This window comes from Bacillus sp. EB01, assembly GCF_000613125.1.
GTDB lineage: Bacteria > Bacillota > Bacilli > Bacillales > Cytobacillaceae > Bacillus_D.
Genome location: NZ_HG964497.1, coordinates 2540271 through 2597941, shown reverse-complemented (window position 1 = coordinate 2597941; position 57671 = coordinate 2540271). Strand labels below are relative to the sequence as shown.

The window sequence follows — 57671 nt, the reverse complement described above, 5'->3', positions numbered from 1 at the left end:
TTTTAAAAACATCCAACTCAATATAAATATCATGCTGGCAATCGGGTATTCATAGTTCCCGTAATATCCGTCAATAGAAAAATCGAGGACCTTGTATACGGATATAAATACTGTGATATAAGCAGTATACAAGAAAATAATTTTTTTCCTAAAGTCTTCGGTCAGAAGGCTGCTGATTGTGTAAATTGCTATTGCCAAAAGGAAACTGAGTAAAGACCAATCAGAATCGACCGCCCAGGACAGCGCCAAAGTGAAGGGCAATACTAGATGGCCAAGCCATGCAAATCCCCAATAAAGAAGTCGATTCCTATTCCTAAAACCAAGTGAAAGCAGCAGCAAGAACACTGCCCCGCCAGGTATGATAATCGAGTTTATTGAATTTGAAAGCTGAAGCTGACCATTAGCCGATGCTGCTGCCGAAAAATAAAAACTTAGGACAACAACACCCAGCAAAATTGAAGACCACTGTTGCGTTTGCCGTTTGAACAGAATCCAATAGCATAGAATTCCTCCAAGCATAAGTCCGGGACGGACCCAATCAGGATCGCTGCCACCGCTGCTCAGCAACAAAATGCCTAGTGTATACATCCCCTGCCCTGTATAAAAGAAGGTCTTTTCAAGTTCACTGTCACGTGTTTTCAAAACAATAATGGATACTAGGAGCAGGATTGCACCTGAGATTCCAAAATAAACAGGGGATCCAAGGTCTATATCTATAAATGCATTTTGAATCCCTGCCCTTTGCCAAAAGGCTATAACCGACAATCCGAAAGAAAGAGGTGCTGCCCAGGCTGCCACGTGCTTAACCACCGCTCTGTCATCCAGTTTCCGCAGCCCAAGCACGGCAGCACCAAAAAACAATAGCATAATCCCAAGTTCCAGCCATTCCTGAAACCCCTGGGCGAGAATTATAGAAAACAGCATTGCTGTTAGGCCAAGTTCCCTCGCTGGTTGCCTTAGCATATTAATAGGCTTTTTCGTACCAAGCCAGCCAATTAGCCCAAACAGCAGTAACCCAGCTGTAAAAATAGCTGACTGAAAGCTTACTTCAAGCACATAGGTATCGAACAGCCCCGAAGCTTCAAAAAAAGCAGAACCAAGGAAGGCGGCACTTAAATATGGAAACAATCGTTTTTTTTCAATAGAGAATAGGAATAAGAAATTTCCCGCAATAATCAAATAGGCAATTAGGAGGACGATTGATGCTTCTCCCCCCCTTACCAGGAAGCCTTCAATTGTAATATACAAAAAGGCGAGAATGGAAACTGCGGCACTTGTATATCTGAACGCACGTTCTAGCAAGAAGGCTCCTTTTAATGCTTTTGGTACAAAAACAAATCCAAATGCAAGCAGCGCATAAAAAATCGCATCAACTGTTTCAAAAACCGAATGTTCTATTAGCTGGTACGCACCATAAACAATCATCGCGCTGAATATGAAATGATATTCCTTTTTGCCACTGACAAACATCATCGACAGATAGACAAAAGCTGTCAGAATCAAATTGAAGCTATAGAAAAGTTCATTATCATAAAAGAAGAGCATTAACAAAGTTGAAAGAATCAAATTGGCCTGAATGTAGACCGGGAATTCTTTTGCAAAAATCTTAAGTGACTCGCGATTACGGTATGTGAAATATACAAAAATGAACAATGCATTATAAAGCATAATTCCCAGATAAAAATAGTCAATTCCTAGCTTTAATGCTGCCAGCAGGAAACCCGCAGCGAAAGAAAACGCAACGAATGAGAACCAGACGAAAAGCCTGGATGATTTCTTTTTTGCAAAAGCAATATAAACAAGTGCTGGGAAAAAGCTGCCTAAAAAACCAAGAAAGAACTTTCCTTCCCCATCAACTGATAAATAAGAACCTAGCAGACCAAACCATCCAAGGGATAGGACAAAAATTGGTAAAAACAAACTGCCGAGGATGATAAATGCGAACGCTGTCCTTTCAATTTTCAGCACTTTTTCCGAAAGATAAGCAAACCCAAAGAATACCAGAGAGACAAGAGCGATGGAACTGCTCTTCATAAGTGAGCTCATTGACTCCCAATTGCTTGTTGCAACAAACAAGCCGCCAATTAAAAGGAATATAACGCCGATGTTTAACAGCCAGCTAATATTGCGCTCACGGATTTGTTCAGATGTAAGTACCTTTTTAGGTTTTGGCACGTATTTGGGCGTTGCAGGGAGTTCGACTTTTCCAGCAGAAGGCTCTGCTGTTTTCTTGACGGTAGGTTTTGGATACAGCTGAACAGGAGTCTTGGGTTGAGAACTAATCTGGTCAGTCTCTTGCAATGCAGCCTCCTCCAAAAGGTCGAGATGATACTGCAGATGTGCTTTGCCAACGTTATTGGCAATTTCAGGCTCGATATATCCTTTGTTTCTCATATCAAATAATACTTTTCTAAAAAGCTGCCTCTCTTCTTCTCTCTGATTAGACTCCATATTCATCCCCCTGAAAAACTTGGTAGGTTATCCAAAAATTACTCCTTAAGTGTAATTTTACACATCTAAACTCAATTTTCAATCTTTTTTTAAAAAATGTATAATTAAAAGGTGTTTTTCTTTCGGGTATAGAAGTTTAAAATGAAAGCAAAGGAGGAATTCAATTGAATCAAAAACTAAAGGACTATTTTCTACATAATTGTGATAAGCATTTAGCAGAGCTAACCGAGTACCTAGCCATCCCAAGTATCTCAGCCCTCCCCTCTTACCGTGAGGAAATGCTTAACGCGGCTAATTGGACGGCTGCGATGCTAAAGGAAGTTGGGCTCAGCCGGGCAGAGGTGTTTACTGGTAAAGGCCATCCAATTGTTTATGGGGAATGGATTCAGGCTGAGGGCGCACCGACCGTACTAGTGTATGGGCATTATGATGTACAGCCGGTTGACCCGGTGGAACTTTGGGATAGCCCTCCTTTCGAGGCGACGATACGTGAAGGCAAGTTATATGCACGTGGTTCCAGTGATGACAAAGGCCAGATTTTCATGCACATGAAGGCTGTTGAGGCAATATTTCAAACAGTTGGCAAGCTGCCTGTAAATATTAAGTTCCTTATTGAAGGTGAAGAAGAAATCGGAAGCCCGACTCTCCCTTCTTTTGTCGAAGAAAATAAAGAGCTTCTTGCTGCGGATGTATTGGTTATTTCAGATACTACTATGCTTGAACGCGGGAAGCCTGCGATTGTTTATGGATTACGCGGACTGGCTGGAATACAGATTGATGTGAAAGGTGCCGCGGGGGATCTTCATTCGGGGCTGTATGGCGGCGCCGTCCAAAACCCGCTCCATGCACTTGTAGAAATCCTTTCCTCGCTTCGAGGTTCAAATGGTGTAATTAGTGTGGATGGATTTTATGATAAGGTCCGTCAGCTTTCGGATGAAGAGCGTGCTGAATTCGAAAGCTTAAACCAGAGTGAAGAAGCTTTGCGCGGCCAGCTCGGTGTCCCCGAGCTTTTCGGCGAAGAAGGCTTTACAGCGCTAGAGCGTATTTATGCACGGCCGACTCTTGAGGTAAATGGAATTTACGGAGGTTTCCAGGGCGACGGAATTAAAACAGTCATTCCTTCAGAAGCCTATGCAAAAATAACCTGCCGGCTTGTTCCCGACCAGGACCCACAAGAAATTGCCGACCTGCTTGAAGCTCATGTGAAAAAAGTCGCTCCAAAAGGTGTGACTGTTTCAGTTTCACAATTTGACAAGGGAGCTGCATTCATCACTCCTTTTGATCATCCTGTAATCCAGGCAGCAGGCCAGGCTTACGAAGAAGTTTATGGTGTTCCAACAGCTTATATCCGTGGAGGCGGCTCCATCCCAATCGTTGCCGACTTCAGTGGAATTCTTCAGATTCCGGTTGTTTTAATGGGCTTCGGGCTGGCTGATGAGAACTTCCATGCACCGAACGAGCATTTCAATCTGGAAAACTTCGACAAAGGACTAGAGGTCATAGGAAGCTATTTGTTTAAACTGACTGATGTTCTAAAACGATAAGATAAGGGCATCCGCGATTTGGAGCGGATGCCCTGTTTTATGGGGATTAGGTACAAATGGCTTGCTTTATTTTCCTTATATCAAGGACAAAATAGGTACCTGACCAAGTGGAAATGTCCTTGAAATACTGTTTCAAGTACAATATGGGTCACTCATCAAGTGAAAATGTCCTCGAAAGTCAATTTCAGGGACAATAGGCTTCTCCAGAAAGTCAAAATGTCCTTGAAAAACTATTTTATTTCTCCCCATCCACATACTTACCGTAGTCGGGAACAGCTATTGAATCAAATTGATCCGCAAGATTCCGGAGTCCAACTAGAAGCTCCTCACCATTGACAGGACGGCCGTGCCCAGTGATCGCTACTTTCGGCTTCAGTGCCTCCAATGCCTGAACAGAAGCTTTCGCGGTTGCCCAATCGGTTGTCAGGTAGCGAGGCGGCCCTGTGATTTCCATTTCTTGAGTGAAAACCTTATAGAGAGAGTCCTGCCTGACGGTAACGAAGGCATCTCCCGCAATAAGTGAACGGTCCGATTCTCTGAACAAAGACACATGTCCCTCAGTATGCCCAGGAGTATGAATCCATTTCCAGCCTTCCATAAAGGGAACGGTCCCATCGCCGGGAAGCAGTTCTAGATTACGATCCAACACGATTGCTTCATTTGGATAGTAAGGTGAGATTTTTGCCAGCATGCCTCCCTCTACAGTTGGATCTGGTTCCGGGTAGTCCTGTTGGCCAGTCAAAAAAGGCTGCTCAAGAGGATGGGCGAACACAGGCATATTCCATTTTTCAATGAGATCAACAATTGCCCCGACATGGTCAAAGTGGCCATGTGTCAAAATTAGCGCCTTCGGAGGGGTGTCTATCCCAAACCGCTCCTCAGCTTCGTTTATAATAGTATCCGCTGATCTGGGCATTCCTGCATCAATCAGGACCCAATCGTTGCCTTCACCAGGCTGGCCATAAAACACAACATTGACAATCTGGATCGGAAAATAGTATAAATCATCCGTCACTTGTTCACCAATTCCAGAATTAATGCTTGTCATAGGGATAATTTTCTTCTCGTATTCGTTCTCCATAATACTGCCTCCTTTTAATTCGCTCTTTTGACTTATTCCCCGCTTTCCTTATTTTCATTCAGAGAGCATGCATTTGCGGCAACCCTCAATGATTGTTATACTGAATGAAAATTCAACTTGCTGGAGGCTATATGTTAACGTTTGAACAAAAACTTGCAATCATAGAATCTTTTCCGGAATTAACACGTAAAGATGTTTCGTTAGGCCGTGTCAATTTCCAATTTGAAGAAAGTGCCACCGAAAAAAAGAATGTAATCTATCATCTGCATCCAAATGGGAATGGCTACGTTTATGCAGCAGGACAGCCTGGCTATCAGATTGAACAAAAGGGACTCGTCAATATCAGGGATTTCACAGAAAAAGAGCTCCGGGAACTGATTTCCAAAACGATTGCCCTGATGTCCGGCGAGGAAGAAGAAAGCTCTGAACAACCGAATGGCTCCTTGGAAGAATCATGGGTAAATAAAGAAAATCAAAAACTGATCGTCATCAACGAAGATGAGCTATGGAATGTGTATTTTGGTGCCAATCTCGAAGAAAGCTTCGGCGATTATCGTGAAGTACTGGAGTATATGGCTGAGGAAGGTTTTAGTAAAAGATAAATATGAATAAGGGTGTCCCGACCTAATGGCTCGGACACCCTTTTTTATGAATACTAATTTAATATCGTGAACTCTTTCCATTCATTCGGAAATAGGTTAAGATACTTTTTTTGCAAAAAGCGGTCATCAATTAGCAAGATTGTCCCGGTATCCTCCTCCGAGCGAATCAAGCGGCCGCCTGCCTGGAGAACCTTGACGAGTCCCGGGAAGGTATATGAATAATCATAGCCATTTTTCCCAATGGAGGTATAATAGTGTTTCAAAATATCCCGCTCAAAGGACAGCTGAGGAAGCCCGACACCAGTAATAATAACCCCATTCAGTTTGTCACCAGGAAGATCGACACCCTCTGAAAAAATGCCTCCCATTACCGCAAAAGCAACGAGACTCCTTGCGCGGCCCGCTTCAAAGTTGCTTAGAAACTGATCACGTTCCTCCTCGGTCATTTGTGATTGCTGGATGAGAACATCTATTTCTTCCCCTGGATTAAACCGTTCAGATACTTCCTTCAGATAGAGATATGAAGGAAAAAAGCAAAAATAGTTACCCGGCCTTTCTTTAACCAGCATCTCAACCATTTCGGCGATCGGCGAATAAGATGCATCCCTTACTTTGTAGCGCGTTGACAACGGGCTAATAAATACGTCAACCTGCTCTCTGCTAAACGGCGATGGTATGGAAATAACCTCATCTTCCTCTTCCGCTCCGAGCATTTCCTTAAAATAGTCTCCTGGTACGAGAGTAGCCGAAAAGAATATTTTACTCCTGAACGCTTTGCCCGCCTTCTTTACCAGCTCTGAAGGATCAAGGCAAAGCAGCTTTACTGACGTTTCATTTCGTTCGTGTGAAAAATATGCGCAATACTTCTCATTATAAAATCCGGCAGTCCGGATAAAATTTTGTGCCGAAAAGAACGCATCAAGTAATTCCTCGGAAACTTCCTGGCCTTTTACCAACTCTGCTTCGGCTTCATCAGCAAACTCCTCAATGGCTTCGAGCAAATCCTCTGGAACACCTTCCAGCAAAAACGCATGCCTGCCTTCAAGTTCTTTCTTTCTATCCACAAAATACTGATTGATTTTGCCAGCAGATTTTGACAATCCGGAGTTTGATTTTTTATAGTCTCTTTTAACGGCGAGATAGCCTTGCTTTTCTAGGACGGCTGAGAACATCTCCCGCGCTCTATCCGGTAGGTTATGTGCCTCATCAACAAGAAGTGCTGTACGCTTTTTCTTCTCATCAAAAAGCCTTTTTAAGGAAACACGGGGGTCATAAATATAGTTATAATCACAAATAACCGCATCGGCGTGATAAGCTACATCCAATGAAAATTCAAATGGGCACAATTGATGTTTTCTCGCGTAATGTTCCAGGACCGTACGATTTATCCTCGTTTCATGTTCATAGATATCAAGAATTGCTTCGTTTATTCGATCATAGTAGCCTTCTGTAAATGGACAGCCTTCTCCCGGACATCCTTCATCTTCCCTGAAACAGATTTTATCCTTTGCCGTAATTGTGACCGAAGTTAAATGCAGCCCATTGGCAGCCATTAACGATAGAGCTTCTTCGGCGGCATGCCTGGTTGTTGTGCGCGCAGTTATGTAAAAGATATGGTCTATGACCCCTTCGCCGATTGCTTTTATACTTGGGAAAAGCGTAGATATCGTTTTTCCGATACCAGTAGGAGCGTTGGCGAATAAGGTATTCCCTTCCTTAATGCTCCGGTAAACGGTACCTGCGAGAAGACGCTGGCCTTGCCTGTAGGCTGAGTGTGGAAATTCGAGACGTTTAGCGGACCCTATCTTTTTCTCAAAATGTGAAAGCTTCATTTTTGCAAAAGGAGCGTAAACCTTTAACGCAAAATGGAGGAACTCTTCAAGCTCCACTATTGAAAAAGTAGAGATGAAAATCTTTGTATCGTTTGTACCCCTTTGTACATAGGTCAATTGGATGTCAATTTCCTCAAGGTCGTGTTCTAAGGCAATAGCATAGGCATAGCACTTCGCCTGTGCCCAATGGACAGGATATGAATCAGCTTCAATCCATTTCAGGCTGCCTGCCGTTGATTTAATTTCATCAATAACCAGATAGCCATCCCTGACAAGCAATCCGTCACAGCGTCCTTCAACGATAAAATCCAGTCCTTCAGCAGAAATGTTAAATCGAAGCGGCACCTCTTTCTGATCTTCCTCATGATAGCCTTTCTGGATCAGTTGGTGAGCTCTTGTCCCTTCTATCATTGCCGTCTGCGGGCGAATCCCAAATTCAATGCTACCACTTCTATAAACATACTCAGCAAGTGCCCTTGCAGATATATTGATAGCCTCCATCATTGTCACCCCTTTCTGGGGAATATATGTTCTTTTATCGTACCATACATTTTACTCCGGGAAAATAAAGAACCAGGCAGCAGCGTTGAGGTGCCTTCGTTACAGTACCGGCTGGAAAGTGGTTTAGGAATTGAATAACGTTGAATTATTCGGAGACTCAGGTAGAAAAAGCAAAAAATGTGGTAGAAATCGCCTAGGAAAAGCAAGATAACAGTGAAGAAGCTAAACCAATAAAAAAGAGCGAAAGGGATATCCCTTTCGCTCTTAATATTATTCTTCTGTATCGCTAACTGGTCCGTCTTCCTTGATATACTCATAATCCTCAGGATTTATTGGCTTGAATCCATTAGGCGTATAGAATCTTAGCAAGTCCTTCAAGACCAATTCGTCTGACATTTGAAGCTCTGTTTTAACCTTTTCGGAATACTCCAGGCACAGTTCTGATTCTTCTTCGATCAGTTCACCTGTTGAAGTGTTATAGCACTTATCACTAATTTGAGTGATTTCAGGTGAGGTGAAGTCACCATTCCTGAATCCAACAACTTCATGATGGTTAGGTGATAAAAGGTCTGATCCAAGCTCCATGTAATCTTTCGAGTCAATGCCGAGCAAATGCAGGACAGTTGGGCGCACATCGATTTGGCCGCCAAACTTCTCTATCTGCTTGCCTTTAACTCCAGGAATATGAATCATAACAGGAACCTTTTGCAACTCCATATTCTTTAATGGAGTCACTTCTTCACCAATCACCTGTGCCATTGCTTCATTATGGTTTTCGGAAATACCGTAATGGTCTCCGTATAACACAAACATTGTATTTTCATACAGTCCATTTAACTTCAAATCGTTGAAGAATTGTTCTATTGCCTGGTCCATATAGTTTGCCGAAGTGAAATAATTATCAACAACATCATCCCCTGTGGTACCTAACGGGAAGTCCGTATCACCCGGATCCATTTCAAATGGGAAATGGTTAGACAACGTAATGAATTTAGTATAGAAAGGCTGCTTCATCCCTGCCAGCATCGGGATCGATTCCTTGAAGAAAGGCTTATCTTTCAATCCATAGTTCTTCACTTCTTCGTCTTTCATGGTGTAATATTCGGCATCGTAAAACTCATCATAGCCCAAGGCCTTGTACATGACATTCCGGTTCCAGAATGTTTTATAGTTTCCATGGAAAACCGCGGATGTATAACCCTGGTTCTTAAGGATGGCCGGCATGGCATGGAATGTGTTTTGAGCTTTGTTAATGAAAACGGCACCCTGAGTCATAGGGTAAAGCGAGTTTTCCATTAGAAATTCAGCATCGGATGTTTTCCCCTGGCTGGTCTGGTGGTACACATTCGAGAAGTAGAACGTGTTATCATCCTTAGCAAGGGAATTCAGGAATGGTGTTACTTCCTGGCCTTCTAGCTTGTAATCAATAATGAAGCTTTGCAATGATTCAAGCGCGATATAGACGACATTCATACCTTCAGCTTTACCAAAAAGCTTAGGGTCTGGTTCTGAATAGTTCGCTTTTCTGTAGTTCTCGATTTCGGTAATATCGTTACTGTCAGCGAGTGCGCGCTCACTGGAAGAGCGTATGTTTTGAATCGCATCGTAAATGGTAAAGTTATACGTACCGAGATATTTTACGAGGTATGCGCGGTCAAAAGACCTTGTCAATAGCTGTGGACGATCCTTTTCAGCGAGACCCAAATTGAAAAGGAATGTAGTAACAGCAAACAGCATTGCAATCCGGAAGGCGCGCTTGCCTGGTTCCCTGAACCGTCCAATTGCCTTATAGGCAAGAACTGCCAGGATAATTGTATCCGTAAAATAAAAAATATCCAATGGGCCCATCAGCGATGCAGCACTATCACCGAGCTGGCCTGCATTGACTTTTGCTTGCATGAGCACGGGCAATGTGATGAAGTCATCGAAGAACCTGTAATACACAATATTTGCGTAGAGCAGAAAAGATAAAATCAAGTTGGTTACTGTTATCACCCAGAATTGGACTTTCTTGCGAAAGAGCAAAGCTATACCAAAGAAAAATAAGGCTGAGCTAAGCGGGTTTAGGAACAGCAGGAATTTTTGGAGTCCATTATCAATTCCAAGATTAAATTCAATAAGATAAGCACTGTAGGTTTTTAGCCAAAAGAGGACGACGGCAAGAATGAAAAAGGAATATTGCCTGTTTTTCCAATCCCCTATTTGTTTTAAATGTTGGTGTGGCATGTTAATTCTCCTCTCACTTACCGAAAGCAACACAGGTAAACAAACCTCAATTACTATAACACATTATAGGAAAAAGTGGAATTAATAATACTGCTTGTTTCTTCCTGGTGCAGCCAATATTTATCGGCCCGTTTCCTCTTTTTTCAACAGGATTTGTGCTAGTTCGAGGTCTCGCTCACCACGTTCTTCATCGGTGATAAGGTCATATTTTTTTAAAAGATGAAAGACTTCATTTAGCTCCAGCTGAGTTGGGTTTGTGTCTAGCCAGTCCAAAAAGGTGTCACGTATATTAGACGGAAGTAAGTGGCTTTGGGTTTCATATTTTTTTTGGACATCTTCTGAAGTGTGGTCAAGCTTGCAATTCCCCATTAAAATCTCATTCCTTTTATGTTAGTTTGTATGTCCAGATCCCCAAGGAAAGCTTCCCTGAAAATACAACGCACGAAATTACGCGATAGCGTAACAATAATCGCGGCGAATGCGCTAACTCCCTGCGATAAGTCATGCGCGAATGCGCTTTCTCTTTTGTTTGTTAACCAGCCTGTTTTAACTGCCCTGCCTTGCTCTTTTTTATATAAAGGAAAAACAATAAGAAGAAAATCGCGCTCGAAGCACGGATAGCAGTGGAAATGTACATAGATAAATGAATAGTTAATGTTTCTAAAAGAAATACCCCGAACTGTGGAGCAATGAAACCAATTATTGCAAGTAATACATTATAGTTTGCGATATAAGCGTGCCGATTATCATCCTTAGTCACTTCCAGTAGCTGGTTGAAGAGTATAAGGACGGTCCCGGATACAAAGAAACCCGAGAGGCCATTGGCAATGGTGATGTAGACGAGATTCGTTGAAACGATAAATGAAACCGGTGCTATTGACATGCCCAATGCTACAAGTATAAGCATTTTTGCATTTCCGTGCTTGTCTGCCATCCTGCCCCACCAATTAAAGCTTATGATTTGTGCAAGCTGATTTGTTACAGTTAATATACTAATCCAAAAACCATCTGCATGTGCATAGGAAATTTGGTAAATACTGAACAATGGCCAAGCCATCTGCCAGCCAAAGTTGAAATACAACCCGCAAATGAGGAAATATAAATAGGGCTTATATGTAAAAATGGATAAATCAGGCTTAAGTGATATCGATTTCTTGCTTGTCCCGGTTTTTTCTTCCTTATGCTTTATCAAATAGTAAACTTCAATAAGGCTTACGAAAAACGCGGTTATGAAGAGTGCCTGGTAAGGAACAGGATTGTTCTTATCAAATTGCTGAAGAATGATTCCAATTGTAAAAGTCGTGATCATTCCAACAATCGTCAACACCCTGTTTCGTTCACTGAAAAAACCGTTTCGGCGGTGATCAGGTACAAGGTCGCCAATAAGCGATTGCCAGCTAAGTGTTGCAAACGAACCAGGAAGATTCATCAGACCTACCAATAGGACGAATATCCAGCTCCTGTATTCAGCTGGCACATAGACGACAAAGAACATGCCAAGCAGGAACAGCCTTGTGAAAAAGGTTGAATAAGCTGTAAAAAATTTCTTTTCAGACAGTCTGCCCATTGCAATCGACCCGATAAACATGGCAAACATGCCAACGAATTGAGGCAATGAACTAATAAGTCCGATTTGATAATTTGAAGCCCCTAATACTCCAAGGGCAAACAGGGAAAAATAGTTATTTGTAAGATTTAAGGCGATTGTTGAAGCGATTCCATTCTTTTTACTATAGGTTTCATTTAGTTTAACAATTTCCGGCTTATGATTGGGGATCACTTTAAGACTTCCTTATTGGGAAAATTTCTTTTGCTGACTTCCTTAGATATCATAAACCCGGCATCCTATTTAGGCAATAATCATTTTTGAAGATTTTTTTTGATTATTATTAGTAATACTGACTTTCGAAGTCATGTGAAAAAGAACACGTTGCAGCATCAACTACTCGTCGTCTTCTCTCATCGATACAGGTTTGACCTAAGTCGCTAAACCTCTTATTCAAATTGGCGTTATAAGATTTAAGACACAAGCCGGCATTTTTAATAAAAATGAAAGCGCAGTCAAAGCGTATATTATATAGAAGAAACTAGGTAATAAAAACAGGAAATGGTTTGGCCATTTCCTGAGTAATTATATTTATTTTCGAACTGGAAATTTAGAACCAGAAATTTTCCCAACTGCGTCCTCTGCAGTTGTTATGATAAATGTCTTGGCTGCCGCCAACATCATAGGAATCCCGATTATTTCCTCTGCCAGTACAACGTCCACAACGTTTCCGGTCTTCAGTGCCTGCTACATTACCATAATTTGAGTTATATCTGCCTTCTGAACAACCACAGCGATTATATCCTCTGTTGTTTCTATCTCTGGCATCACCCACGTTACGGTTGTTCCGGCGATTTCTATTAAATTCGCCTGCTACATTACCGTTCCTTCTATTTCGATCATTCCGATCATTTCGATCAAAAATTCCTCTGACTCTATCATCGTTAAGGTTCCGATTATCTTCTGAGCCAAGGACCACTAATTGATCTGCCCGAATAACCACTCGATCTGACAGGACTTCAACATCTCGTACTTTATTATTGTTTCTGTTATTATTTCTATTATTATTTCTTCTATTATTTCTTCGTTTGCCCATGTAAATCCCCTCCTTCCTTCTGTTTATAACAGCATATGAAAAGGACTTGTACGCGATTGGACAAGAACCCGCTTGTACTGAAATGTGTTTCCGCCTATGTTGTTGGATAATTTCAGTTTTGATGCTAATGCTATAGGTATCTAATTTTGAAAGGATGATTTATGGTGGATGTAAATCGGGTAAAACAAATTCTTTCTTCTTCTGCGGATATTAACGTTACATACAATGGAGCAGAGGTTTGGATAGACGAATTACATGATGACGGGGAAACAGCAACCGTTCATCTTAGGGGACCGCTTGAAGAAAGAACAGTCATTGAAATAAAGGAACTTAAAGAGGAGTAAAAATAACAAGCCCGCACTTGGCGGGCTTGTTATTTTTATATAACGTGTCTCAGCTTTTTTCCAGCTGTTCATCCCTAATCGACGATGGCTGTGGCTGGGTGTCCTTGGTAATACTCTTAAGAGAACTGCGTTCGTATGGACCTCGGTCCTGGCCTGCCCCAGGAGCAATATTGCTCATTGGCAGCTGTTGAAGTTCTTTTCCTCTCGGCAAGGTCAACACTCCTTTCCCCTTTAGCTTGTCAAAGATAGGAGCATTTATCCCACTCTTAACGGGCAGTAAAACCCCTTCCTCAAGATTCCCAGTATAGCCGAAAAGAAAAGGTGGGGGTTCAAATGCCCGTAAAGGTCCGATTGGTAAACTAAGATTTTTCTTGGGGCTTTAGCCCTTAGAAAAATCAATCGGGCTCTGCGCTACTAACCATCAGTGGGGGGGAACAAAACCCCCACTGATGGAAGGTTCACTTTATCCGAGACTAGCTGCCTTTTGAGTTCAATGCAGATGCTGCAAGCACCTGTATCGTCATATCGTCCATAGGTGGGTTGTGCAGACCAGCCCTGACATCCCGGTAGTATCTTTGAAGCGGGTTAGATTGTGACAAGCTGCTCGCCCCGATAACACGCATAGCGAGATCGACAATTTTCTGTGCTGTATTAACGACGGACATCTTGGCTGCATTCAGTTCAGGGAGCATGCCACTTCTAGTCTCTTCATCAGATTCATCCCATTTCCTTGCCACACTATATAGGAAATGCCTTGACTGCATAAGCAGTAGTTCCATTTCGCCAATTCGCTGCCTTACTGTTGGAATTTCACTTATTGTTCCATTAATGCTATTCGGTGAATAACTCTTTGCAAACGAAATAGCATATGTTTGGGCCGCCGAAGCAATTCCTAAATAGCATGCAGGGATATGAAGAAGCCAGCCGTTGGGAGCTTTATTACCCGAAGCTGTTTCTACTAGTTGTTCATCATTCACTTCTACATCCTGAAGCACGAGATCATGGCTGCCTGTGCCTCTCATTGAGATGCTGTCCCATGTTTCTTCAATCGAAACACCTGGAGTATTCATTGGAATAAGGAAGATTCCCGCCTCATCCCTTCCCTCTAGGCTTGCGGAAACAAGTACAAAATCCAGTACAGGAGACAGGGTGGTAAAGATTTTTCTTCCGGTCAGCCGCCACACCTCGCCGGTTTTTACTGCCGCCGTCTGTGGTTTGCCGCCGCGGGTCGGGCTTCCTGTTGATTTCTCCGATGCAGCACTATTTATAAGTGAACCGTGTATTAAGGTGTGTTCACATACCTTGCGGAAAACTTCTTCCTTCCATGGCCTTTTTTCAGAAAGATTCTTAATGATACCCATATGCCAGCCAACGGCTAAAGCTGTCGAGCCATCGCCTTCAGCAAGAATTTCCTGAAGCTGAATCAGTTCCAATAAAGAGATATCCATTCCGCCATATTCCTTAGGAACAGTTAGGGTTGTATATCCAGATTCCTTGAGAATATTAAAATTCTCAAAAGGAAATTTTCCTTGTTTGTCGACTTCATCTGCACGCTCATGAAATAGTCTTGCAAGTTGTTCCGCAAGCACTTGCCTTCCTTCAGATGAGTTTGTTGTTCGAAAGTCCATCAGAGTCACTCCAATTACTTTGAAAAATAATGATGATATGTAAATACTCCAACCCTTCTAATTACCCCAGGTGTTGGTAGAGGATGTCCCCCTGTTAGTTGAACGCCAATTCCGATAACCTGACTTTGATGCTGCGGGTTCATATTTTCGCATAGGTTTTTTCGATAAAACTTCCTTTAAATATGGATAACCATCCAGATTTGGCTCCTTCAACAATGCCATTAGCTGAACAATATCATCCATGGCTCTGTGAGACTGAGACCCTGAGATTCCATGGGCTTTTAAAAGTGACAGAAGGCTGCCGCTCTGGAAGCCATACTTCTTCCACGGGATATTCCGCATCGTGCAGTACCATTTCAGCTCGTTGACTTCAGGGTACATATGATACAAAAAGCTTCGGTCAAATGTTGCATTATGAGCTAAAATTGTATCGGAATGCCCGAACAGCTTCATAACCTTTTCATCATCAAAAACCTTTCCCTTAACATCGGCAAACGGTATGCCATGTACCCTGAATGCGCCGGGATAATTCCTAATCGCTGATTGTGACAGAGGCTCCCGAAGGAATTCAGCTTCTTCTAGGATATCGACAATTTCCCCAGTTTCGTCGTCATAGGAAAACAAAATCATACCAAGTTCAATAATTTCATCGCTTCCCGGCTTCAGACCTGTTGTTTCAGTATCAGCAAGCAATCCGGTTCTGATTTTTCTATTCATAGCGCTTCTCCTCTATGTTCATTCGTAAGATTCTTTATACAACTATCCTACCATAATACCCTTTTAACAGCTTCATATCACATATATTCGGTTTTGTTTTTAATGATATAGGGATACTAAATGAGAACCAATAAAGGAGGCGGATTTTTTTGAGTGAAACATTGAAGCAAAGAATAATGTCCATTTTGGATAGCCAAAAAACCGGAACACTTGCGACTGTAAGGAACGGGAAACCTTATTCTCGTTATATGGATTTTTACCACGAAGGGCTTACACTCTACTGTGCATCAAACCGGGATACCCATAAGGTAGGAGACCTTGAGGAAAATCCTTATGTTCATGTCCTGCTTGGATATCAGGGAAAGGGCCTGAAGGATAGTTTCGTTGAAATTGAAGGTAGGGTAATCATTCATGATTCGGAAGAAATGAAACAAAAGCTTTGGAATTCTGATTTTGAAGGCTGGTTTAAGGGTCCTGATGATCCAGACTACGTCATTTTAAAAATTACCCCCGAGCAGTTCAGGCTTATGAACACGGAAAGTGGAAAGCCAGAAGTGTACTCAGTTGAAGATTCGGACCTGGAATAGAGAACGCTAGCAAGATGCTAGGTGTTTAGCAGAAATTCTGAGTTTTATGGCACACTTTTTGCGTTTTATGAAGAATTTATGGCTTTTATGATACACTTTCTTCGTTTTATCAAGAATTTTTGAGTTTTATGCACACTCTATGAGATTTATAAAGGTTGGGATTTTACTCCCCATAAGGTGGACAAAAAAAGGAAAATCAGTTTATTTTGAAGTATACTTGATTGGAGGGAAATTTAGTTTGAGGAGGAAAAACGATGAATAATCATGAAATTGACTACAAAATTTATGGCGATGACATGCAATTTGTTGAAGTCGAGCTGGATCCAAAAGAAACGGTAATTGCCGAAGCTGGCGGCTTGATGATGATGGAAGACGGCATCTCAATGGAAACGATTTTTGGTGATGGCTCGGGGGGCGGCGGTGGCTTTATGGGCAAACTCTTCTCTGCAGGCAAACGAGTTCTTACCGGAGAAAGCTTGTTCATGACTACCTTCACAAATTCAGGTACAGGCAAGCGCCACGTATCTTTCGCATCACCCTATCCAGGAAAGATAATCCCTATGGACCTAAGCGAATTGGGCGGCAGAATCATTTGCCAAAAAGATTCGTTTCTAGCTGCTGCTAAAGGTGTTACGGTCGGTATTGAATTCCAGCGTAAAATCGGGGCCGGTTTCTTCGGTGGCGAGGGCTTTATCATGCAAAAGCTTGAAGGTGACGGAATGGCGTTTGTCCATGCAGGCGGAACCATACATAAAAAAGAACTCCAGTCTGGGGAAGTTTTGAGAGTTGACACTGGCTGCCTTGTTGCGATGACGAGCGGTGTCGATTATAACATTGAAATGGTTAAGGGAGTCAAGACTGCATTGTTCGGCGGTGAGGGTCTCTTCTTTGCTACATTAAGGGGACCAGGCACAGTCTGGATTCAGTCGCTTCCGTTCAGCAGGCTTGCCAGCAGAGTTTTTGCTGCGATGCCTGCTGGCGGCGGTACGAAAGATGAAGGAAGCATCGCGCGCGGACTTTTCAATATGTTTGATGGGGATTAATCCTGAAATTGGGTATTGTTTTCCCTGCTGATCCATGTTAAGATGATTTAGCGATGAGCTGAATTGTGTAAGTCGGGAACACTCCCTTTTGGGAACATGCGATGTGGCGCATGGTTACCCGCCTCAATACGCAGAAAGGCGCCTATCCTCGGATAGGCGCCTTTCTTTTTTTACTTTTGGCTCTGTTAGTATTCATTGTTGATTTTTGTTAAGGTATGAGAATTTATTAGGGGGAGAATTTCCGGCTATTGTACCCACGGCCACCTTAAGAGACAGAAATAAGCGGAGAAATTCCCCTTAACTTCTTAAAATAAGTTAAAAACCAATGATTCTGGTTTGATAAGTGGAAAAACTCCCCTTAATTTAAGGGAAGTATAGGTATTTCCCGATTTAACCGGAAACTCTCCCCTTATTTTTCAAACAGAGTGAAATCATCATACAACTATAACAGAGCTTTTCTTTTAAAAGCTACCTGGAAAGCCATATTTCCAGAACCTTTTCTTGAAGATCTTCTGCACTAATATCTCCCTGGCCGCCGCCCTGGGCAAACAGCTCATTTCCGCCACCCTTGCCGTTTACTAGCGGAAGTACCCCTGATAAAAGCTCCTTCATATTACCTGCAGCAATTACCCCCTTCGCGCAAACGATCTGAATCTTTCCATCAGTTTCGGAAATAAGCACCGCTACGCTATCTTCCTTTTCCGAAACAATAGCCCGTCCTAATCTTTGCAATTCCTGAATGGTCCTGCCGGTATACAACGCAGTTAGAGGTTTTTCGGTATCCGTATGCCTGGATAATAACTCACGGGCTTCAAACCCAATAAGCATATCCTTTGTATCAGTTAGCTCTTTTTCAAGCTGTGTCTTTGTTTGAAGGAGCTTCAATACAGCGGATTCCATATTTTCCTGCGGAGCATTCAAAAGTGGTGAGAGCTTTTCTAGCACCTTCTGTTTCTTATCAAAATGGCTGTAGGCCCTTTTTCCTGCAGCAAAACTTACGCGGACTTTTTTCTTCTCCTTCTCGATTCCCAAAACTTTTATCATGCCTACCTCATTCGTGGAAGCAGGATGAGTTCCGCCACAGCCATTGTAGTCATAATCAGGGATGATTACGAGCCGGATGTTATCTTCTACTGAAAGTGCCTTCCTGAGTGGAAGTGCAGCAGCTTCCTCAGGTGTTACCCATCTAGTCTCAATTTGGCGATTTTCCATGACAATCCTGTTCGAAAGTTCCTCAGCGTCATGGATGTGATTTTCTTGGAGGGGAGTGGTATCCAGATCAATTGTCGACTCTTCCCGTCCTAGATGGAAGCTGACTGTTTTAAATCCAAACAAGTTATCAAATGCGGCTGATAAAATATGCTGGGCTGCGTGCTGCTGCATGTGGTCAAATCGCCTTTCCCAGTCAATTTTTCCTTCAACATTTGCGTCACTTAAAGAAAGAGGTCTTTCAAGATAATGGCGGATTTCCCCATCCGTTTCCACTACATTTACAACTTTTACCCCATTTAGTGTTCCTGTGTCAAAGGGCTGTCCGCCACCTTCTGGATAAAACGCGGTTTCTTTTAAAATCGCATACCATTGACCGGTCTCGTCCTGCTTCTCTTCCACGAGCTCTGTGTTGAAGGTTTGCAAATATTGATCTTGATAATATAGCTTCTCAGCCATCTACAGTCACCTCTATGTATTTGCCAGAATCCAGTCATCCTTTTAAATTGCCAGTTGTCCTATAAGCTCGCTTTACACCTCTACTTGGCCGTTGTAAAGGGGTTCATTCCTTCACACCGATAGTTAACAACCTTTAGGCACATGCTGGCTATGACGATTCTCCGCTCTTTTTCTTACCATAGTAACACAAACCGTCTTCGACTGCTTAGCCTTAGAACAGCAGCTGGTCAACGCCCGTTCAGTAAATGTTTCAGTATGTGCAAAGTATACGTTTTATGAACGTAGTTCTCCTTGAGTTAAATATATATATTTGGGAACCAGAATGGATAAAAGCATTAAAAAGATAAAGTTAGCCCCCCGGTTTTTCCCGAGGGGCTAAAGCATTATTTCCGTAAATTTTCCTGGTCTTTCATATGGTGCTGCTGATCAGGGATTCTTCCGTTCGAGTTCTTAGCCTCTGGGTTAATTGATCCCTTTTGAAATTCTCTTTCAGTTTCAATTAAACTTTTTTTGTCAGGTGTTTTTTTATCCATTTCAACATCCCTCCTACTCTCCTTTTCCCCTGCTCGTGGGCAGTAAACAAGTTTTAAAGTGTAATATTATTCACCATTTGTTCACTCCTGAACATAGTTTATTTCTTTATAATGAAAAGGAGGATAACAATTTTAGATTGGATGGATGAGTATGTCGAAATTATTATATATAACTGCAAATCCCAAGGGCATTGAAAAATCAAAAGGTTTAAAGATTGGCGAGGCATTCCTCGAAACTTTCTCAGCGGAAAGCCCTGATACGGAAGTACGGAGAATTGACCTTTTTGACTTTGATATGGCTTGGATGGACGCTGAATTGGTATCCGCACGCGGCAAGCTTGCTGGCTATGGTTTTAAAATGGATGAACTCGAAGACGGCGAGCGGGCTAAAATTCAAAAAATGCATTCGCTTGCAAATGAGTTTGTACAATATGATTACTATGTCTTTGTTACACCTCTCTGGAACTTGAGCTCTCCTGCTGTTTTGAAAAATTTCATTGATAACCTGTTCATTTCCGGAAAAACTTTTGCGCATACTCCAAATGGACCTAAAGGACTGTTAAATGGCAAAACAGCTATTCACATACAAACAAGAGGCGGAATTTACACAGGAACTCCAATGGAGGAGCTTGAATCGGGAGATCGGTATTTAAAAATCGCACTCCGCTTCCTGGGTATTGACCTCATTGATTCTGTCATCACTGAAGGCTTTGATGTATTCCCGAAAAAATGGCCTGAAATGATTGAAGACGCCCAAAACCGCGCCCGTATTGCAGCGAAGAAAATGGCTGCAGCTGCAGTCACGATATAACTAAAGTAAGCCATTCCTTGGGTTAAGGAATGGCTTTTTGAATAAGGGTATATCATATCATGTGGGACCTAAGCGAAAATAGAGTCAGCTGGATTAGAAATTAGGCCCCCTCCTGCCGCTGATTTTTGAGAAAATATACGTATTGAGTTTCGGTGCAGCCTGGAAAAGGATGGTTCCGATTAGAGCGATAAGGAGAATATAAATTCCTGCAAAAATTTTTAGCGATCCGGTTGCGATCCCGGCCATAATGACAGAGAACTCACCTCGTTGTGTAAGCGAAAGCCCAGCTTTCATCGCCTCCCGCTTCGTCAGGCCATACCACCGTCCCCCAAAATACCCAACAGCTATTTTGTGAATCAACGACCAGAAAATGAGGACAATGAGTAAACCAAGGAATGGGATATCTGGGGTTAATTTGATATGCATTCCGAAGTTCAGAAAGAAAAATGGGAGAAAGATATTCCTGACTGGCAATGCAAGTCTTGTAATCTTCTCTTTCATTCCAACATCCGACATCATCATCCCTGCCAGAAATGCACCAATTACCTCAGAAAGTCCGAGCATGATCGCAATCCCTCCGTACGTCAAAGCGATGCCGACGACAAGGACGATAAACGAATCATCGTGTTTAATAGATTCGAGAAGATGCTCAATTTTTTTGAAAAATACTTTGCTGAAGAAAATAGCCACGCTAGCAAGCATCATAATTTTTATAAAAATCAGCACAAAATCCACTGCCGTAAAGCCTTCTCCCTGGAGACCAATCAAGACCGTCAGAAGAATAGGCGCAATTAAATCCTCAAAAATTAGAACCAAGAGAATAAATTCAGATTCATTATGGTCAGATCGGTTTTTGTCTTCAATCAACTTAGCCGTTATTGAAGAAGACGTAGCATAAACGATTCCCCCAACCAGCAAACTATCTACCCAGTTAAGGCCGAACATCATCGAAATTCCCATGGTAACCACAATGCCAAGAAATACATCGAGAAAACCAGCTTTCCACACTTTCTTGCTATTAGCCGCCAGCCTTCCAATCGAAAACTTCATTCCAAGTAAAAAGAATAAAAGGACCAAGCCGATTTCCCCGGCTATTTTAATGACCTGTTCATCTCCAAAAAAGGGGGAAAGCCCGATGCCTAATAGAATAAACAATAAGATATCGGGAATTTTAAACATTTTTAAGCCAATAATGCCAACACTGAACAAAATGAGCAGAAACAAGCCAATTGCCAGGGGTAAATTCATTGCAGCACACCTTTTTAAGTGAGTTTTGTTCTTCCCTCTACCCAATTTTCCCCAGCATCATGCCAAGTAAAAACAAAAAAGCCCGCCGGATTCAGCGAGCCATGAATTAATGAATATCCTTTTTCTTGAAGCGTCCGCCTCTCACTTCCGAAATGTCGGCAAGTGCGAGGAACGCCTTCTCGTCATAACCAGCAACAATGTCTTTTAACTTCGCTTCTTCAAGCCGGGTAATGACGCAAAAAATAACCTTCTTGCTGTTTCCGGAGAACGCTCCTTCCCCTTCTATATACGTGACTCCGCGTCCAAGGCGGCTCAGGATCGCATCTCCAATTTCCTGATAATTATCACTAATAATCCAGGCAGAGCGGGATTCTTCCAGACCTTCAACCACAACATCTATGGATTTAAATGCAATCACATAGGCAAGGATTGAATACATAGCTCTGTCCCAGCTAAAAACAAAGCCGGCAGCACCCAGGATAAAAATATTGAAGATCATAATGATTTCCCCGACAGAAAAAGGAACCTTTTTGGTAATGAGAATTGCAAGGATTTCAGTTCCATCCAGTGCTCCGCCGTACCTAATTACAAGGCCGACACCAATTCCCAATACCATGCCGCCAAATACTGTGGCAAGCAGAATATCATCCGTAAATGCTGGTACGGGGTGAAAGAGGGATGTAAATATGGAAAGGACCGCGATGCCAAATAGCGTGGATATGGCGAAGGTTTTTCCTATCTGTTTGTACCCTAAATAAAAGAATGGAATATTGAGGATAAATATAAAAATTCCGAGGCCGATGCCTGTTAAATGAGACAGCATGATGGAAATGCCGACTATCCCGCCATCTATTACATTGTTTGGAACGAGAAAAATTTCCAACCCCACTGCCATAAGGACTGCCCCCACAAAGATCGCTACAGCCCGCTTAAGAATTTGCGTCTTTGGGAGGCGTTTATGCTCGAATTTTGTTTGTGCCAATTCTGCCAATTCTGCCATTCATGTACCTCCTATTTAATGTCTCTATACCCATTATACCGTAGAAATCCATCCAATTCCTTGAAAAAATGCTATTTTCTTAATTTTTTTACCAAGGCGGAAAAACATAATTTTCAAGTTTGGAGATAACTTTACATCGCTTTTTTTTTGTAGGAATCCTATCAGTGTAACTTAAGGTTTAGAATTAACGAAATGGGTCATAACAATAAGTGTAGGTATTTCATTAAAGGAGGCGGGAGCATGGAGACCCAAAAGCAAGTTAGGTACTGCGAGAACTGCCAGCAGGAAACAGAGCATCTTGCCCTCGAAGACGCACTTGAAATTGAATACCACTGCGCCGTTTGTGGCCAGAACACTGAAGTATATAAAAACTATTTCTAAACAAAATGAATGAAGATTTGAAATGAAAAACGCTGCTTCCACTATGGTTTGCAGCGTTTTTTGCGATTACAGATAGTTTTCCAATTGCTGATGTTTAGAAATTATAATTCTTTTGCCTGCTGAGGACACTTTTATACCCCGCATGTCTCGGACAAGATACTTAAGGAAAGCTTCGCAAAAATTTCACACGACAGGAAAGATTACCATCCTAAAGCAATAAGCAAATCGCAGCAACCGCCTTCGGGACCAGAATTATCTAAGACAATCCGGATTCCCGTTGGTGTATAAGTAGTTTCGGCCTTAATCGTTATACCTGTTGAACGAATTAACTGATTTACTCTATTTTTATCAGATTTCTGGGCAGCTGTCATAAGCATTTTTGTAAAGTTTGAATCAGTGGCCATCTTATTTATAAGGATATTTGCCTGATTCATAAGTTCCTGGAATTTGCGCAGTGATACATTAAGTTGAGATATATTCACATCCGGAAATTGCCTTTGTGGTGGTGCATTCCATGGATAATTATAATAAGGTGATGGGCCATGTGATTGATAATATCCATGGCTGCAATTGTTGGGATAATGAAACAAAGAACCTCCTCCTCCCATTTTTGAATCATACTGTATATCCTATGCAATCAAGATAGGCAAAGTTTCTGGATGATTAATTAACAATCATTATTCATATACGAAAAAGCACTGATATCAGCCTACCGTTTGGTAAGTTGATATCAGTGCTATTGGTTAGCGTCCCGAAGAGGATTCGAACCTCCGACCTACAGTTTAGGAAACTGTTGCTCTATCCTGCTGAGCTATCGGGACAAGTATAAAAATATAATTTGGTTTCAAGATACGTACTTTGTTGCGATATCCCGTCCTGGCCTCAAGAAGTGAAGCAGGAAGCTGCTCGGCCAGTACGCTAAAGTGTTATTAGAGCGTGCTGAGCTAGCGGAACAAGTGACCAAATAGTGTTTCAAGTTAATCACTATTATTATGGCACAAAAATTATTATAACGGGTTACGGCGAAAAGGTCAAACGAATTTGGAAAGTTTTTTAGAAAAAATTTTAATGTGGACCGGGGTGCTTAGGCCCCGTCCACGGTTATATTGGTCCTCTTTCTTGCTTTGAGGAATTTAACCAAATTTAAAACAATTGTTTTTGTAACAGCGTAGGTTGGAACTGCGAGTACCATTCCAAGCACCCCTGCAAGGTTTCCGGCTGCCAGTAAAATGATAATGATCGTTGCCGGGTGTGTATCAAGACTCCGTCCGAGAATCATTGGGGATAGTAAGTTCCCTTCGATCTGTTGGGCAACTAGAATGACAATTACTGTGAGCAAGGCGAGCATCGGAGATTGGAACAAGGCAACCAGGACTGCTGGCGCCCCTCCTATTATTGGGCCCACATACGGAATGATGTTTGTAAACGCAACAATTAGTGCCATTACTAGTGCAAACGGCAGGTCGATAATCAGATAACCGATGAATGTCAGGGTGCCGACAGCCAAGGCGACCATAACCTGGCCTTGTATATAGGCTGATAAAGTTTCGCCCGTTTCCTTGAGCATCTTTAAGCCTTCATCCCGGTAATCTGCAGGAATAAATTTTGAGACAGCTACAGGGAATTTCTTGCCATCCTTTAACATGTAGAATAGTAAGAATGGGACAGTAACAAATATAACAGCTACATTTGTTATGACGCCGAGAAATCCAATAATTCCGCCCGTTAGTTTATTCGGCAGGGTGTTAGCATAATCCATTAGGCCGTTCTTGACCTTTTCAATCATATCAGACTGTTCTTCCCTGAAATTCTTGAACTCCGATGATTTCACCACATCGTCAAAGAAGTCCATCGTCATATTCGCATATCGAGGCACCTCATTGGCAAGGTCTGAAACCTGCTTTGAAACTGCTGGTACAAGGTTGCCTATTGCCAGTACCATCAAGCCGGCAAACGCCAAGTAAATAATCAGGATTGCCAAAACTCGTTTCACTTTATGCCGTTCAAGGAAGTTCACTACGGGGTTTAAAAGGAAATAAAGGAAACCCGTTATCAAGATTGGAAAGAAAATGGTTGAAAAAAATATTCCCACAGGTTGGAATAGGAATGAAAGTTTTGTCGATACAAAGATGATAGTTAAAATAAGTAAAATTTGAACAAGCCAATACTGAAGTTTTGATTTGGACAACGTATGTACCCCTAATCTCAATTTATTATGTTGGTAAAAGTATATCAAACTGAAAGAGAAATAGAAAATGTTTAATCTAGAAAAAGGAGCTGCCCCAGTGGTCAGCTCCTTTCTCGTATCATTTAAAATTCACATCAATAACAACTGCCTCCGAACGGGTTCCAATTCTAAGCGGTGGTCCCCATGTACCAAACCCGGAAGAAACAATCGAGGAAAGGTTTCCTTTTTTCAAAAAGCCATAATCGTTTTCGTAAATGCGGTCTGTTATTAATTGTGCGGGTGCGACCTGTCCGCGGTGCGTATGCCCGGAGAGCAGCACATCAATCCCTGCTTTTTCCGCTTCATCAAGTGCAATCGGCTGATGGTCCATCAGAATAACTGGTAGTGACAAGTCTGTCCCGCCAAAGAATTCAGTAAGGGAAGCTCTTGTATGGTCTGTTGGATCCTTCCGTCCAGCAATCGTCAACTGATTCTGAACTGTCAGCACTTCATCCTCCAGGACCGTTATCCCGGCCTTCTCCATTTCCTTGACGATCTCCTGCTTATCCCCGCCATAATAATCGTGGTTTCCGAGAACCGCATACACACCGAGAGGAGCGTTTAATTTTTTTAAACTTTTACCCATATCTTCTTCCATAAAAGGTTCGATGTAGTCATCGATCAAATCACCTGGAATCATAATGATATCCGGCTTTACTTTTTCAGAAATGGCGATAAACCGCTCAAGGTGGTTCACCCCTACAATTGAGCCGAGATGAAAATCTGAAGCCATCAATATTTTTACGTGGTCGCTTTTAGATTGTTTATTTATATCAACATGATAATTTCGGATAACTGGGTTCCAGGCATTGAAAGTTCCGTATGTGAATATTACAACATAAAAAATCAGCACACCACTCCCAATCCACTTCAGGCCTCTTTTCTTATTTATAAAATGAATAAGGTTGAGGATTGGCAATAGCAAAAGGCTGTACCCTATAATAACCATCCAATATCCGCCAATCATATTCAGAAGCGGAATCGGAATGAATCTGCCAGCTAACATTGAAATTGAGAGGAACACAATCAATGCAAAATAAACATACTTAAACTTGGCAAGGCGCGGGAATCTCCTTAACCAGGCCCAGCCGTTATAACCGATATAGAAGCAAATCAGGCCGTATACAAGTATGGCGGCCAGAATTGCAAGAACTGTAGTGAAATTCATGTAAGTCTATTTCCTTTTCAAATATCAGATTTGTAGTGAATGACAAAATAGAATGGATGTCTTTCAAAATTAGGATTCATACGTTAATCGAATGTCATTCATACTATAGTTTGCTGCGCCCGCATGAAGGTGGTGCGACAAGCCGGTAAATCACCTGTGCAAAAGCCCTGTAATCCCTATTGCCGCCATTCACTGTATGGGCTTGTTCAACCAACAATAAAATTGACGAAGCAACTATTTCGGGATCCAGGTCATTCCATGAATCCCCGTTCTGTCTGGCAAGTAAAACCCCGTCAAGTATCCGCTGGTAAAGTTGTTTTCGGGCTTTTTTTACTAATTCGGCAAGTTCCTCATCATGGAGGAGCAATTCAGGCAGTGCGTGATAAACGCCAGCCTTTTCCATTTGCTCGAAATGGGCAGACAAGTTTTTTGCTAAATAGTCCACAGGATCGACTTTACTCCAATCCGGCTCAGGCGGAAGAAATTTGTCAATTCTATCTTCGAGCAGCGAAAGCAAAAGCTGGCGCTTGTCGTGAAAATATCGATAGAAGGTACCTGTGGCGACACCCGCTACTGAAGCAATTTCTTTGATAGAGGTCTGCTCATAGCCGTTTTCATAAAAAAGCTTACGGCCGCTCGCCAGCAAAGCATCTCGTTTGGCACGGGCTCTTTCCTGTTTTGGAAGATACGGAAAGTCGCCGATCAGCCTGTCTTTGTCGGAAATGATATCTTTCTTTGCTGTCATTGTGCCTTAAGAATAGTCGCCTGGATTTTGCGGATAACATCCCCGCGGCTTATAACACCAACAACCCTGTTTTCGCTGTCGACAACAGGAAGTTTCTTAAAATGGTGCTTGGCCAGCAGCTTAACGGCAACGTCCATTTCATCATCAGGTGAAACTGTTACCAGGTTTTTCGTCTTCGATATCGATAAGATATTGGCGCTTGCTGTATCTTCAATCCTTTTTATAACATTCACTTCATCAACAAAATCCAAATACATGATAAAATTATAAATTTGGCGGTCAATTGGCTGGATAGCCCTTAAAATATCCCCATCGGTTACCATGCCCAACAGCTTTTTGTCTTCGCCGCATACCGGGACACCACCGATCTTCTTTTCAACAAATAATGTCATGACCTCCGCCAGAGTCATCTCGGGAGTTACGGAAATCACATTCTGAATCATAAATTCTTTTACTTTCATGGCACTTGCACCGGCTTTCTAAAAAAGATGAATTCAGGTTCAAGTATTTCAATTTTGCCGCTAAAAGTCAAACCGTGTTGACAAGAGTCCGAAGTTATTTGAAATTGTAGGTAACACCGGTCACTCCTTCAGACAAATCCCATAATTTTCGCGATGTCTCTTTTTGAAAAAGAGAATCAATGATTGCTTCCTTCTTCGGATAGCCTTTACGGCCCTTCTTCCCATCCGGCCCAATGTACTCGCCGCCCTCCAAAGCCGGTTCTGTCGCGGCATAAAGAGTTGGGAGTGCCCCCATCTCGGCTGTTTGCAGGAGGTAATTGGAGATAAATACTACTAGCTTATTCGCCGGCTTTCCGGAGTTGCGTGATGAAAGATTCGTGTTTGATATGCCAGGATGGCAGATAAAGCTTTTCGCATCGACCCCATTTTCCAAAAAGCGGTTGTTCAGTTCCCTTCCGAACAGCATATTCGAAAGCTTGCTCTGGCCATAAAACTTGTACGGCTTGTAACCTTTCGAACCGTCAAGGTTGTCAAAGTCTATTGAAGCTTTATGGGCAGCGAGGCTGCTGATAGTGACGACCCTTGAACCAGACGTGGTTTTCAGCTTGTCCAAAAGCAGTCCAGTCAGTGCAAAGTGGCCTAAATGATTGCTTCCAAACTGTGCTTCAATTCCGTCTTTTGTTTGGGATAGCGGCGGCATCATAATCCCGGCATTATTAATCAGGATGTCGAGCTTTGGATAGGCGGCTTTAAATTCCTCAGCGAACTGTCTTACGGAAGCAAGGTCGCTTAAATCTATTTTCATTTGTCGGATTGTTGCGGCAGGATGTACAGACTTGATTTTTTTGATAGCTGATTCGCCTTTTTCAAGGTTTCGGACTGCAAGGATAACTTCAGCGCCTCTTTCCGCTAGTGCTTTGGCTGCTTCAAATCCGATTCCGCTGTTCCCGCCTGTAATAATGACAGTTTTTCCTGATTGGTCAGGGATGTTTTTCTTGGTCCAATTCATGGCGACCACTTCCTTATTCTTTTTCTTTTAGTATAAAGAATCACTTGCTGATAGCACAGCAAGTGGCTTCATTTTTAAAAATAAGAAAAGCCCCTTTACAGGAGCTTGAAATTTGATTGAAGTTCCGTTGTTTTGCCTGGATCTTCCCTTTTAAGTTTTCCTTCAAGCCAAAACATACCGAATGGAATGAATGAAGAAATGAACGCTGCGGCAGCAAATTTGATGCTCCATTTGCGGTTCATCCAGGCTAGGAACAGGAAGAAGGTGAACAGAACGAATAATGCCCCGTGAACCGAACCTGAAATACGGACGTAAATTGGGAAATCCGCGATATATTTTAGGGGCATGGCAATGAATAAGAGAAACAAGTATGAAAGGCCTTCCAGGAATGCTATGACACGAAACCGGCCGATGTGGGTTTTAAGCATGAAACCGTCCTCACTTTAACTAGAATTGTCCTTATCCTATCATATGAGCACTATTATCAACAGTATTATGGTGGAAATTTAATGAATATTTAAGAATTATTTGAAACGTTTTTGCCATGACGATGAGGTGAAGCAATTTTTCTTTTGGGGAAGACTTTTGCTGAAGCCATGCTATGCAGGGTCATTCCAATAATTACAAGGAAAATTCCTGCAGTGGACAGTGTTGACGGGAACGGCGCTGCAAGGAACATGATTTCCCCCGCCAATGCGAACAGAATTTCAACTGACTGTGTGGCTTCTACCGCGGCCAGTTTCTTCATATTTCCCCTGACCAGGTCTGTAGCCATAAAGAAAAGGATGGTCGCAATTACACCTGAAGTTATCGCAACTGCAGCCGATTGAGCAATCTGCCCTCTTGAAGGAAGCTCTTGTGTCAGCATTCCATATATTGAAAGAATAAACCAAAACGGCAGACTTGCCAGTGTCATTCCGAGTACGCGCTGATAGGTATCAATCCTGCCTCCGGTCTTCTCCATCATCTTCCTGTTCCCAAGCGGATAGGCAAATGAGGCAATGATAACGGGAATGATCCCCATTAACATATCAGTGCGCGAGAGTCCCTCGGCGTGCTCTAACTGCATAAGGGCAATACCCATTAGAATGATGACAGACATGGACAGTCCTTTAAAGGGAATCTTTCCTCTCATAGTCTTCCCTTCTATTGTTTCAAAAAAAAGCGGCGCCAGCAAAGAGCCGGAAATGATTGTTACCGACCATGTCCCCGCAATCAGCCATCCAGGCGAATAAGCGGCAGCAAGGCAAATCGGAGCATAAAAAAGCCCAAAACCTACCGTGCTCCATACGAGCCAGGAAAACGGATGTCTGCGCATTTCATTTAAAAGAGGCCGGAGATTTTTCCTGGCCGCTACGAGCACGACTAAAAACGGGACCATAAAGAAATAACGAAGCGAGGCACTCCAAATCCAGTGGCCTCCCGACAAGTCCATTGAACGGTTCAAAATGAAGGTAAACGCAAAAAAGAATGCTGAGGCAATTCCAAGTACAATTGGTTTCATTCTTGTCCCACCTACTTAACAGGTCTCTCGAGCGAATATAAATCCTCTTCCAGCTGCAGCATTCTTTCCAATGCCGTTTTTCGCGATTGGTTTACTCCCTCATTGAAGTAATGAGGTCCTAACTTTTCCTTGAAAAACTCCAGAAGCTGCTCGGCCTCTAAGTTGCCTATCTCCTCTTCTCGCTCTTTTGTATAGAATCGTTGAATTTCATAAATAAGCTGGTCCTTCTGATCCTTTGAAAATTTCAATAGCATAGTAATTTCTCCTTTATATCTTTAATTGAGTTTTGAAGGTGGGAACAGCCGGTAAAAAGAGTGCATGCCGTACTTCATTTCGCTTATGAAGGTGGGAACAGCCAGAAAAAAGAGTACGTACCGTCCTTCATTCGGTCTATGAAGGCGGGAACAGCCTCAAACAAGTGTGCTTACCCACGGCCAGTACGAGCCGGCAAACAGTTTCCACTATCAGTTAATTCCAATTTCACATTATGTATTTCAGTTTATTCTCCACGGATGATTAAAACCCTTTTTTTATAAAAATAAAGCCGGTACCTTTATGAGGGTACCGGCCTTGGTTCACGTGGTGGGTCTATGGAATAGCCCGACCACTTCGACTGTCTTTGTGATATTCACGAAGGCTTGCGGATCAACCTGCTTAATCAAAGATTTTACTTCTGCCAACTCATAGCGGGTAATGACTGTCATCAGGATATTGCGCTGCTGACTGGAATAACCGCCCATAGCATCAAGCACAGTGAGGCCACGGTATACATTTTCCACGAGCTGCTCCCTCATTTCGTCTCCCTTTGTGGTTATGATCATTAAGGTAAGCTTCACATGGTGAGTGTAGACTCCATCAATGACTTTCCCGGTTACAAAAATTGAAACAAGCGTATTTAGTGCTGTGTCCCAGTTAAATAAAAAGCCGCTAAAAGCGATGATAACACCATTCATTGCTGATAAAAGTGTCCCAATTGGGAAGTCCTTTTTTCGGGAAACAAGCATGGCAATGATATCGAGGCCGCCGGAAGAGGCAGATTCTCGCAAGATCAGTCCAATTCCGAGTCCAGCCAAAGCACCGCCAAATATCGAGGACAAAATGGTGTTGTGGGCAAATTCATATACCGGTATAACAGATAGCCCTAAAGAAATGATGACAACCGAAACCATTGTGTTGGTAATGAATTTTCTACCAAGTTTCTTATAGCCAAGAACAAGCAGGGGAAAATTCAGCAGAAAATTAGCAAGCCCCGTGTCGATCGGGGTAAGTATCCCAAAAATCATCGAAATTCCACTCAAGCCGCTTGATAGCACTTCATGAGGGATCAAAAACAAATTAAACGCAGCTGCAATGATTATGGATCCGACTGCGATAGCTAGTAGCTGCATCAAGAACTCCCCCTAACCGAAAACATTCTTTTTCTACAATAACAGCTTGGGGGTATCGAAGTAAATTTGATAGTTTATTTCTACAATTGAAACAACTGAGGTGTGTTCTCCGCGGTGAACTAGCCACCACTAAACGATTTGAGCCACTAGTAGTTAACTCCCTCTACTCGTGGATGACTTTGGCAGAATCAATCGGATTTTTACTAATCAGTGGAAACCCCTATCAAATAAAAAACAAAACACAGCCGAATTTTGCGGCTGTGTTTATCCGAGGTTTTCAACCATAAATAGCATAAGAATTAGACCGATAATGAAGGAGTAGGTTGGAAAATGGACACTTTCCCCTTCCTGGCTTTCCGGTATAAGCTCTTTGTAAATAATGAACAGCATGGCACCTGCAGCTATACTTAGGCCGAACGGGACAATACCATCTATTTTGGAGGCAAGGCCGTATCCAATCAGCGAGGATAGAAATTCAACGAGGCCTGTCCCTGTAGCAATTAATAATGCCCACCACTTGGATATTTTTTCTTTAATTAAATAAAGTGCGACGAGAAATCCTTCAGGTGCGTTTTGCAGCCCTATGGCAAAAGCAATCAAACCTCCGAGTGAAGCATTATCGGAACCATAACTTACACCAACAGATAGGCCTTCTGGAATGTTATGGACTGTCATTGCACAGAGCACTACGAATGTGCTTTTTGAAATGTTGATATTTAGACGAGAGTTATCGAAGTCCAGCTTACAGAAAAATTGGTCAAGCAGGTTTAATAAAAAGGTCCCTGCAAGCAGGCCGAAACCTAAAATCCAGAGGTTTGAGGTTTTCAGTGCTTCCGGGATCAAACTGAAGGCTGAAGCGGCCAGCATAATGCCTGAAGCAAGTGCCAGCAAATTGTACCTGAATTTGTTTGAGATTCCTTTTACAAAAAGAATGGGCAAAGCTCCGACACCCGTCGCCAATGCCGAGATAAGACTGCCAATAAATACACTTTCCATATAATCCTCCGACAGATGACTTAAGTTGCATTCGATAATTAGTACCCAGTTGCTTTATGTTTTAATCACTGGAAATTGTTCTCTTTTTAGAGACAGGAATTTAATACTTCAATATGAATCCGTTCAATAATTACTTCGAATATTTGAAAGAAGATAGTTTCGAGTCCTCATCCTTCTCTTCTAGCTTTACCATGGTCAAGGGTGAAACTTTTCTTGACCAGCTCTATCCTTTCAAAACGCTGCTGGATTGTCTTCTGCTAGTTTAGTTTCGGTTCAAGTACATTTTAGCTGAAGAGCGGCATCGAAATGTACTCGAAATCAAATTTCAAGGACATTTCAGGCATCCCCGATATCAAATCGTACTCGAGTCTAAATAATAATTTTATTCAGGAATTTTGTAAAAAGGTGCAGGATTTTACGGTATTTTGACGAAATGTAAGGGTATGGAGAAAAAGACAATGTTAGGGGGATAAAGGAATGGATAAGGTTACGCATATTTCATTTATTCTTTACCACTCATCAGAGGATCCTGACGTACGGTCGAAAGCACTTGATTTATTAAATGGAGAAACTTCTTTGCATGAATTGCGGAAAGAGGCCGGGATGCTCCATCTCTTGGAGGCGGCCGAAGCAATCGTGAAAAAGCAAAAAGCCAATAAAGATGATATTCAGCGTTTCGTTGAAGAACATCTGCTGGTTGAAGCATAACTACTACTCCCGTACTTGGGAGTTTTTTTATTTAATGCTGTAACCTTTAGAGTAAAACTAACGACTAAAGATATAACCGGTTTTTATTAGTGTTTCTTGATGCCCAATTTGTGGTATAATTAAGGACTGGTAACTTTTGCTTGGTCTCCTTTGCCTTGACTTCAGCGGCTTTTATTTTTAAAAAAAAGCATGCATTGTCCTGCTGTGAATACGATTTTTATATCGGCAGGTTTAGTCAGCGAAAATGCGGGAAACTAAAGTATTGTTATACTAATATAATAATGGAAGGATGGTAAATATGGTACAGGTAAATGTAAAAGTTGAGTACCTTGGCCGCAACTACTTGACGAATGTGATTGCAAATCCTCATGCAAGTGAAGAAGAAATTATGCAGCTCGCACTTGAGCAAGTCAAGAAACAGTGGGGATTATAGAATGACACTAACCCTTGGGGAAGTAAATTTACGATAGACGGAGCATTTCCGCTTTAAAAAGCAGATACGGAAATGATTCCGTCTATTTTTATATCCAGCTCCAGCTCCAGCGCCTACGCGTGCGCAAACTTCAGGTCTCCTCCCTACGATAAGTCATCATCGAATCGCTGTCGCTCTTCGTGATTCCTTTATCCCACTCTTAAGGCTCAGTAAGCCTCCTACGTCGGCAACTGATCCTAAAGGTCCGATTCGTTCAACTAACCATCAGCAAAAATCGCTGATGGAAGTTTCACTTTATCTCAGTCGAAGCCCCTCCATTTTGTACGGCGATGACCACTAAGGGAAGCTCCTGAGAATAATCACCGCAGGGACAGGCGGTTTTTGCCTGTCACGAAGGCGCCTGCGCTTTTGTTAATCAAGTTCGTATCCGGTCATTGAATCCATATTGCTTGCTATCATGGCGATAATTGTGCTCGCCTCTTCTTTTGTAAATATAAAGTTAGTTTCATCTTTGATCAGTTCATCATCTTCTGTCCAAAGTCGGTTGATACGCCGCAGGACGCCGTCTCCGGTTTCTGGTACAACTCCAAACTGATACGTCACCTCAACTTCGTCTTCTTTAAGGAAAGCAGTGACTTCAGGAGTTTCCCATTCTACATCGATTTCCTCATAAACTTCATCATCGGAATATGCAATAACAGTAACGTCATCATCAGCATCAGCATAATCCAGGGTGTCTTCGTCCAGGATATCAACATATTCATCCAGTTCGTCGTCTCCATCCATGTATTCGTGGAAGCTTTCATGGACGGCATCGATAATATTGTCAATATCTGGCAAAATTGTCCTGGCTGGCTGCTCGAGGTCTGCATCGATCGTCTCCATATAGAATTCCTCGTTGTGGGGGTCAAAGAACAACGTACAGAAATAATCACGGCCATCGGTATCACAATCCTGCTCGGTATCAACAAAAAACTCGATTCTTGGATGCCTGGAGCCACGTTCAATTGCCATCTGGCCGGCCTGATCATATTTTTCGCAAATTGATTCCAAGTGGTCCTGCAGTTCAGCACTGACTCGGTCAAACCATTCCATTGACATTTGCAATCTTCCCTTCTTTTGTATTCTCGATTAGTATGCTCTTAGGCAGCAGAATGTGAACTGGCACATTTTTGAAAACAAAAAACCGAGCCTTTTGAGACCCGGTAAAAGAGGTTTGATTCTTGAAATTTTATAAAGTTTCTCGAGTACAATTTGAAGTGCTGCCGGACCAGAAATAATAGACCGAATCCATTTAGAGTTAAACTGCTTGTTGGGTTACAAAATCATATTCTGCAGCAATCGTTTCAATGATTGTTTTGACCGGCAGAATTTTGTCAATTTCGCCGACCCTTGCTCCCGCGAAAACTAGGCCCATGTCCACATCACCATTCAACGATCTAAGTAGTGAATCCATCGTGCAGAATCGATAAGTACAGCTTTTCAGGCAGTCATTGCATTTCGCCACTTTGTATTTGCCGTTATCCTTGATAATATCAGCAAATGTATTCCGAATTGCTCTGCCATGTAAGCCAACAGTCGTTTTAACGAGCATCAAATCTTCCTCTTTAGCTTCAACATACTTTTGTTTAAAAGATAGCGGAGCGTCACATTCTTTGCTTGCAACGAACCTGGTGCCCATTTGCACGCCTGAGGCGCCCATTTGAATTGCTTTGGCAATATCGGCTCCGGTTAATATTCCTCCCGCAGCAATAACCGGGATTTTAACAGCTTCGATTACTTCCGGCAAAATATCAAACATTGGCCGGTCGGTACCAAGGTGCCCGCCTGCTTCAAAGCCCTCAACAACTACCGCTGATGCCCCTAGTCGTTCGGAGAGGTTTGCCAGTTTCGGTGTTGAGACAATCGATAGAACAGGTATTCCTGCTTCTCTGCCCCAGGCATACATATCCCTGGAAATCCCAGCTCCAGAAATGATGAAATCAACTTTTTCTTCTATAGCTGTCTTCATTTTTTCAGCAAAATCTTTCACGGCGAATAAAACGTTAACCCCGATATATCCTTTACCCTCTGAAAGCTCACGTGCCTTGCGGATATGATAGCGTAATTCATCAGTTGTTATGCCCGTCCCGGATATAATGCCTATTCCGCCTGCTCGTGCAACGGCGGAAGCAAGGCCGCTCAGGGAGATTCCTACACCCATGCCTCCCTGGATAATCGGATACTCGGATTCCATATGGCCAATCTTTAATTGTGGAAGCTTCACTTTGGGTTCCTCTTTTCTTTAGCTGATACGGTTATTGTATACTTATATTCAGAATAAATAAGTGATATTTATCACCAGGTACTAATAACTGATATAATTTTATGTGGATACGGTTGGTTGCGGAGGTGCATTTTACCAGTATAAAAACCTGGTTTTTTTGTTTATGTATGGACAATGCGAGGTATATAGATAAGGCAAGACCAAAACAAAACAGGAGGGACTGGTTCAAAATGCAATACGCACGAGAAACAGCGACTCAAAGGTTAGTGTTTGGGCTTGCAAGTGGTGAAGGGACATTTGCAGAGCTGTCGAAAGGCACGCTTGTCCATAATCGATATATTTAAGATCGATTCGACCCCGTGCAAATCGTTACCCTAGCTGCTTTTAGTAAGTCTACGTCCTAAACTTTTTAGGGCAAAGGGAATGGTCCTGTTTTTACGGGACAGAAAAAAGGTGCAGACCAATCGGTTTGCACCTTTTTTCATTATGAATGACATTTTGAACGAAAAACGTAGCCAAGTGTCATTCATTGGCTAAATAAATAGCCAAACAGTGCCAGGCACCCCCCGATTTTCTTTACACAACCATCGCATCATATCAGCTGGGTGACTGGAAATGATAACCGTATCACTTTAGCCCAACTGGCAAGTAATAAGATAAGTTATTGGTGATTAGCCCGCCAGCTCTGAAACCGACTGCGGCAGGCTTCCCCCCTATCAGGAAGCAACCGGTCAGGATATGGCCATGCTGCTCGCCTTTTTCAGTTTGAATGCGCTTAACCGGCAGTTCCGCAAACTCCTGGTAAAGAGAAACGTGTTCGGTATAGGAGGTTTGCTCATCGGCAAGTTCGAGGCTGCCTTCACTTGAAAAGATTTCTACCGTATCTCCCTCCCTGCCGAACACGGGCTTCTTGACGAATTTTTTTCCTTGCTGAAGAAATGTATCGGGTTCGAGGTATGACGGCAGAAAATACTTATTTATCCAGGCATGTTCGAGTTTAGTATAAAACGGGCTCCCTTCTTCATGAAGGTTCCAGACGATTGCCAGTACCGCTTTATTTTGTAAAAGAAAAGCCGACATTGGGTTTATAATTGCCAGTTTGCCATCAAGGACAAGTTCGAGAAGCCAAACACCAATCGGATTGCCTTGATCATCTTGCTCTTTAACCAGATTTTCAATAGGATACGTCTGTCGGTAAAGTACATCTATTTTTACGCCTTGATCATCAAACAATCCTACTCCCCGCTGAATTGATAATTGATCCAGCGGGATAAATTTAGAAGGAAGTCCGGAAATTTCCTTTAAATAAATGCTCGTTTCCCGGTCCTCAATATTGTCTCCGTGGGCTGTAAAAATGACAAATGGGTTAATAGCAGAAACAGAGGCTGCTGCAGCTTGAACGCTATTTCTAACAGCAAATGCGAGCTTTGCTTCTAACCCGGAATTCGGGTCCTTCACTCCAAATTCAGTACATACTCTTTCATTGACGAAGAAGCATTCTTTTATAAAGGTCGGCGTGTCTGCATTAATTTCAAGGCATTTATACCCCGAAGCAGTCCTCGCGAGATCCAGGCGGGCGATGGTTGTTTCGCGGAGATTTGATTTTATCCGGAGGAATGGGATTGTTTCCTTTGGGAATCCCATTTCCGCAAGGTTTTCATCATCGAGGTTACGCAGCAATTCATTCGTCTTGAAAAGAATTTCGCCAATGTTGCTGCTCGCTTCCCTTATCTCCTCGAATTCTGACTTATCCTCAAGTGCAATATCGTAGAGCGCATATTCCTCCCCGTAAAGGTCTGGCCAAAAGCTTTCTACCCCGCTGTAGAAGGAGTTTCTTTTTTCATTAGAAAAAGAGGATGTCATGCCACATCCTCCTCCAATGGTTTCACATAAATGACGTAGACTGAACGGTCTTCATCTATTTCGGTTGAGGTTGTTTCCATCAACCCTTGGCCTGGAACATCGACGATATCCTTCAGTAAATACCTGATAATCTCAAAATGTGTATTGACTGCAAGTAAAACGAGCTTTTTATAATTTTCACGTTCATCGTGGCTTCGGAACTCGATATACAAGCCTTTTCCGTGAAAGTTCTCTTCATCCAGTGCGGGATAGTTCCTGCCGACTTCTTTTAAAACAAGAACGTCCTCGTCTCCTTCCATTTCATTCGCGAGAAGTTCATATTGCGTCCCCCTCATGATGAAATATGTACAAAGCTGACGGGCATAAAACTCGTCTATCCCGACATCCGGGGCCTTGTATTCGTAGAAAGGTTTGTATGTTCCATTTCCCTGGTCAATATAATAGGTTAGTTTTTTTAACATGGTTCACCTCTTAATAAGAGAGACATTTTGATACAATCCAGCCTATCGAAATAGAGAGAGAAAACAGCATGGCCCCTACTGCCCGATTGTCTTCTTCAATCGCTTTGCTAATCGAATAGCGGATTGTAATGATTTCAGCGAGATTGAATGCTGCTATCTGTGCAAGAATTCCAATTGTTCCCCAAATGGCCATATCTAAAAGCGATACGGAAAATTCCGCAGCAGCCCCGAGGACGAGCGCAAGTCCGATGATTTTTCCTCCGAGCGACATGGCCGCTGTCAGGTTTTTCTGGCTTATAAGGCTAAATTCTTTAATTTTCGGTGTGCTCCAAACGAACAATATGATACCCGTGGTGAGGAGCGCCAGCCCCACACCAAGATATGCAAAGAAATTTGCATATAATTCCATCAATTTACCCCCTAAATACTATTAACCGCCAGTACTCGTTGAACCCCTTCCAAAACCAGAACTTCCGTTACGGATAGAATCTCCGGTACCGGTTTTTCCTTTGAAGGTAGGACTGTTCCGGTAATTAACAAAGTCTCTGTTTTTATAAAGGGCTGACCTGTTGGAAAAGAACATACCGGCGAAAAACAAATGTCCGAAATAGCTTGAATTACGGTCGTCGCATTCCCAGACACCATCATCTTCGTCCCAATCCCATTGCCCGCAGTCCGTGTTTTCAGGCATCGGCGGAATGTCACCTGATTGCCCGGCTGAAGACTCCCAATCGTCGGAACCAGACGTACTGCAGCCAACGAGGCCAAGCGCCAGAGCGGTTGAGGAAACGGCTGCCATCAGCTTTGTGGTTTTCTTCATATGTGTCCCCCATTTTTATTACTTCCTTAAAGGCAGCTAGTCTCAATAGTTAAGGTGAGGGTTCAATTGCCAGTAAGGGTCATATTGGTTGAGTGTTATGTTGTACGTTTTGATTTTAAAAAGGTTTCAGTTTTTTAATCTGTCTTATTCAAGCCTTCCACCTTAGTATAGACGGTTTTAGGTACTTTTTCCATTAACGGGCTAATCCCATCTGTGCAAAAAAGCAGCAGTTTGTGCATGGCTCGTGTACAGGCCGTGTAGAAAAGCTTCCGTTCACGTTCATGCTTGTATTGGGAAGCATCAAACATGATAACCGCATCAAATTCAATTCCTTTTGCCAAATAAGCAGGAATGACGAGAATGCCTGGTTCAAACGATACGCTTCCTTTTTCAATGAGTCTAACTTGTATCGATTTCAGCAACGAATAGGCTTCCATGCTTTCCTTGGCTGTCCGGCAAATAACTGCGATTGTTCGGTGACCTTCCTTCTGAAGATCATCAATAGCAGCAAGAATACTTACCCGCAGCTGTCCCGTTCCTTCAAGAAGTGTAACTGAAGGCTTCTCCCCCTGCCTGGCAAAAGGTTCAATGTCCTGGCCGTCCTCCAGCAGTTCTCTGGTAAATTCAACAATCTCTTTTGTCGATCTATATGTCCGGTTCAGTGTAATCCGCTCGATTCCTTCTTCTTCAAGGTCTCCTGTCAAAACCGTCAGTGAACCGGTCGCTCCGGAAAAAATCGCCTGGTTAAAGTCACCCAGCAAGGTCATTTTGCTATATGGGAACAGCATGTTTAAAAACTCGAATTGAAAAGGTGTATAATCCTGGGCTTCATCAATGAAAATATGCTTTACTCCTGTCCCGGAAGCCCGGCCTTCAATTAGATCCTGGAGGTATACAAACGGCGCTGCATCTTCCCATTGAATGCTGTTATTCTCAAGCTTCTTCAATGTTTGTTTGCATATTTGGACCCATTCCGGCGGAAGTGTCGCATCGGATTTTTGGGTCTGGAACAATTGCTTATAGTTTTTCATTCTGTCGATAAATCTGAGATTTTTAATCCCATTGAACAAAGGCTTGAACTTGTCTTTTACAACCATTTCCGCAAGAAATTTTTGTTCCCTGTCAAAATCATCAAACGTACTTTCCCGGAATTGGTCTTTTTCTTCAAGATTCTTGAATGCCAGGATATAATCTTCCTTATCGAGGAACTGAATTTGCTCTTCTACCCATGGCTTCGTTTGCTCGGCTTTCATCTCTTTCCGCAATTGTTTGAAAAGCCAATTCTTTACTTCCTGCATTCGATTTGGGATAGAAATATCCCGCGCAAGCGAATAAAAGTAACGGCTAATTTCATCTTTGGACACAAGAACCCTTTTCCTAAAACGAATATCTTTAAATGCGATCCCGTTTTCTGAAAGCTGATCCGTAAATTTATCGATTTGGTGCTTAAAGGAGAGGGACGATTTGTAGCGGATCCCGGCAATCCTTGCTTTGTACGCAGGGCTGTCCTCATTGGACAGCAAATATTCCATCTGGTCAAAATTATCCTCAAGGCTGTAAGCTGTTCCAATCCGGTTATTAAGGTATTCCATAAAGGTCGCCTGGCGCATATTCTCCTCTCCCAACTCAGGAAGGACCGTAGCGACATAGCTGTTAAAAAGCGGGTTTGGCGAGAACAGCATTATGTTTTCGGATGAAATAGTTCCTCTATAACGATATAGAAGGTAAGCGACACGCTGAAGCGCTGCTGAAGTCTTGCCGCTGCCAGCAACACCCTGGACAATTAAATACTGGCTCTTTTCATTGCGGATTATTTTATTTTGGTCACTTTGGATTGTTGCTACAATACTTTTCATCTGGGTGCTTGCCTGGCTGCCGAGTACTTCCTTCAGCATATCGTCACCAATGGTCACGCCTGTGTCAAACATGCCAGAGATTTTCCCGCCCCTGATTAAATACTGCCGTTTGAGCTCGAGCTCCCCAGTGATTTCCCCTTCTGGTGTCTCGTATGCCGCTGGCCCTGGCGAATAATCATAATACACACTTGAAATTGGTGCCCGCCAGTCATATATAAGAAAATTCTCCTTTTTTTCATCCATTAAAGAGGCTATTCCTATGTAAATATTATCAGTGGTGCTTTCCCCTTTTTCATGAAAATCAATTCTTCCGAAATACGGCGAATAGCGAAGCCGGTCAAGAATTTTCATCTGGCGGGTCATTTGTCCTCTGGTCCGCTCGCGTTCACCAAGAAGTTCCGCCTGCTGCCTTAAGCTTGCCGCCGTTTCAATAACATCATCGGGTTCATCGAGGTTTACGGTTACATCCTCCCAGAAGGTTTGCCTGAGATTAAGTACTTCCTCCCCCACATAGCCGCTTTCTTTGATGAGCTTTTTGGCCTGGCAATCAATTTCCTGGATAACATCATTAACTCGCCTTTGCTCTGTTTGTAGTTCTTTATCCATCCGACTCACTCCATTTGCTCATTCGACGTGAAAATATTTACCGTTCTATTCCGGATTACCATATTACCATAGGAAACCCACTCAACCAACTGATTTCTTAAGTCTTTTGGCATGGTTTAGTATATGAAGCTCAATTTATTTTTTTTCTTACTGAAATTAAATTAACAACCATCAAGTTAGTTTACCCCATTTGGAAAAAGAACAATCTCTTAAACTTTCAAAAACAACATAAATGTACCTGGTCATTATTGAAGTTTTTTGGAGGAAAAACCCTTCCCGTCCTGCACTGGTTCATGTGGGCTTATTTTGAAAGGAGCGGCAGATTGGTATCATTCTGTTTCGTTTGCCTAATAGAAGCGGTAGGTTGATATTAATGTTTCGGGAGACTAATAAACTTTTCGACTTATTTCGACAAACACTAATAGTTGATTGGGTTTATTGGCCCATCAACTAACTTAATAATTTCCAAAATTATTCTTTTTCAAGTGATAAATGTACTGTAAATTAGATGAAAATTCTTAAAAACGTGGAATATAGGAGTTCTGATACAGGAATATTGCCCTGTTGTTCGTTTGCGAATTATTCTGATATATTCGAAATATCAAAAATAAGGAGTGTTGCTCTTGTTAAAGGTATTATCAAAAGCGGGACTGGCCATTGTTTTAGCAGGCAGTATAGGTTTTACTGGTGTTCAGTCTCAGGAAGCCCCTACGGCAACAATGAAAACTACATATAACTTACCATTGGCCAATTATGTAAGTGCTACTCCCGAACTAGCAAACAAAGCAAAGGAATTGGGTGTTAACGTATCCAAAGCAGATCCTGCAGAGAAAATTGCCAATCAGAATGGCGCGAAATTTGAAGAACCTGCTGGCCTCCGGGTTACTCCAAAACCGGCAGTTGGCGATGTGCCAGTCCTTGTTATCCTGGCAAAGTTCAAAGAAGGTGACGAACCTAAAGGTGACCGTCCTGGACAAGTCCCAGCACATTACTACGAGGATCTAATTTTCGGAAATACGTATAATCCGTATGAGATTGAAGATTTCAAGAAATATGCTGAACATAACGGTGTCAAGGCTCCTACTGACAGCACCATGCAAAATATCTATAAAGAGTCCAGTTACGGCAAAGTAAACCTAGTTAAAAAAGAGAATACAGATTTGGTATGGGTTGAACTTCCTAAAGGTGCTTCCTATTACCTTGACCAGGAAGGCGAATATGCTGAAAACGGTAAATATGTTAATGGTAACGTCAACGGCGATGCTCATATGGGTGAATTTGTTTCAGACGTTTTTAAAGCCGCTGATGGTGTAGTTGATTTTTCCAAGTATGCAGTTAAAGGTACAGTAGATAACGTGTTTATCGTCCATGAAGGAACTGGCGCTGAGTACAGCCGCGACCCGGCACAGATTTGGTCTCATAAATGGAATGCCTTAAGTGCTAATTACTACGGCAAGTATTATGAAACAGGCTTCCCTTCTTCCGATGTCAACCGTGATGGTGTTGAAACAGATGAAGAATGGAATACCTGGTATGCTGAGTTTATCAATAACCATACTCTAGATGGAGTTTTGGTAAACAACTATAACGTTCAGCCTGAAATCGGCGGTAACGTTGCCGGCTTCAACTTAGCAACTGGCGGTTATGACGAAGCTTCCAAAACTGGTCCATTCCCTGGAACAGCAGGAGTATTCGCCCATGAATTTGGCCATGCGATAGGGTTGCCTGACTACTATGATACTGCTTATAATTCTGAAGGTGTAGGAAACTACTCGATGATGTCCGGCGGTTCCTGGATGCGCTATCCTAATGCTGCACAATATGCCGGAAATTCACCAACCCATTTTGACCCTTATTCAAAAATGTTAATGGGCTGGGCATCTCCGATTGTAGTAACACCAGAAGATGGGGTTAAAGAAATTACGCTCCAGCCTGTAAACAAAGCTGATGGAGACAAAGCGTTCGTTAAGATGGAAGTCCCAGGTTCAAAGGGATCTGAATACTTCCTATTTGAAAATGTTCAGCAGGATGGCTTTAACAAAGGGCTTATCCGTCAAGGCGAGGATGCTCATGGCCTTGTTGCATGGCATGTTGATGAAAATGTCCTTAAAACCTATCGGACTCCAAACAATGTTGCCAACTGGATGAATAAAAGATTCCAATACAATCAATTCAGAATGGTCGGGGACACCAAAATTACTCACTACGGCCTTTCGGTTGTCCAGGCTGATGGCAAGTACGACCTTGAAAAGTATGTAAATCGCGGTGATGCTGGTGACTTCTTTAAGACAGGTTCCAAACTGACTCCAGTTTCCGGCAATGTTCATACCGGTTCTTACTATTTCTGGCAGGGCCAAAGCGCTACTCCAGCAGACTCTGGAATCCATGTAACCGATATTAAAGAGAACGCAGACGGTTCAATTACTGCAAAGTTCTTCTATAACTCTAACAGTTCACAAAAATAGGAAGCTAACAGAACCGGGAAACCCTTCTAGGGATCCCGGTTTATTTTTTATCATAGAGAAAAAGCCCCCTGCCCTTTCCTTGTAACCAGCGGGCTTGTTTTATATAATTAGAAGCGAGAATGCCGGGAAAGTGGGAAAAAGATGCCAACACCTAGTATGGAAGATTACATAGAACAAATTTATCTGCTTATAGAGCAAAAAGGCTATGCACGGGTCTCGGATATTGCGGACAACCTGTCTGTCCAGCCTTCTTCTGTTACAAAAATGGTTCAAAAGCTTGATAAGGATAATTATCTTGTTTATGAAAAATACAGGGGCCTTGTCCTTACATCTAAAGGTAAAAAAATAGGAAAACGCCTTGTTGAAAGGCACGACCTCCTCGAACAATTTCTTGCTTTGATTGGGGTGGAAAACGACAACATCTATAAGGATGTTGAAGGAATAGAGCACCACCTCAGCTGGAACGCCATTGACCGAATTGGAGACCTTGTCCAACTCCTTCAGGATGACAGCTCCATTGTTAAAAGGCTGCGAGAATTACAAGAAAAAACCGATGATGAATGAGGAAAAAGTAAGCTGCGAAAAGGACAGCTTACTTTTTTTAAAAGAAATAAGATTAACGCTTTGCTTTTCGGTAGCCTGCTTCCTTTGCTTCTTTTTCCGTACAGAACCATTCTATCTTTTTTATATCACTGTTATAATAGGAACCTTCGGGAACGTGATAAATCATGGAATTCTTGTTGCCCTTTATTTTTCCTCTACAGGCTGCTTCCCCGCCTTCTATACCCGATTTATACCCTGACTGAGCAGCTTTGTCAGATTGAAAGCCTTCGTCTGTTGAGTAATTCTCTATGGACCAAATGCCCTTTTCCTTTTTCTTCGCTTCGTCCTGAATGTCATAAAAAACGTCAACATATTTAGTGTTCGGCGGGTATACGTATGCAACCCTTGCCAGTCCTTCTTCAAGCAGGCGTTCATTGAACATTTCTCCATCAACATAAATATAAGCGAGAAGCCTTCCGTATTTATCCCTACCATAGTTGATACCCGGCTCAATTTCTACTTTCCTTCCCGGGTATAGGATTTCTTTGGCAAAATCTGAAGCTTCCGGTCCAAAGGGCTGGACTCCCAGCCGAGGATGCTGAGTTTCAGGTGTATCAACCAGTAAAAGCCGGATTGTTTCTTCCTTCCCTCTCACCTTCACCGTAACCGTATCCCCGTCAATGTTTTTGACAATTTCCGCAGGCAGCAGGCCATTCTTGCTTTGATTCGAGTCAGTTAATGCTGTACAGCCTGTTAATAAAAAAGTTATTGAAAAGATAAGAACGAATTTCTTCATCCAATTTAAAAGCATTGGTTGTATCACCACATTTCTACTATCTTCACTTATTTTAACAAATGAATAGGAATGTGTCCTATTCGGCAATGAAACAGCTTTTTGTCAAAAAAGGTTTTCGTTAGGTGAGTATGGGTATCGAATAATACAACAGCAGCTATTGAGTGTCGAGCCAGCCAAGGGATGCACTTTTGTTCTTAAAACATAAAGGAGTGCTCTACCACATAACCCGACAGATATTTTCTTCGGAACGCTCATATTGTTCGCAGGATACAATGCATGCGATATGGACTTGACCGCTGGATAATTCCGTGGATACGTAAAAACCTTTTCAAAAATAAAATCAATGCTGAACATGTTGCATAAACATAAAGCACTTTGGCAATACTTTTAAAAACCCCGTTTTAAAATGCAAAGCCCAACTCCCCCGGGCTTTCTTTAGACGGGGTTTTTTTGCGCTAAATTAAAGGTCAAAGTGACTTTGTGTCCGACCAAGGTTAGCAAAAGGTAACTAAATAGAGGCTCTAGGTAACTTTGTGGTGCGGCCGAAGCTTGCGTAAGAAAAATAATCTAACTGACTTTAGTTCAAGCACCGCCTCATCCTCGTACATAAGTTAATCCACCACCCTCCTGGTATTTAAGGATGTTTACGTAACCAATCCTCAGGTATACCGCAAAAGCTTCTTATAAAAAATAGCTGCCCCAGGAAGCCATTCTTAATGACTTTTCGGACAGCCTTTTGGCGAAAAAATAAGTGATCTCCTATTTTTAAAGGACTTACTGCAGCGATGGCAATAAAATGACAATGGAAGTCCCTTCTCCTACATGACTCGAAATGATGAGTTTGCCGTTATGGCCTTCAATGATTTTGAAACAGGTCATCAGGCCAAGGCCTGTTCCTTTTTCCTTTGTTGTATAAAAAGGTTCACCAAGGGTTTCCATGCGTTCCTCGGGTATGCCGACTCCTTCATCAGTTATTTTTACCATGATTTCACCGTCTTTGACATTACGTGAACTAATATGGATTTTTCCTCCATCGGGCATGGCCTCAATGGAATTTTTAAGCAGGTTAATAAAGACCTGTTTCAACTGATTTTCTTCACAAATAATAGTGGGCATCTTAGGTTCGAAGTCGGTAACAATCTCAACATTGTTTAGGATTGACTGGGTGTTGATCAGTGTTACGACATCATTGAGAACTCCAGTAATTTCTTTTTCCTTGAAAACAACCGCAGAAGGCTTTGCCAAGACAAGGAACTCGCTGACAATAGTATTGATTCGTTCGAGCTCCGATAAAACAATGTCATAGTATTCTTTTTTATCATTATCGGCCTTGAATAGTTGAACGAAGCCTTTAATAGAGGTTAGTGGATTTCGTATCTCGTGGGCAATTCCTGCAGCCATTTGGCCTAGTAATGCAAGCTTATCCGATTTTTGAAGCAGCCTTTCTGTTTCTTCCCTGCGGTTCGTAATATCCTTGCCAATTGTCAGAAGGCACTTTTTACCCCCATAAGAAATACACATTGTCGATACTTCAAAAAAAATAGGAACGCCATCAACACGAAAAATTTTATGCTCCAGATTTGGAAGCGCTTTCCCCTTGGACTTTGCGATACGCATTCTTTCAATTGTTCTCTCATAATATTCAGGATCGATAAATTCAAAGATGTCGTGACCTAAAAGTTCATCCCTATCCTTTGCGTGCATCATAGTAACTGCTGCATCATTTACATAAAGGATTTCATTATTATGGTGAATAATGACTGACTCAGGCAGCGAATCAATTAAAGACCGGTAGCTCTGTTCATTTTCACGGGATACTTTTATGTAATAACGGTAGCTGTCATATTGCCAGCCAACCACCAAAGCCAATAAGACTGGCAGAACTGTTTCAAATGTAAGAGCCTTTTCTCCGTAATATATAAATTCAATAATTAAATAAATTAGAGATAAAGCCAAAAGTGTCACTTGACCTGTTATTTTCATGGGACACCCCGTCTGCTTGAAGTATATTGTCTGTAATTCGACATTTCCAGCTTTATTCCTGCAAACTTTGATATCTTTCTTCGTTTTTTAATAAAAGTGGGGAATTGTTGATTAAATTGTTAGTAGTTTGTTGTCGGCAGAAATACTTTACGGTGTTCCGTATAGGTTTTGTAGTGCTGATGCTTTTCTCATTACCCATTTTTTGCTGATAAAAAAGTTTTTTATAGAAAACAGGCAGCCGCTGCTGCCTGTTTTGAAGTCAATTATGAATTACGACGCGAGTTCCATTAGGAACCTTGGCGGCAAGCTCCAGCACATCGCGATTATACATTCTGATACATCCCCTGGAAACTGCCTTGCCTATCGAGGAGGGATTATTCGTGCCATGTATGCCATACCCCGCCCTGGATAAGGAAAGCCACATTACACCGTACGGGCCACCTGGATTCGGTTCTCGATTAACTATGACATATTCTCCGAGCGGGGTAGTTGTAAGCATCTTTCCCACTGCAATCGGATAAGTTTTTTCTACCCGGCCGTTTCTAAATAACGTAAGCTTCCTGCCTTTCACCGATACATCTATTCTATACGGAATCGTGGCCGGATTAGGCAATCCAGGAACTGTAATCCTTTGCCCAACTTGAATCCTCTCCCCGATACCCGGGTTTGCCCTCATTAACCGTGAGAGGCTTACCCTGTAATTCACTGCGATGATGGCAAGCGTTTCGCCTTTTTTAACTATATGAATCATTGGACTCACGCCTTTTTCACAGCATATTCTCGATAGGCTGGCCTGTTGCCTGGTAATTTAAATGCTTGATTCTTTCCAATGGGTTCACTAGGATTCGTACCATTCATTCTTTCTGCACCGAAATCTTCACTGTTCCAAAACTTAGGATCAAAGCATCCCTTCAAATCTCAATGGCAATTGTTTAAAGCCTTGTTTCACCAAATGATTCAAACTTCAGCCCGCTTCCTCCTTCCTTCGAATCTTTAATTGGATGCTAGCTTTCTCTCTTTTTAGCAGATTTTTCCCAGGATACTAAACAGATATCGACACGTCCACCCTATTCTCCTAAAGCCGGCTAATCATTCTCCCTCATTCGCCCCTTTGCCTGGAAAATTCAGCCGGTAAACTATCGTAAATTGTTTTTATTCAACGTAAAACCACTAGTTTTGATAGCTTTTGTCATGGTGCAGGAAAAAGCTCCCTCCGCGGCAAAAACATAGATAGTACCGTTAGAAAAAAACTCCAATGCAGAAATTTTCTGAGCAGAAAGGATGCATCCAAATGAAAGACGGACAAGTAATGAAAGCTTATACGATTCAGGAAGTATCAAAAATGATTAGTGTTCCACAGGGGACAATTCGTCAGTGGGAACGGGATTTTAGCGGCCTTGTGGTAATACCGCGCACCAGGCAGGGATCTCGTTTTTATACAGATACGGAAATTGCGCTCCTAGTGAAAATCAAGCAAATGCGCGAAAAAAATTTAGGGAAAGAAATGATTAGAGAGCTTATCCAGCAACACTTCCGGCAAAGCTCGGAGGCTGCTTCCGAATCTATCGGAACCACTGTGAAAGTAGTCAAGGAAATGAAGCCAGTGCCAGTGAAACAGGAAGTGGCTGTACCTTCCGAAGCCCCTTTAGTGCCTGCTTTTGATTCCGAAGCCTTTTTCGCCGCAATGGAAGCATATAAACAGGATTTTCTCGCTGGCGTCCGAGAGGAAATCCGGACAACAATGAAAAAGGAAGTGATTGAAGAGGTTAAAAAGGAAGTTTCGAAAGGTTCGTTTCACACTGTAAAATCCCTGTCAGATTCAATTTATAAGTCCGGAGAACGAACTCTAGCTGAAGTAGCCGAACTCACCGAGGTAGTTTCGAAGTCTTCAGAACAAGCCTCCGAAACTGCACGCTTCCTTTCAAGCAGCATTTCGAACGTTTCAAAAAGCACCTCCGAACAAATTTCTTCCTTGAACAAGAGGATGGCCCAGTCTTCCGAACGTTCATCAAAGGAATTGAAAGCCTTGATAAAATCGATGTCCGATTCAAATGTAGTGACTGAGAATGTGGTTGAAAGCTTTAACGATACGCTTATTAAGGACCGCGAATTTTACATGGAAACTCTGCATATGGAGCGAATGATCCATAGCCAGGAAATGGACCGCCGTGAAGAGCTGCTGCAAGAAATCGTCACAAGCTTCCGCGATGCAGCCGCAGCCAAAGAGAAAAAATGGTGGAAATTTTGGGGGTGATCGCCAAGCAGCCTCTATTCCTTGACTAAAGGTAGTAAAACAAGAGGATTGCCCGCTATGGAAAAATTATTTAGGGGGAATTGAAATGAATTCAAGCGAAGTTGCCAAACATCTAGGAGTGTCGACAAGCACAGTACAGCGCTGGGTTAAACAGCTGAATTTGCCTATGGAACGAAATGAGCGCGGCCATTACACTTTCAAGGAAGCCGATCTCCCTCTCCTGGAGGAAATCCGGGACAAGATCCAGAGTGGCGCATTACTCCAGGATATTGCACCATTTAAAGACCCAAGCCCGCGCAAAGGAACTGTAAAAGCAGTAGAGATCCACCCGGATGTTGAGGAATTGCTAATGAAATTTAATGACATGGAACGCCGCCTTGACGGGAAAGCGGACTCGGTAACCTCCTATCAGCTTCTCCAGCACCGCCGGGAAATAGAGGAATTACAAAAAACAGTTGCAGAGCTTGCCGCAACCATTACCACTCTTCAAAGCCAGGCTCAGACTAAAAAGGATTCTTCAATAAAAGATGCACCTCTCGTATTTGATACAGGCGTGCCGGTTAAAAGAAAAAAGAAGCGGAATTTTTTCACACTGTTTTTTGGATTTTAGAAGCAAAAGCGGAAGCGCCTTGACCAGCGCCGTATGGACTGCAGGGCCTCGAAGGAGATAAAGTGAAACTTCCATCAGCGTTCTTTGCTGATGGTTAGTTGAACGAATCGGACCTTTAGGCTCAGTTGTCTCCCATGGAGACTTACTGAGCCTTAAGTGTGGGATAAAGGAAACACGATGAGCGAATGCGAATCGATGTTGACTTATCGTAACGAGGGGACCGAAGTACGCTAGGCGCTAGGCGCTGTAGCTAGACGGAACAAAAGCGGAAGCGCGGTTAATCCACTGTTGAGAACTCTTTAGCTTCCTAAACAGCAAAAACACCTGGGTGCACTTGCACCCAGGCTATCTATTTTAAGAACATCTTTATTTTCTTCAGGCCGTCCTTTGTATTCTGGTAACGGAAAGGCAAATCGAATTTGGTGGACTGCTTCATGATACTCTTTTCATGTGAAAATACATCAAAACTTCCTTTTCCGTGATAGGCGCCCATCCCACTCTCCCCTACTCCGCCAAATGGAAGGTATGGAGATGCCAAATGCATGACTGTATCATTGACACAGCCGCCGCCGAAAGAGATTTTACCAAGAATGTCTTCCTGGAAATTTTTACTTTCGGAAAAAACATACAGAGCCAGCGGTTTAGGTCGGGCAGTTACTTCTTCTACAACCTCTGATACATCATCGAACACCAAAACCGGCAGAATTGGCCCGAATATTTCATCCTGCATAACCGGTGACTCCCAACTCACGCCTTCAAGTACAGTCGGTTCAACTGACAGTTTTTCCGGATTTGTCTGTCCTCCGAATACAATTTCCCCATCTTGTAAAAACGCAGCAAGCCTGTCAAAATGCCGTTTGCTTACAACTCTTGTAAAAGTACCGCTTTCATGCGGAGATACTCCATAAATTTCGGTGACAGCGTCTTTTAAAAGATTTAAGAACTCGCCTTTTACTGACTTATGGATATACAAATAATCCGGTGCTACGCATGTCTGGCCTGCATTAATGAATTTCCCCCAGGCAATCCGCTTGGCGGCAAGCTTCAGATTCGCATCGCTGTGCACGATGCATGGACTTTTCCCACCAAGCTCCAAAGTGACCGGTGTAAGATTTTTTGCAGCTGCTTCCATAATGATCCGGCCAACCGGAACGCTTCCGGTAAAAAAGATGTAGTCGACCTTTGCTTTCAATAAACCCTGGCTTGCCTCGACGCCACCTTCTACAACGGCTATATATTCTTCAGGAAAAGCATTTTTTACCACTTCTCCCAAAAGCGTTGATGTGGCTGGAGTAAGCTCTGAAGGTTTTAAAATGGCACAATTTCCAGCAGCTATTGATCCAATTAATGGGGCGAAAGCTAACTGAAACGGATAATTCCAAGGAGAGATTATCAAGGAAACCCCATAGGGCTCCGGATAGATATAGCTTTTCGAGCCAGCTAGAACCATGGTTCCTTTCACTTTCCGAGGCTTGGCCCATTTCCCTACATTTTTTTCAGTAAACTTAAGCTCACTTAGGACAATACCCACTTCTGTTAAATACGATTCAAATTCACTCTTATTTAAATCCTGTTTGAGTGCCTCAAGAAACCTTTTTTCATTTTCCTGAATAATTTGTCTCAGCTTTACCAATGCCTGCTTTCGGAATCCGACATCCTTCGTTTTTCCCGTTGCAAAAAAAACTCTTTGTTTTTGTACAAGTGCTTCATAAGTGTTCATAGTTTTCCCCTATTCAGTAATTGGTCTAGTTCGAAGTCAGGTTCCGAATCGTTCGGAACCTGCCAAGGGCAAGCTTTTCATTGCAGGTAACCGGATGCCAGTTATGATTCTTTACCATATGCTAGATTGCCCTAACCTGATTTCGAGGAATTCGGAGCCAACAATTGGCCAAGCAACTCGGTTTCGAAGATTTCGGAATCATATGCTAGCTTGGCATAACTGGGTTTCGAGCAATTCGGAATCAACAATTGGCCCCGCAACTTGGTTCCGAAGAATTCAGAATCATTTGCTTGGATGTCATAACCTGGTTCCGAGAAATTCGGAACCAAAAATTTGGCCTCGTAACTAGGTTCCGAGGAATTCGGAATCATTGCTAGCTTGTCATAATCTGGTTTCAAGAGATTCGGAACCAACAATTTAGCCGCGTAATTCGGTTTCATAGCTGTCCGGAGCTCTTATTATCAGCGATAACGTTCCTCTTTGAATGGATTGGCAGACATGGAGTAACCGAGCTGTTCCCAAAATCCAGCTTCGTCTTCTTTTAAAAATTCAATTCCTGTTGCCCATTTTGTCCCTTTCCAAAGATAAAAGGTTGCAGGTGGAATAAATCTCAGAGGATACCCATGTTTCGGATCGACGTCCTGCCAGCCATGATGCTCATCCTTCCAGCGATAAACGAAAAGTGAATCATCCCCCATCAGTGGGGCAAGCGGCAAATTCGCAGAATAACCTTCCGGATCGCCGTCTAAATAACCATATATTTTTATGTACTTTGCATCTTCCTTTACTTTCACTAGCTTTAAGAGATCCCTAAGGGAAACTCCTTCAAATGTAGTTGCGAACTTCGACCAGGTTGTTACACAATGCATATCAATCGTCGAGGTGGTTTTTGGCAGCTCCATCACCTGTTTGTAGGTAAGAGTCTGTTGTTGTTCAACCTCTCCAAAAAGGCGGAACCGCCAAGTTTCTTCATTAAATTTGTATACTTCGCCTTGATGGAGGATCGCCCATTTTCCTGTTTCAAATTGGCCTGGTGGCAATACGTTGGTCAAGTTGCTCATCCTTCCTCTGCTTTTTTCTCCATATTATTGATTCAAGGACGAAGTTGCAAGAAACTGGTATCGGATTACTCGTTGAACAATTTATTTTCAAAAGGGGAACTTCTAAATATGATAGCTTCAAGTGCAGTTCAGAATTCGGCTATATACTTGACTAGTGAATCTTTCGAGTATCACTAGAGAAAAATAACTATGAAACCCCACCTAATAGTTATAAAGAATTGCACCGTATCGTAGTACCTTTTAAATATCCCTCTAAGACCTGTTCCGGTGCCCGCAAAACCAGGTATAATTAAGTCAATCTATTTTGAGAACACGTGTTAAATTGATACAATCCGAGTGAAGAAGTCTTTAGAAAGAAGTGATTGATGTGTCTATAGATAAAAAAAGTGTCCGTTACTCGGTTCTGGATTTGTCCCCGGTAACACAGGGAAGCACACCGGCGGAGTCGTTGAAAAACACAGTTGACCTTGCACAGCATGCCGAAAAGTGGGGCTATCATCGCTTTTGGCTTGCCGAGCACCACAATATGCCGGGGATTGCGAGTTCAGCGACTGCAGTCGTTATCGGGCAAGTGGCCGCCCATACGGCTTCTATCCGTGTTGGGTCCGGTGGGATTATGTTGCCGAACCACTCCCCGCTTGTTATCGCTGAGCAATTCGGGACATTGGAATCGCTTTTTCCAGGCAGAATTGACTTAGGTCTTGGACGGGCCCCCGGTACCGACCAGCTAACCGCTTCGGCACTGAGACGTGACTGGCGAACAGGTGCTGAAGATTTCCCGAATCAGGTAGAGGAACTGCGGGCTTATTTTGATCCTTCGAGGCGGGAAGGCGTCATCCATGTTCGTGCCATCCCGGGTGAAGGGCTGAATGTACCAGTCTGGCTGCTCGGTTCAAGCGGCTTCAGTGCCGAACTTGCAGGAAAGCTGGGCCTGCCTTTTGCATTTGCAAGCCATTTTGCACCGGAAAATACTCTTGCCGCTTTGAATATTTACCGGCAATCTTTCCGGCCATCAGACGTACTGGATGAGCCATACGCAATGGTGGGCGTAAATATTATCGCCTCTGATACAGAGGAAAAGGCAAACTGGCTGGCTACTTCGATGCAGCAGCAATTCCTTCAGCTAATAAGAAACCGCCCTGGCAAGCTTCAGCCGCCTGTGGAAAGTTTGAAACACCTGGCGAGTGATTACGAACTGCTGCTGCTTGAGGGCCGCACCAATTCTACCTTTACAGGAACTAAGGAAATCGTTAAAACCCGTTTGCAGGAATTCCTTGAAGAAACCTCAGCGGATGAGGTCATCATCAACGCACAAATCTTTGACCACGACGAGCGCCTTAAATCATTCGAGTATGCTGCCATGATCATGAAGGAATTGAATGACTAGCACTTGCATCCTCCCAAACTTCTTGGGAGGATGATTTATTTACTAAAAATGCTGCTTCCACTCATCCCAAAGCCTGGGTTCCAAATCATTTTTTAATAAGCTTCACATTTAACAACCACCTGTTTTTTCCATAAATTTTATAGAGGTAGACCCGGAACTTTTGATATATACTTTACAAAGAGAAAAAGTTAGGGGGAATCGAGTTTGATAATTAAAGAGATTAAGAGGGATGCGCTTGCTGCCCTGAAAGGCAGATGGGGAACGGCGATTGTACTGTCCATCATTACATTTGGACTGTTTAATTTTATTCCTATGTTTATTGAAATTTTGGGAAGTGGTGGTTTTGAGGCGTGGTACAATGCCGATGTGCCGTCCGCCGAAGCGTCTACTTTATCCTGGATTGCAACAATAGCTCTTAGCCCAATTCTTTACAGCTACTACTGGGCATTTCTTGACATACGGAGAGGCAACCCTGTCAGTATTGGAAGTTTGTTCAGCACAGTTTCAAAGGCCGGCATCTATTTTAAAACATTGGGCCTGTACTTGCTGACGCTTATCTATACTTTCCTTTGGATGCTTCTTTTGATTGTGCCGGGAATTATAAAAGGAATCGCATATTCCCAGGCTTATTTCATTCTGAAGGACAACCCGGATATGGTCGTCAACGATGCGATTACTGAAAGCCGTAAGCTGATGGACGGCTACAAAGGCAAGTATTTCTTGATGACGCTTAGCTTTTTAGGCTGGGCTTTCCTGTCAGTTTTGACTCTCGGAATTGGTTTTATCTGGCTTGTTCCATACTTTACTGCAACAATGGCTTCTTTTTATCAGAGCCTTATCCAACATCGCCATGAGTCAACTATGAGCATATAAAACAAAACGGCCTCCTTTTCGGGAGGCCGTTAGTATTTAATCACTTTAAATCGAGCTCCATGAGTTTTTCCCTGGCGCGTTCACGGGTAAGGTTATACGCCTGCCAGTGCTCCTCCCTCGTTTCGGCTTCAGCCAAATGATTCTTCAATTCTTCCTTTAGACCTGGGAGATTTGGTTGAATCTTATACAAATCGATTAGCGTCAGAAGCCCCGTATCCGACATATAACCAAGGTAGGCAACATCAATTTTCCCCGTTTGTTCAAATCGTTCAAGGTTCCGATCAGCTACAATCCTGTCAATGCCAATGACATTCAGGACAGTATAATACACAAGTGCGGCGATGAAATAAAAATGAATCAGCGACAGACGGTTAAGCCAAACTTTCAAAAGCGTGTAGGCGAAAATGATAAGCAGGAATACCATGAAGGAATGCACGAGCACCCTTAAAATCGTAAACCCGTACGCCTCCTCGTACATCATCATCCTCATGAATGCTGATGCGAGAATGACGCCGGATGAAAGAACCAGTACAGAAAGGCCCAACTGAATTGCCTTCCACAGCCCCCCTTCTCTTTTTTTCAAAATAGAAAGGAAGGTTACGGTTGCCGTTAAATTGATTAGCGATACGAAAACTAATTCAAAGAAGCCCCGTCGCGCATATTCAGCATAAGTGTAGCCTTCTCCAAGCGTTCCACTGAAGAAATAAGTAAACTGCACGCCGACAAACAGCATATAGACCGCGTCCAACAGCAACAAGACCGTGAGTATAATGACTGGGTCGAACCCCCAGGCCTGTTCGCCGATTTGGATTGTTTTAATTTCCGCTCTATTTTTCAAATGAACTTGCATAAAACCAAAGAATGAGAACGTAAAGATTAAGATGGCGATGATACGGAAGAGTATTTCGCCATCAAAGCTGAACCAGTCGGGAACGGTTGTGATTATGCGTTCGAACTGGCTGTCGGCGGAAATGAGCAGGTTTAAGACCACAAATAATACCGGGATGGAAATTCCGATTCCAATCAGTATTTTTGTTGCCACAGCGGTATTCTTTCCCTTCGCCCTGTGCTGAGCTATCCGGCCAAGCAGGCGGGCAAATCCAACATTATAGGCGATGCTATCAAAGAGCCGCTTAATGATATGGATTAGGAATGCGGGTTTTGCCCAGTCGGCCTGTTTTGGCCCGGTTATGAGTGAAATATGGAAAACTACCAGTGCCGGGATTGCCAGCAGATTTAAGGCGTAAAAAACGTCTATATCGTATAGGAAATAGCTGGCCGAAAGAATCCAGATTGCACCGAGCACGAGCCAGCCGAGGCGTTGATTCCGGAATGGGAAGCCTCTGAATCTCCAGAAAAACAAACTGTAAAATGCACCAATAAAAATGAAATGCGATATCCCAAGCTGGGACCATAAGAACGCTTCCTCTGCTAGAATTCCCAGTCCCAGGCAAAGCAACAAAAACAGCCAATCCTCTTTCCTCATTCGTAGTTGCATGTTTATCATCCTCCCTTTTCTATCTATATAGAAATTCTAGGTAGTTGTGCAAAAAAAAGCTCATACAGAGGCGCGTTTACCCCAGTAGTAGCCTAGTATTGAAACCGGGTAAAGCAGGGCTGTAAAGGCGATGCAAGCTGTAATGAATTGATTCGTCAACAGCGGTTCAAACCATTCATGCGGGATAATTCCAAACACCGTCAGCACCATCATCGTCAGGTTCGGTATCAATGCCAACAGGAAGGTTTTCCGGACAAGTCTCTTCCCTTTATGACCGAAGCTGCGGCCGATTTCATAACCAAGCAGCGCCCAAAAAAACATGTATACGAATGAAATAACAACTGGGATTGAAGTGAGATACCCCCAGATCGTTCGAAGCCAGCCCCATTCAAACAGGTTGTGGGCTGCTGTTAACATTGCGCCTCCGATGAATAAGAGTACATTCAGGAGCACAAACAGCCATTTCATTTTGCTTGGAGTGACGGTTACCTCGTCTCTCCACATCTCCGCAATTTCTTCGGGTGATCCCAGTCTCGAATAAATGGCTTCTTTCACTTTGGCCTCAGCGGTGTCCATCATCTCAATAAGCATGTCATCAAGGTGGCTTTCATAGTCGGCGAGGATAGCATCCTTTTCTGGTATGGTACCAAGCCGGTGCGACAGTTCAGACAAAAAATCCTTCTTAAGACGCGCCAAATATGTATCATTTTGTTCACGGACACTTCTGTCATCCTTTAACCGTTCCATTCGTCCGTCTCCTGAAAATAAGTCATTTTATCTTACCTATAGGGGAATGCCAACAATGCAGCCATTGTCCCCCTAAAGGTACGATATGTGAATTAAAAATTTCTTCGAATCACTTGGGCATCGCGGGACAATCCCCAGCGTGGGAGCCCCACTGTTGAAAGTTTATCTTAGTCTTCTGCAGTTCCAATCATCTTGTTCATGACTTTGACAAAGCTTTGCCATTCACGGGTCTTTTCTAGCAGCAATTCGCGGCCGGCTTCAGTGATCCGGTAATATTTACGGGCTGGCCCCTTTTCCTGCTCCTGCCAATAGAATTCGATATATTCCTGCTTTTCAAGCTTATGGAGAGCCGGATAAAGAGTGCCTTCTTTAACGGTAAAGCCA

The 57671-nt window shown here is 42.7% G+C and carries 56 protein-coding genes and 1 tRNA gene (2 of these 57 cut by a window edge); 15 read left to right on the top strand and 42 right to left on the bottom strand.

Annotated features, from left to right (window positions below; genetic code table 11):
* On the bottom strand, positions 1-2451 hold the 5' portion of the coding sequence (locus TY16_RS11910; protein ID WP_052342697.1) for a hypothetical protein. It extends 1029 nt beyond the left edge of the window; only the first 2451 of its 3480 coding nucleotides appear in the window; its start codon is at positions 2449-2451; its stop codon lies off the left edge, out of view.
* A gap of 164 nt (positions 2452-2615) precedes the next feature.
* Here TY16_RS11910 and TY16_RS11905 point away from each other — a divergent pair, with 164 nt between their 5' ends.
* Positions 2616-3995 carry a dipeptidase gene (locus TY16_RS11905; RefSeq protein WP_043932151.1) on the top strand — a complete coding sequence of 460 codons (1380 nt, stop codon included), beginning with the start codon at positions 2616-2618 and terminating at the stop codon, positions 3993-3995.
* Between the two features lie 235 nt (positions 3996-4230).
* Here TY16_RS11905 and TY16_RS11900 read toward each other — a convergent pair whose 3' ends face one another.
* Positions 4231-5076 (bottom strand): MBL fold metallo-hydrolase, encoded by an 846-nt coding sequence (locus TY16_RS11900; protein WP_043932150.1) that lies wholly within the window; start codon positions 5074-5076, stop codon positions 4231-4233.
* Positions 5077-5207: 131 nt separating this feature from the next.
* On the opposite strand from TY16_RS11900, the gene TY16_RS11895 reads away from it, so the two are divergent.
* On the top strand, positions 5208-5678 hold the full coding sequence (locus tag TY16_RS11895) for a hypothetical protein (RefSeq protein WP_043932149.1): 471 nt from the start codon (positions 5208-5210) through the stop codon (positions 5676-5678).
* 53 nt (positions 5679-5731) lie between these two features.
* Here the strand turns inward: TY16_RS11895 and TY16_RS11890 are convergent, their stop codons facing one another.
* The 5 genes from TY16_RS11890 to TY16_RS11870 all read right to left on the bottom strand — a co-directional run bounded on the left by TY16_RS11890 (position 5732) and on the right by TY16_RS11870 (position 12879).
* A complete protein-coding gene (locus TY16_RS11890; protein WP_331281060.1) occupies positions 5732-8011 on the bottom strand; it encodes a helicase C-terminal domain-containing protein in 2280 nt (759 codons plus the stop codon).
* Positions 8012-8281: 270 nt separating this feature from the next.
* A complete protein-coding gene (locus TY16_RS11885) occupies positions 8282-10237 on the bottom strand; it encodes an LTA synthase family protein (protein WP_043932147.1) in 1956 nt (651 codons plus the stop codon).
* A 120-nt stretch (positions 10238-10357) separates the two neighbouring features.
* Positions 10358-10606, bottom strand: coding sequence for a hypothetical protein (locus tag TY16_RS11880; RefSeq protein WP_043932146.1), 249 nt, complete (start codon positions 10604-10606; stop codon positions 10358-10360).
* 163 nt (positions 10607-10769) lie between these two features.
* A complete protein-coding gene (locus TY16_RS11875) occupies positions 10770-12017 on the bottom strand; it encodes an MFS transporter (protein WP_231505602.1) in 1248 nt (415 codons plus the stop codon).
* Between the two features lie 376 nt (positions 12018-12393).
* Positions 12394-12879: a hypothetical protein gene (locus TY16_RS11870; protein WP_043932145.1), complete on the bottom strand. Its 486-nt coding sequence runs from the start codon at positions 12877-12879 to the stop codon at positions 12394-12396.
* A 164-nt stretch (positions 12880-13043) separates the two neighbouring features.
* Here TY16_RS11870 and TY16_RS11865 point away from each other — a divergent pair, with 164 nt between their 5' ends.
* Positions 13044-13223: an H-type small acid-soluble spore protein gene (locus tag TY16_RS11865; protein ID WP_043932144.1), complete on the top strand. Its 180-nt coding sequence runs from the start codon at positions 13044-13046 to the stop codon at positions 13221-13223.
* Between the two features lie 49 nt (positions 13224-13272).
* Here TY16_RS11865 and TY16_RS26580 read toward each other — a convergent pair whose 3' ends face one another.
* The 3 genes from TY16_RS26580 to TY16_RS11850 all read right to left on the bottom strand — a co-directional run bounded on the left by TY16_RS26580 (position 13273) and on the right by TY16_RS11850 (position 15568).
* Positions 13273-13434: a hypothetical protein gene (locus TY16_RS26580; RefSeq protein WP_043932143.1), complete on the bottom strand. Its 162-nt coding sequence runs from the start codon at positions 13432-13434 to the stop codon at positions 13273-13275.
* A gap of 262 nt (positions 13435-13696) precedes the next feature.
* Positions 13697-14851, bottom strand: coding sequence for an acyl-CoA dehydrogenase family protein (locus tag TY16_RS11855; protein WP_043932142.1), 1155 nt, complete (start codon positions 14849-14851; stop codon positions 13697-13699).
* Positions 14852-14908: 57 nt separating this feature from the next.
* The gene (locus TY16_RS11850; RefSeq protein ID WP_043932141.1) at positions 14909-15568 is read right to left on the bottom strand and encodes an exonuclease domain-containing protein; all 660 of its coding nucleotides are present in this window, start codon (positions 15566-15568) and stop codon (positions 14909-14911) included.
* A gap of 149 nt (positions 15569-15717) precedes the next feature.
* On the opposite strand from TY16_RS11850, the gene TY16_RS11845 reads away from it, so the two are divergent.
* Complete coding sequence (locus tag TY16_RS11845; RefSeq protein ID WP_331281059.1) at positions 15718-16155, top strand: pyridoxamine 5'-phosphate oxidase family protein; 438 nt, start codon at positions 15718-15720, stop codon at positions 16153-16155.
* 254 nt (positions 16156-16409) lie between these two features.
* Positions 16410-17198 carry a TIGR00266 family protein gene (locus tag TY16_RS11840; protein ID WP_043932140.1) on the top strand — a complete coding sequence of 263 codons (789 nt, stop codon included), beginning with the start codon at positions 16410-16412 and terminating at the stop codon, positions 17196-17198.
* A gap of 468 nt (positions 17199-17666) precedes the next feature.
* Here TY16_RS11840 and TY16_RS11835 read toward each other — a convergent pair whose 3' ends face one another.
* The gene (locus tag TY16_RS11835; RefSeq protein WP_043932139.1) at positions 17667-18866 is read right to left on the bottom strand and encodes a serine-tRNA(Ala) deacylase AlaX; all 1200 of its coding nucleotides are present in this window, start codon (positions 18864-18866) and stop codon (positions 17667-17669) included.
* 383 nt (positions 18867-19249) lie between these two features.
* A complete protein-coding gene (locus TY16_RS26215; protein WP_155922230.1) occupies positions 19250-19399 on the bottom strand; it encodes a hypothetical protein in 150 nt (49 codons plus the stop codon).
* 151 nt (positions 19400-19550) lie between these two features.
* Between TY16_RS26215 and TY16_RS11830 the strand changes: the two genes are divergently transcribed.
* A complete protein-coding gene (locus TY16_RS11830) occupies positions 19551-20210 on the top strand; it encodes an FMN-dependent NADH-azoreductase (RefSeq protein WP_043932138.1) in 660 nt (219 codons plus the stop codon).
* Between the two features lie 93 nt (positions 20211-20303).
* On the opposite strand, the gene TY16_RS11825 is transcribed toward TY16_RS11830, so the two are convergent.
* Positions 20304-21458 (bottom strand): cation:proton antiporter, encoded by a 1155-nt coding sequence (locus TY16_RS11825; protein WP_043932137.1) that lies wholly within the window; start codon positions 21456-21458, stop codon positions 20304-20306.
* Positions 21459-21564: 106 nt separating this feature from the next.
* A complete protein-coding gene (locus tag TY16_RS11820; RefSeq protein WP_442853215.1) occupies positions 21565-22458 on the bottom strand; it encodes a YitT family protein in 894 nt (297 codons plus the stop codon).
* 240 nt (positions 22459-22698) lie between these two features.
* Here TY16_RS11820 and TY16_RS26575 point away from each other — a divergent pair, with 240 nt between their 5' ends.
* On the top strand, positions 22699-22839 hold the full coding sequence (locus TY16_RS26575; protein ID WP_197028388.1) for a hypothetical protein: 141 nt from the start codon (positions 22699-22701) through the stop codon (positions 22837-22839).
* 200 nt (positions 22840-23039) lie between these two features.
* Here the strand turns inward: TY16_RS26575 and TY16_RS11815 are convergent, their stop codons facing one another.
* The 12 genes from TY16_RS11815 to TY16_RS11760 all read right to left on the bottom strand — a co-directional run bounded on the left by TY16_RS11815 (position 23040) and on the right by TY16_RS11760 (position 32337).
* On the bottom strand, positions 23040-23429 hold the full coding sequence (locus TY16_RS11815; RefSeq protein WP_052342696.1) for a hypothetical protein: 390 nt from the start codon (positions 23427-23429) through the stop codon (positions 23040-23042).
* Between the two features lie 157 nt (positions 23430-23586).
* Positions 23587-23660: transfer RNA gene (locus TY16_RS11810), tRNA-Arg, on the bottom strand.
* Between the two features lie 263 nt (positions 23661-23923).
* A complete protein-coding gene (locus TY16_RS11805; RefSeq protein ID WP_043932136.1) occupies positions 23924-25027 on the bottom strand; it encodes an AI-2E family transporter in 1104 nt (367 codons plus the stop codon).
* A gap of 118 nt (positions 25028-25145) precedes the next feature.
* Entirely contained in the window at positions 25146-26234 is a 1089-nt protein-coding gene (locus tag TY16_RS11800; RefSeq protein WP_043932135.1) for a metallophosphoesterase, read from the bottom strand.
* Positions 26235-26337: 103 nt separating this feature from the next.
* Complete coding sequence (locus TY16_RS11795) at positions 26338-26979, bottom strand: TetR/AcrR family transcriptional regulator (RefSeq protein WP_052342695.1); 642 nt, start codon at positions 26977-26979, stop codon at positions 26338-26340.
* Positions 26976-27440: a CBS domain-containing protein gene (locus TY16_RS11790; RefSeq protein ID WP_043932134.1), complete on the bottom strand. Its 465-nt coding sequence runs from the start codon at positions 27438-27440 to the stop codon at positions 26976-26978. Before TY16_RS11790 ends, TY16_RS11795 begins: the two co-directional genes overlap by 4 nt.
* 94 nt (positions 27441-27534) lie before the next feature.
* Positions 27535-28449, bottom strand: a complete 915-nt coding sequence (locus TY16_RS11785; RefSeq protein WP_043932133.1) for an oxidoreductase — start codon at positions 28447-28449, stop codon at positions 27535-27537.
* Positions 28450-28544: 95 nt separating this feature from the next.
* Complete coding sequence (locus TY16_RS11780) at positions 28545-28877, bottom strand: DUF3817 domain-containing protein (RefSeq protein WP_043932132.1); 333 nt, start codon at positions 28875-28877, stop codon at positions 28545-28547.
* An 89-nt stretch (positions 28878-28966) separates the two neighbouring features.
* Positions 28967-29953 (bottom strand): DMT family transporter, encoded by a 987-nt coding sequence (locus TY16_RS11775; RefSeq protein ID WP_043932131.1) that lies wholly within the window; start codon positions 29951-29953, stop codon positions 28967-28969.
* Positions 29954-29964: 11 nt separating this feature from the next.
* Positions 29965-30207 (bottom strand): DUF2164 domain-containing protein, encoded by a 243-nt coding sequence (locus TY16_RS11770; protein ID WP_043932130.1) that lies wholly within the window; start codon positions 30205-30207, stop codon positions 29965-29967.
* Between the two features lie 321 nt (positions 30208-30528).
* Entirely contained in the window at positions 30529-31344 is an 816-nt protein-coding gene (locus TY16_RS11765; RefSeq protein ID WP_043932129.1) for a YitT family protein, read from the bottom strand.
* Positions 31345-31605: 261 nt separating this feature from the next.
* Positions 31606-32337, bottom strand: a complete 732-nt coding sequence (locus TY16_RS11760; protein ID WP_043932128.1) for a ZIP family metal transporter — start codon at positions 32335-32337, stop codon at positions 31606-31608.
* Between the two features lie 477 nt (positions 32338-32814).
* Here TY16_RS11760 and TY16_RS11755 point away from each other — a divergent pair, with 477 nt between their 5' ends.
* Together TY16_RS11755 and TY16_RS11750 are read left to right on the top strand one after the other, a co-directional pair.
* Complete coding sequence (locus tag TY16_RS11755; RefSeq protein WP_043932127.1) at positions 32815-33045, top strand: hypothetical protein; 231 nt, start codon at positions 32815-32817, stop codon at positions 33043-33045.
* A gap of 298 nt (positions 33046-33343) precedes the next feature.
* Positions 33344-33478 carry a BA3454 family stress response protein gene (locus tag TY16_RS11750; protein WP_043932126.1) on the top strand — a complete coding sequence of 45 codons (135 nt, stop codon included), beginning with the start codon at positions 33344-33346 and terminating at the stop codon, positions 33476-33478.
* 411 nt (positions 33479-33889) lie between these two features.
* Here TY16_RS11750 and TY16_RS11745 read toward each other — a convergent pair whose 3' ends face one another.
* The 7 genes from TY16_RS11745 to helD all read right to left on the bottom strand — a co-directional run bounded on the left by TY16_RS11745 (position 33890) and on the right by helD (position 41350).
* Positions 33890-34579, bottom strand: coding sequence for a hypothetical protein (locus tag TY16_RS11745; protein WP_043932125.1), 690 nt, complete (start codon positions 34577-34579; stop codon positions 33890-33892).
* 199 nt (positions 34580-34778) lie between these two features.
* Complete coding sequence (locus TY16_RS11740) at positions 34779-35714, bottom strand: NAD(P)H-dependent flavin oxidoreductase (RefSeq protein WP_197028473.1); 936 nt, start codon at positions 35712-35714, stop codon at positions 34779-34781.
* Between the two features lie 657 nt (positions 35715-36371).
* On the bottom strand, positions 36372-37607 hold the full coding sequence (locus tag TY16_RS11735; RefSeq protein ID WP_043932123.1) for a glutathionylspermidine synthase family protein: 1236 nt from the start codon (positions 37605-37607) through the stop codon (positions 36372-36374).
* Positions 37604-38068, bottom strand: a complete 465-nt coding sequence (locus TY16_RS11730) for a hypothetical protein (protein WP_043932122.1) — start codon at positions 38066-38068, stop codon at positions 37604-37606. Before TY16_RS11730 ends, TY16_RS11735 begins: the two co-directional genes overlap by 4 nt.
* 10 nt (positions 38069-38078) lie before the next feature.
* A complete protein-coding gene (locus TY16_RS11725) occupies positions 38079-38477 on the bottom strand; it encodes a DUF350 domain-containing protein (RefSeq protein ID WP_043932121.1) in 399 nt (132 codons plus the stop codon).
* A gap of 21 nt (positions 38478-38498) precedes the next feature.
* On the bottom strand, positions 38499-38888 hold the full coding sequence (locus tag TY16_RS11720) for a hypothetical protein (protein ID WP_043932120.1): 390 nt from the start codon (positions 38886-38888) through the stop codon (positions 38499-38501).
* A 134-nt stretch (positions 38889-39022) separates the two neighbouring features.
* Positions 39023-41350: an RNA polymerase recycling motor HelD gene (gene helD / locus TY16_RS11715; RefSeq protein WP_043932119.1), complete on the bottom strand. Its 2328-nt coding sequence runs from the start codon at positions 41348-41350 to the stop codon at positions 39023-39025.
* Positions 41351-41973: 623 nt separating this feature from the next.
* Between helD and TY16_RS11710 the strand changes: the two genes are divergently transcribed.
* Positions 41974-43815, top strand: coding sequence for a M6 family metalloprotease domain-containing protein (locus TY16_RS11710; protein WP_043932118.1), 1842 nt, complete (start codon positions 41974-41976; stop codon positions 43813-43815).
* A gap of 141 nt (positions 43816-43956) precedes the next feature.
* Entirely contained in the window at positions 43957-44379 is a 423-nt protein-coding gene (gene mntR / locus TY16_RS11705) for a transcriptional regulator MntR (RefSeq protein WP_043932117.1), read from the top strand.
* A gap of 52 nt (positions 44380-44431) precedes the next feature.
* Here mntR and TY16_RS11700 read toward each other — a convergent pair whose 3' ends face one another.
* The 3 genes from TY16_RS11700 to TY16_RS11690 all read right to left on the bottom strand — a co-directional run bounded on the left by TY16_RS11700 (position 44432) and on the right by TY16_RS11690 (position 47888).
* Positions 44432-45169: a thermonuclease family protein gene (locus TY16_RS11700; protein WP_052342694.1), complete on the bottom strand. Its 738-nt coding sequence runs from the start codon at positions 45167-45169 to the stop codon at positions 44432-44434.
* Positions 45170-45928: 759 nt separating this feature from the next.
* On the bottom strand, positions 45929-47137 hold the full coding sequence (locus tag TY16_RS11695; RefSeq protein WP_043932116.1) for an ATP-binding protein: 1209 nt from the start codon (positions 47135-47137) through the stop codon (positions 45929-45931).
* A 259-nt stretch (positions 47138-47396) separates the two neighbouring features.
* Positions 47397-47888 (bottom strand): L,D-transpeptidase family protein, encoded by a 492-nt coding sequence (locus TY16_RS11690; protein ID WP_043932115.1) that lies wholly within the window; start codon positions 47886-47888, stop codon positions 47397-47399.
* Between the two features lie 540 nt (positions 47889-48428).
* On the opposite strand from TY16_RS11690, the gene TY16_RS11685 reads away from it, so the two are divergent.
* Positions 48429-49391: a MerR family transcriptional regulator gene (locus tag TY16_RS11685; protein WP_155922228.1), complete on the top strand. Its 963-nt coding sequence runs from the start codon at positions 48429-48431 to the stop codon at positions 49389-49391.
* A gap of 85 nt (positions 49392-49476) precedes the next feature.
* On the top strand, positions 49477-50001 hold the full coding sequence (locus TY16_RS11680) for a MerR family transcriptional regulator (protein WP_043932114.1): 525 nt from the start codon (positions 49477-49479) through the stop codon (positions 49999-50001).
* A gap of 349 nt (positions 50002-50350) precedes the next feature.
* Here TY16_RS11680 and TY16_RS11675 read toward each other — a convergent pair whose 3' ends face one another.
* From TY16_RS11675 to TY16_RS11665, 3 genes are all read right to left on the bottom strand, one after another.
* The gene (locus tag TY16_RS11675) at positions 50351-51721 is read right to left on the bottom strand and encodes an aldehyde dehydrogenase (protein ID WP_043932113.1); all 1371 of its coding nucleotides are present in this window, start codon (positions 51719-51721) and stop codon (positions 50351-50353) included.
* 131 nt (positions 51722-51852) lie between these two features.
* Entirely contained in the window at positions 51853-52161 is a 309-nt protein-coding gene (locus tag TY16_RS11670; RefSeq protein ID WP_043932112.1) for a hypothetical protein, read from the bottom strand.
* 21 nt (positions 52162-52182) lie between these two features.
* Entirely contained in the window at positions 52183-52773 is a 591-nt protein-coding gene (locus TY16_RS11665; protein WP_155922227.1) for a molybdopterin-dependent oxidoreductase, read from the bottom strand.
* 376 nt (positions 52774-53149) lie between these two features.
* On the opposite strand from TY16_RS11665, the gene TY16_RS11660 reads away from it, so the two are divergent.
* Together TY16_RS11660 and TY16_RS11655 are read left to right on the top strand one after the other, a co-directional pair.
* The gene (locus TY16_RS11660) at positions 53150-54169 is read left to right on the top strand and encodes an LLM class flavin-dependent oxidoreductase (protein WP_043932110.1); all 1020 of its coding nucleotides are present in this window, start codon (positions 53150-53152) and stop codon (positions 54167-54169) included.
* Between the two features lie 204 nt (positions 54170-54373).
* Positions 54374-55042 (top strand): DUF975 family protein, encoded by a 669-nt coding sequence (locus tag TY16_RS11655; RefSeq protein ID WP_043932109.1) that lies wholly within the window; start codon positions 54374-54376, stop codon positions 55040-55042.
* Between the two features lie 40 nt (positions 55043-55082).
* Here the strand turns inward: TY16_RS11655 and TY16_RS11650 are convergent, their stop codons facing one another.
* The 3 genes from TY16_RS11650 to TY16_RS11640 form a co-directional block, all read right to left on the bottom strand.
* Positions 55083-56540, bottom strand: coding sequence for a DUF4153 domain-containing protein (locus tag TY16_RS11650; RefSeq protein ID WP_043932108.1), 1458 nt, complete (start codon positions 56538-56540; stop codon positions 55083-55085).
* A gap of 60 nt (positions 56541-56600) precedes the next feature.
* The gene (locus tag TY16_RS11645) at positions 56601-57287 is read right to left on the bottom strand and encodes an HAAS signaling domain-containing protein (RefSeq protein WP_155922226.1); all 687 of its coding nucleotides are present in this window, start codon (positions 57285-57287) and stop codon (positions 56601-56603) included.
* 167 nt (positions 57288-57454) lie between these two features.
* On the bottom strand, positions 57455-57671 hold the 3' portion of the coding sequence (locus TY16_RS11640; RefSeq protein WP_043934672.1) for a PadR family transcriptional regulator. Its footprint extends 116 nt past the window's final position; 217 of the gene's 333 nt are visible here — the last part of the coding sequence; its start codon lies off the right edge, out of view — the gene reads right to left on this strand; the stop codon is at positions 57455-57457.

Bases quoted from the DNA above. Each gene is read 5' to 3' on its own strand.
- TY16_RS11900 (WP_043932150.1), bottom strand. From the start codon at position 5,076: ATGGAGAACGAATACGAGAAGAAAATTATCCCTATGACAAGCATTAAT.
- TY16_RS11895 (WP_043932149.1), top strand. From the start codon at position 5,208: ATGTTAACGTTTGAACAAAAACTTGCAATCATAGAATCTTTTCCGGAA.
- TY16_RS11890 (WP_331281060.1), bottom strand. From the start codon at position 8,011: ATGGAGGCTATCAATATATCTGCAAGGGCACTTGCTGAGTATGTTTAT.
- TY16_RS11885 (WP_043932147.1), bottom strand. From the start codon at position 10,237: ATGCCACACCAACATTTAAAACAAATAGGGGATTGGAAAAACAGGCAA.
- TY16_RS11880 (WP_043932146.1), bottom strand. From the start codon at position 10,606: ATGGGGAATTGCAAGCTTGACCACACTTCAGAAGATGTCCAAAAAAAA.
- TY16_RS11870 (WP_043932145.1), bottom strand. From the start codon at position 12,879: ATGGGCAAACGAAGAAATAATAGAAGAAATAATAATAGAAATAATAAC.
- TY16_RS11855 (WP_043932142.1), bottom strand. From the start codon at position 14,851: ATGGACTTTCGAACAACAAACTCATCTGAAGGAAGGCAAGTGCTTGCG.
- TY16_RS11850 (WP_043932141.1), bottom strand. From the start codon at position 15,568: ATGAATAGAAAAATCAGAACCGGATTGCTTGCTGATACTGAAACAACA.
- TY16_RS11840 (WP_043932140.1), top strand. From the start codon at position 16,410: ATGAATAATCATGAAATTGACTACAAAATTTATGGCGATGACATGCAA.
- TY16_RS11835 (WP_043932139.1), bottom strand. From the start codon at position 18,866: ATGGCTGAGAAGCTATATTATCAAGATCAATATTTGCAAACCTTCAAC.
- TY16_RS26215 (WP_155922230.1), bottom strand. From the start codon at position 19,399: ATGGATAAAAAAACACCTGACAAAAAAAGTTTAATTGAAACTGAAAGA.
- TY16_RS11830 (WP_043932138.1), top strand. From the start codon at position 19,551: ATGTCGAAATTATTATATATAACTGCAAATCCCAAGGGCATTGAAAAA.
- TY16_RS11825 (WP_043932137.1), bottom strand. From the start codon at position 21,458: ATGAATTTACCCCTGGCAATTGGCTTGTTTCTGCTCATTTTGTTCAGT.
- TY16_RS11820 (WP_442853215.1), bottom strand. From the start codon at position 22,458: ATGGCAGAATTGGCAGAATTGGCACAAACAAAATTCGAGCATAAACGC.
- TY16_RS26575 (WP_197028388.1), top strand. From the start codon at position 22,699: ATGGAGACCCAAAAGCAAGTTAGGTACTGCGAGAACTGCCAGCAGGAA.
- TY16_RS11800 (WP_043932135.1), bottom strand. From the start codon at position 26,234: ATGAATTTCACTACAGTTCTTGCAATTCTGGCCGCCATACTTGTATAC.
- TY16_RS11795 (WP_052342695.1), bottom strand. From the start codon at position 26,979: ATGACAGCAAAGAAAGATATCATTTCCGACAAAGACAGGCTGATCGGC.
- TY16_RS11790 (WP_043932134.1), bottom strand. From the start codon at position 27,440: ATGAAAGTAAAAGAATTTATGATTCAGAATGTGATTTCCGTAACTCCC.
- TY16_RS11785 (WP_043932133.1), bottom strand. From the start codon at position 28,449: ATGAATTGGACCAAGAAAAACATCCCTGACCAATCAGGAAAAACTGTC.
- TY16_RS11780 (WP_043932132.1), bottom strand. From the start codon at position 28,877: ATGCTTAAAACCCACATCGGCCGGTTTCGTGTCATAGCATTCCTGGAA.
- TY16_RS11775 (WP_043932131.1), bottom strand. From the start codon at position 29,953: ATGAAACCAATTGTACTTGGAATTGCCTCAGCATTCTTTTTTGCGTTT.
- TY16_RS11770 (WP_043932130.1), bottom strand. From the start codon at position 30,207: ATGCTATTGAAATTTTCAAAGGATCAGAAGGACCAGCTTATTTATGAA.
- TY16_RS11760 (WP_043932128.1), bottom strand. From the start codon at position 32,337: ATGGAAAGTGTATTTATTGGCAGTCTTATCTCGGCATTGGCGACGGGT.
- TY16_RS11755 (WP_043932127.1), top strand. From the start codon at position 32,815: ATGGATAAGGTTACGCATATTTCATTTATTCTTTACCACTCATCAGAG.
- TY16_RS11750 (WP_043932126.1), top strand. From the start codon at position 33,344: ATGGTACAGGTAAATGTAAAAGTTGAGTACCTTGGCCGCAACTACTTG.
- TY16_RS11745 (WP_043932125.1), bottom strand. From the start codon at position 34,579: ATGTCAATGGAATGGTTTGACCGAGTCAGTGCTGAACTGCAGGACCAC.
- TY16_RS11740 (WP_197028473.1), bottom strand. From the start codon at position 35,714: ATGGAATCCGAGTATCCGATTATCCAGGGAGGCATGGGTGTAGGAATC.
- TY16_RS11735 (WP_043932123.1), bottom strand. From the start codon at position 37,607: ATGACATCCTCTTTTTCTAATGAAAAAAGAAACTCCTTCTACAGCGGG.
- TY16_RS11730 (WP_043932122.1), bottom strand. From the start codon at position 38,068: ATGTTAAAAAAACTAACCTATTATATTGACCAGGGAAATGGAACATAC.
- TY16_RS11725 (WP_043932121.1), bottom strand. From the start codon at position 38,477: ATGGAATTATATGCAAATTTCTTTGCATATCTTGGTGTGGGGCTGGCG.
- TY16_RS11720 (WP_043932120.1), bottom strand. From the start codon at position 38,888: ATGAAGAAAACCACAAAGCTGATGGCAGCCGTTTCCTCAACCGCTCTG.
- helD (WP_043932119.1), bottom strand. From the start codon at position 41,350: ATGGATAAAGAACTACAAACAGAGCAAAGGCGAGTTAATGATGTTATC.
- mntR (WP_043932117.1), top strand. From the start codon at position 43,957: ATGCCAACACCTAGTATGGAAGATTACATAGAACAAATTTATCTGCTT.
- TY16_RS11700 (WP_052342694.1), bottom strand. From the start codon at position 45,169: ATGCTTTTAAATTGGATGAAGAAATTCGTTCTTATCTTTTCAATAACT.
- TY16_RS11695 (WP_043932116.1), bottom strand. From the start codon at position 47,137: ATGAAAATAACAGGTCAAGTGACACTTTTGGCTTTATCTCTAATTTAT.
- TY16_RS11690 (WP_043932115.1), bottom strand. From the start codon at position 47,888: ATGATTCATATAGTTAAAAAAGGCGAAACGCTTGCCATCATCGCAGTG.
- TY16_RS11685 (WP_155922228.1), top strand. From the start codon at position 48,429: ATGAAAGACGGACAAGTAATGAAAGCTTATACGATTCAGGAAGTATCA.
- TY16_RS11680 (WP_043932114.1), top strand. From the start codon at position 49,477: ATGAATTCAAGCGAAGTTGCCAAACATCTAGGAGTGTCGACAAGCACA.
- TY16_RS11675 (WP_043932113.1), bottom strand. From the start codon at position 51,721: ATGAACACTTATGAAGCACTTGTACAAAAACAAAGAGTTTTTTTTGCA.
- TY16_RS11670 (WP_043932112.1), bottom strand. From the start codon at position 52,161: ATGAAACCGAATTACGCGGCTAAATTGTTGGTTCCGAATCTCTTGAAA.
- TY16_RS11650 (WP_043932108.1), bottom strand. From the start codon at position 56,540: ATGCAACTACGAATGAGGAAAGAGGATTGGCTGTTTTTGTTGCTTTGC.
- TY16_RS11645 (WP_155922226.1), bottom strand. From the start codon at position 57,287: ATGGAACGGTTAAAGGATGACAGAAGTGTCCGTGAACAAAATGATACA.